At 70.8% G+C, this 56,280-nt stretch carries 55 protein-coding genes and 1 tRNA gene (2 of these 56 cut by a window edge); 30 read left to right on the top strand and 26 right to left on the bottom strand.

Features of this window, described 5'->3' with window-relative positions:
• Together DEJ02_RS10480 and DEJ02_RS10485 are read right to left on the bottom strand one after the other, a co-directional pair.
• Positions 1-73, bottom strand: the 5' end (the start) of a protein-coding gene (locus tag DEJ02_RS10480; RefSeq protein ID WP_111033024.1) for a multidrug efflux SMR transporter. 269 nt of this gene lie to the left of the window's left edge; the window shows 73 of its 342 coding nt (coding positions 1-73); its start codon is at positions 71-73; the stop codon falls past the left edge of the window.
• A 1-nt stretch (position 74) separates the two neighbouring features.
• A complete protein-coding gene (locus DEJ02_RS10485) occupies positions 75-389 on the bottom strand; it encodes a multidrug efflux SMR transporter (protein ID WP_027464946.1) in 315 nt (104 codons plus the stop codon).
• A gap of 106 nt (positions 390-495) precedes the next feature.
• Between DEJ02_RS10485 and DEJ02_RS10490 the strand changes: the two genes are divergently transcribed.
• The 4 genes from DEJ02_RS10490 to DEJ02_RS10505 are packed head-to-tail and all read left to right on the top strand — an operon-like array spanning position 496 to position 4,410.
• Positions 496-1,074, top strand: a complete 579-nt coding sequence (locus DEJ02_RS10490; protein ID WP_258320885.1) for a TetR/AcrR family transcriptional regulator — start codon at positions 496-498, stop codon at positions 1,072-1,074.
• A 49-nt stretch (positions 1,075-1,123) separates the two neighbouring features.
• A complete protein-coding gene (locus DEJ02_RS10495; protein ID WP_071246228.1) occupies positions 1,124-2,137 on the top strand; it encodes a permease in 1,014 nt (337 codons plus the stop codon).
• Positions 2,124-2,984 carry a TIGR03943 family putative permease subunit gene (locus DEJ02_RS10500; RefSeq protein WP_111033027.1) on the top strand — a complete coding sequence of 287 codons (861 nt, stop codon included), beginning with the start codon at positions 2,124-2,126 and terminating at the stop codon, positions 2,982-2,984. The genes DEJ02_RS10495 and DEJ02_RS10500 overlap by 14 nt, the downstream gene beginning before the upstream one ends.
• Positions 2,974-4,410, top strand: coding sequence for a hypothetical protein (locus DEJ02_RS10505; RefSeq protein ID WP_111033029.1), 1,437 nt, complete (start codon positions 2,974-2,976; stop codon positions 4,408-4,410). Before DEJ02_RS10500 ends, DEJ02_RS10505 begins: the two co-directional genes overlap by 11 nt.
• A gap of 72 nt (positions 4,411-4,482) precedes the next feature.
• On the opposite strand, the gene DEJ02_RS10510 is transcribed toward DEJ02_RS10505, so the two are convergent.
• The 8 genes from DEJ02_RS10510 to DEJ02_RS10545 all read right to left on the bottom strand — a co-directional run bounded on the left by DEJ02_RS10510 (position 4,483) and on the right by DEJ02_RS10545 (position 12,231).
• Positions 4,483-5,529 (bottom strand): NAD(P)-dependent alcohol dehydrogenase, encoded by a 1,047-nt coding sequence (locus DEJ02_RS10510; RefSeq protein ID WP_071404920.1) that lies wholly within the window; start codon positions 5,527-5,529, stop codon positions 4,483-4,485.
• A gap of 136 nt (positions 5,530-5,665) precedes the next feature.
• Positions 5,666-6,745: a glycerate kinase gene (locus tag DEJ02_RS10515; protein WP_111033031.1), complete on the bottom strand. Its 1,080-nt coding sequence runs from the start codon at positions 6,743-6,745 to the stop codon at positions 5,666-5,668.
• A 58-nt stretch (positions 6,746-6,803) separates the two neighbouring features.
• Complete coding sequence (locus DEJ02_RS10520) at positions 6,804-7,925, bottom strand: FAD-dependent oxidoreductase (RefSeq protein ID WP_111033033.1); 1,122 nt, start codon at positions 7,923-7,925, stop codon at positions 6,804-6,806.
• A 46-nt stretch (positions 7,926-7,971) separates the two neighbouring features.
• On the bottom strand, positions 7,972-8,961 hold the full coding sequence (locus DEJ02_RS10525; RefSeq protein ID WP_111033035.1) for an ornithine cyclodeaminase family protein: 990 nt from the start codon (positions 8,959-8,961) through the stop codon (positions 7,972-7,974).
• Entirely contained in the window at positions 8,958-9,860 is a 903-nt protein-coding gene (locus DEJ02_RS10530) for an ABC transporter substrate-binding protein (RefSeq protein WP_111033037.1), read from the bottom strand. The genes DEJ02_RS10525 and DEJ02_RS10530 overlap by 4 nt, the downstream gene beginning before the upstream one ends.
• Before the next feature lie 43 nt (positions 9,861-9,903).
• A complete protein-coding gene (locus tag DEJ02_RS10535) occupies positions 9,904-11,349 on the bottom strand; it encodes an MFS transporter (RefSeq protein WP_228513513.1) in 1,446 nt (481 codons plus the stop codon).
• Between the two features lie 179 nt (positions 11,350-11,528).
• Positions 11,529-12,143: a GntR family transcriptional regulator gene (locus DEJ02_RS10540; protein ID WP_111033038.1), complete on the bottom strand. Its 615-nt coding sequence runs from the start codon at positions 12,141-12,143 to the stop codon at positions 11,529-11,531.
• A gap of 14 nt (positions 12,144-12,157) precedes the next feature.
• Positions 12,158-12,231: transfer RNA gene (locus DEJ02_RS10545), tRNA-Gly, on the bottom strand.
• A 195-nt stretch (positions 12,232-12,426) separates the two neighbouring features.
• Here DEJ02_RS10545 and DEJ02_RS10550 point away from each other — a divergent pair.
• Positions 12,427-13,536 carry a DUF6177 family protein gene (locus DEJ02_RS10550; protein ID WP_071404923.1) on the top strand — a complete coding sequence of 370 codons (1,110 nt, stop codon included), beginning with the start codon at positions 12,427-12,429 and terminating at the stop codon, positions 13,534-13,536.
• Positions 13,537-13,576: 40 nt separating this feature from the next.
• Complete coding sequence (locus DEJ02_RS10555; protein WP_139196596.1) at positions 13,577-13,873, top strand: hypothetical protein; 297 nt, start codon at positions 13,577-13,579, stop codon at positions 13,871-13,873.
• Between the two features lie 36 nt (positions 13,874-13,909).
• Here the strand turns inward: DEJ02_RS10555 and DEJ02_RS10560 are convergent, their stop codons facing one another.
• Both DEJ02_RS10560 and DEJ02_RS10565 read right to left on the bottom strand, forming a co-directional pair.
• On the bottom strand, positions 13,910-15,955 hold the full coding sequence (locus DEJ02_RS10560) for a cytochrome c oxidase assembly protein (protein WP_111033039.1): 2,046 nt from the start codon (positions 15,953-15,955) through the stop codon (positions 13,910-13,912).
• A 52-nt stretch (positions 15,956-16,007) separates the two neighbouring features.
• Positions 16,008-17,099 carry a GNAT family N-acetyltransferase gene (locus DEJ02_RS10565; protein ID WP_181440325.1) on the bottom strand — a complete coding sequence of 364 codons (1,092 nt, stop codon included), beginning with the start codon at positions 17,097-17,099 and terminating at the stop codon, positions 16,008-16,010.
• A gap of 83 nt (positions 17,100-17,182) precedes the next feature.
• Here DEJ02_RS10565 and dcd point away from each other — a divergent pair, with 83 nt between their 5' ends.
• The 3 genes from dcd to DEJ02_RS10580 all read left to right on the top strand — a co-directional run bounded on the left by dcd (position 17,183) and on the right by DEJ02_RS10580 (position 18,725).
• Entirely contained in the window at positions 17,183-17,770 is a 588-nt protein-coding gene (dcd, locus tag DEJ02_RS10570; protein WP_027464935.1) for a dCTP deaminase, read from the top strand.
• Positions 17,771-17,862: 92 nt separating this feature from the next.
• The gene (locus tag DEJ02_RS10575; RefSeq protein ID WP_111029679.1) at positions 17,863-18,378 is read left to right on the top strand and encodes a helix-turn-helix domain-containing protein; all 516 of its coding nucleotides are present in this window, start codon (positions 17,863-17,865) and stop codon (positions 18,376-18,378) included.
• Positions 18,375-18,725: a DUF86 domain-containing protein gene (locus tag DEJ02_RS10580; RefSeq protein WP_111033041.1), complete on the top strand. Its 351-nt coding sequence runs from the start codon at positions 18,375-18,377 to the stop codon at positions 18,723-18,725. The genes DEJ02_RS10575 and DEJ02_RS10580 overlap by 4 nt, the downstream gene beginning before the upstream one ends.
• Positions 18,726-18,902: 177 nt before the next feature.
• On the opposite strand, the gene DEJ02_RS10585 is transcribed toward DEJ02_RS10580, so the two are convergent.
• From DEJ02_RS10585 to idi, 6 genes are all read right to left on the bottom strand, one after another.
• The gene (locus tag DEJ02_RS10585) at positions 18,903-20,006 is read right to left on the bottom strand and encodes a sugar-binding protein (RefSeq protein ID WP_027464932.1); all 1,104 of its coding nucleotides are present in this window, start codon (positions 20,004-20,006) and stop codon (positions 18,903-18,905) included.
• A gap of 62 nt (positions 20,007-20,068) precedes the next feature.
• Positions 20,069-21,361 carry a multiple monosaccharide ABC transporter permease gene (mmsB, locus tag DEJ02_RS10590; protein WP_111033042.1) on the bottom strand — a complete coding sequence of 431 codons (1,293 nt, stop codon included), beginning with the start codon at positions 21,359-21,361 and terminating at the stop codon, positions 20,069-20,071.
• Positions 21,358-22,881, bottom strand: a complete 1,524-nt coding sequence (gene mmsA / locus DEJ02_RS10595; RefSeq protein WP_111033091.1) for a multiple monosaccharide ABC transporter ATP-binding protein — start codon at positions 22,879-22,881, stop codon at positions 21,358-21,360. Before mmsA ends, mmsB begins: the two co-directional genes overlap by 4 nt.
• Positions 22,882-23,614: 733 nt before the next feature.
• A complete protein-coding gene (locus DEJ02_RS10600) occupies positions 23,615-24,634 on the bottom strand; it encodes a LacI family DNA-binding transcriptional regulator (protein ID WP_017886425.1) in 1,020 nt (339 codons plus the stop codon).
• 116 nt (positions 24,635-24,750) lie between these two features.
• On the bottom strand, positions 24,751-25,800 hold the full coding sequence (locus DEJ02_RS10605) for a magnesium and cobalt transport protein CorA (RefSeq protein WP_071404930.1): 1,050 nt from the start codon (positions 25,798-25,800) through the stop codon (positions 24,751-24,753).
• A gap of 246 nt (positions 25,801-26,046) precedes the next feature.
• A complete protein-coding gene (gene idi / locus DEJ02_RS10610) occupies positions 26,047-26,589 on the bottom strand; it encodes an isopentenyl-diphosphate Delta-isomerase (RefSeq protein ID WP_110864939.1) in 543 nt (180 codons plus the stop codon).
• A gap of 21 nt (positions 26,590-26,610) precedes the next feature.
• On the opposite strand from idi, the gene DEJ02_RS10615 reads away from it, so the two are divergent.
• The 7 genes from DEJ02_RS10615 to DEJ02_RS10645 all read left to right on the top strand — a co-directional run bounded on the left by DEJ02_RS10615 (position 26,611) and on the right by DEJ02_RS10645 (position 33,008).
• A complete protein-coding gene (locus tag DEJ02_RS10615; RefSeq protein WP_163343195.1) occupies positions 26,611-27,669 on the top strand; it encodes a polyprenyl synthetase family protein in 1,059 nt (352 codons plus the stop codon).
• Positions 27,666-28,604, top strand: a complete 939-nt coding sequence (locus DEJ02_RS10620) for a squalene/phytoene synthase family protein (protein ID WP_110858704.1) — start codon at positions 27,666-27,668, stop codon at positions 28,602-28,604. Before DEJ02_RS10615 ends, DEJ02_RS10620 begins: the two co-directional genes overlap by 4 nt.
• Positions 28,601-30,241: a phytoene desaturase family protein gene (crtI, locus tag DEJ02_RS10625; RefSeq protein WP_111033043.1), complete on the top strand. Its 1,641-nt coding sequence runs from the start codon at positions 28,601-28,603 to the stop codon at positions 30,239-30,241. Before DEJ02_RS10620 ends, crtI begins: the two co-directional genes overlap by 4 nt.
• Positions 30,241-30,573, top strand: a complete 333-nt coding sequence (locus DEJ02_RS10630; protein WP_027464925.1) for a lycopene cyclase domain-containing protein — start codon at positions 30,241-30,243, stop codon at positions 30,571-30,573. Before crtI ends, DEJ02_RS10630 begins: the two co-directional genes overlap by 1 nt.
• Entirely contained in the window at positions 30,570-30,968 is a 399-nt protein-coding gene (locus DEJ02_RS10635) for a lycopene cyclase domain-containing protein (RefSeq protein WP_246566113.1), read from the top strand. The genes DEJ02_RS10630 and DEJ02_RS10635 overlap by 4 nt, the downstream gene beginning before the upstream one ends.
• Positions 30,965-31,891, top strand: a complete 927-nt coding sequence (locus DEJ02_RS10640) for a prenyltransferase (RefSeq protein ID WP_111033044.1) — start codon at positions 30,965-30,967, stop codon at positions 31,889-31,891. Before DEJ02_RS10635 ends, DEJ02_RS10640 begins: the two co-directional genes overlap by 4 nt.
• Positions 31,892-31,964: 73 nt before the next feature.
• On the top strand, positions 31,965-33,008 hold the full coding sequence (locus DEJ02_RS10645; RefSeq protein WP_027464923.1) for a Gfo/Idh/MocA family protein: 1,044 nt from the start codon (positions 31,965-31,967) through the stop codon (positions 33,006-33,008).
• A gap of 170 nt (positions 33,009-33,178) precedes the next feature.
• Here the strand turns inward: DEJ02_RS10645 and DEJ02_RS10650 are convergent, their stop codons facing one another.
• Positions 33,179-33,919, bottom strand: coding sequence for an MBL fold metallo-hydrolase (locus DEJ02_RS10650; protein WP_111033045.1), 741 nt, complete (start codon positions 33,917-33,919; stop codon positions 33,179-33,181).
• Between the two features lie 63 nt (positions 33,920-33,982).
• Here DEJ02_RS10650 and DEJ02_RS10655 point away from each other — a divergent pair, with 63 nt between their 5' ends.
• From DEJ02_RS10655 to DEJ02_RS10670, 4 genes are all read left to right on the top strand, one after another.
• Positions 33,983-34,498: a hypothetical protein gene (locus DEJ02_RS10655; protein ID WP_111033046.1), complete on the top strand. Its 516-nt coding sequence runs from the start codon at positions 33,983-33,985 to the stop codon at positions 34,496-34,498.
• Positions 34,499-34,502: 4 nt separating this feature from the next.
• A complete protein-coding gene (locus tag DEJ02_RS10660; protein ID WP_111033047.1) occupies positions 34,503-35,534 on the top strand; it encodes a YihY/virulence factor BrkB family protein in 1,032 nt (343 codons plus the stop codon).
• 61 nt (positions 35,535-35,595) lie between these two features.
• Positions 35,596-36,087 (top strand): VTT domain-containing protein, encoded by a 492-nt coding sequence (locus DEJ02_RS10665; RefSeq protein WP_111033048.1) that lies wholly within the window; start codon positions 35,596-35,598, stop codon positions 36,085-36,087.
• 10 nt (positions 36,088-36,097) lie between these two features.
• A complete protein-coding gene (locus DEJ02_RS10670; RefSeq protein ID WP_111033049.1) occupies positions 36,098-36,793 on the top strand; it encodes an SDR family oxidoreductase in 696 nt (231 codons plus the stop codon).
• A gap of 18 nt (positions 36,794-36,811) precedes the next feature.
• Here DEJ02_RS10670 and DEJ02_RS10675 read toward each other — a convergent pair whose 3' ends face one another.
• Positions 36,812-38,383 carry an ABC-F family ATP-binding cassette domain-containing protein gene (locus tag DEJ02_RS10675; protein ID WP_111033050.1) on the bottom strand — a complete coding sequence of 524 codons (1,572 nt, stop codon included), beginning with the start codon at positions 38,381-38,383 and terminating at the stop codon, positions 36,812-36,814.
• 274 nt (positions 38,384-38,657) lie between these two features.
• Here DEJ02_RS10675 and DEJ02_RS10680 point away from each other — a divergent pair, with 274 nt between their 5' ends.
• The gene (locus DEJ02_RS10680; RefSeq protein ID WP_111033051.1) at positions 38,658-39,083 is read left to right on the top strand and encodes a DUF3151 domain-containing protein; all 426 of its coding nucleotides are present in this window, start codon (positions 38,658-38,660) and stop codon (positions 39,081-39,083) included.
• A gap of 96 nt (positions 39,084-39,179) precedes the next feature.
• On the opposite strand, the gene DEJ02_RS10685 is transcribed toward DEJ02_RS10680, so the two are convergent.
• Genes DEJ02_RS10685 through DEJ02_RS10700 form a run of 4 tightly spaced genes read right to left on the bottom strand, consistent with a single transcriptional unit; the run spans position 39,180 to position 45,623 of the window.
• Positions 39,180-42,224 (bottom strand): glycoside hydrolase family 2 TIM barrel-domain containing protein, encoded by a 3,045-nt coding sequence (locus DEJ02_RS10685; RefSeq protein ID WP_111033052.1) that lies wholly within the window; start codon positions 42,222-42,224, stop codon positions 39,180-39,182.
• A complete protein-coding gene (locus tag DEJ02_RS10690) occupies positions 42,221-43,156 on the bottom strand; it encodes a carbohydrate ABC transporter permease (protein ID WP_027464914.1) in 936 nt (311 codons plus the stop codon). The genes DEJ02_RS10685 and DEJ02_RS10690 overlap by 4 nt, the downstream gene beginning before the upstream one ends.
• Positions 43,153-44,268, bottom strand: a complete 1,116-nt coding sequence (locus DEJ02_RS10695) for a carbohydrate ABC transporter permease (RefSeq protein WP_056069609.1) — start codon at positions 44,266-44,268, stop codon at positions 43,153-43,155. The genes DEJ02_RS10690 and DEJ02_RS10695 overlap by 4 nt, the downstream gene beginning before the upstream one ends.
• Complete coding sequence (locus DEJ02_RS10700) at positions 44,265-45,623, bottom strand: extracellular solute-binding protein (protein WP_111033053.1); 1,359 nt, start codon at positions 45,621-45,623, stop codon at positions 44,265-44,267. The genes DEJ02_RS10695 and DEJ02_RS10700 overlap by 4 nt, the downstream gene beginning before the upstream one ends.
• Positions 45,624-45,831: 208 nt before the next feature.
• Between DEJ02_RS10700 and DEJ02_RS10705 the strand changes: the two genes are divergently transcribed.
• The 3 genes from DEJ02_RS10705 (at position 45,832) to DEJ02_RS10715 (ending at position 48,274) form a co-directional block, all read left to right on the top strand.
• Positions 45,832-46,173, top strand: a complete 342-nt coding sequence (locus DEJ02_RS10705) for a hypothetical protein (protein ID WP_111033054.1) — start codon at positions 45,832-45,834, stop codon at positions 46,171-46,173.
• Positions 46,154-47,320 (top strand): Vms1/Ankzf1 family peptidyl-tRNA hydrolase, encoded by a 1,167-nt coding sequence (locus DEJ02_RS10710; RefSeq protein WP_111033055.1) that lies wholly within the window; start codon positions 46,154-46,156, stop codon positions 47,318-47,320. Before DEJ02_RS10705 ends, DEJ02_RS10710 begins: the two co-directional genes overlap by 20 nt.
• 111 nt (positions 47,321-47,431) lie before the next feature.
• Entirely contained in the window at positions 47,432-48,274 is an 843-nt protein-coding gene (locus DEJ02_RS10715) for a formate/nitrite transporter family protein (RefSeq protein WP_111033056.1), read from the top strand.
• A gap of 57 nt (positions 48,275-48,331) precedes the next feature.
• On the opposite strand, the gene DEJ02_RS10720 is transcribed toward DEJ02_RS10715, so the two are convergent.
• On the bottom strand, positions 48,332-49,543 hold the full coding sequence (locus tag DEJ02_RS10720) for an MFS transporter (RefSeq protein ID WP_042538641.1): 1,212 nt from the start codon (positions 49,541-49,543) through the stop codon (positions 48,332-48,334).
• A gap of 97 nt (positions 49,544-49,640) precedes the next feature.
• On the opposite strand from DEJ02_RS10720, the gene DEJ02_RS10725 reads away from it, so the two are divergent.
• The gene (locus tag DEJ02_RS10725; RefSeq protein ID WP_258378718.1) at positions 49,641-50,342 is read left to right on the top strand and encodes a GntR family transcriptional regulator; all 702 of its coding nucleotides are present in this window, start codon (positions 49,641-49,643) and stop codon (positions 50,340-50,342) included.
• A 79-nt stretch (positions 50,343-50,421) separates the two neighbouring features.
• Here DEJ02_RS10725 and DEJ02_RS18475 read toward each other — a convergent pair whose 3' ends face one another.
• Positions 50,422-50,571: a hypothetical protein gene (locus DEJ02_RS18475; protein ID WP_155896754.1), complete on the bottom strand. Its 150-nt coding sequence runs from the start codon at positions 50,569-50,571 to the stop codon at positions 50,422-50,424.
• 228 nt (positions 50,572-50,799) lie between these two features.
• Between DEJ02_RS18475 and DEJ02_RS10730 the strand changes: the two genes are divergently transcribed.
• From DEJ02_RS10730 to DEJ02_RS10750, 5 genes are all read left to right on the top strand, one after another.
• On the top strand, positions 50,800-51,900 hold the full coding sequence (locus DEJ02_RS10730) for a LacI family DNA-binding transcriptional regulator (RefSeq protein ID WP_111033058.1): 1,101 nt from the start codon (positions 50,800-50,802) through the stop codon (positions 51,898-51,900).
• A gap of 201 nt (positions 51,901-52,101) precedes the next feature.
• Positions 52,102-53,862: an ABC transporter substrate-binding protein gene (locus DEJ02_RS10735; RefSeq protein WP_258378719.1), complete on the top strand. Its 1,761-nt coding sequence runs from the start codon at positions 52,102-52,104 to the stop codon at positions 53,860-53,862.
• Entirely contained in the window at positions 53,859-54,839 is a 981-nt protein-coding gene (locus DEJ02_RS10740) for an ABC transporter permease (RefSeq protein ID WP_017886395.1), read from the top strand. The genes DEJ02_RS10735 and DEJ02_RS10740 overlap by 4 nt, the downstream gene beginning before the upstream one ends.
• Positions 54,840-54,897: 58 nt before the next feature.
• The gene (locus DEJ02_RS10745; protein WP_111022713.1) at positions 54,898-55,848 is read left to right on the top strand and encodes an ABC transporter permease; all 951 of its coding nucleotides are present in this window, start codon (positions 54,898-54,900) and stop codon (positions 55,846-55,848) included.
• On the top strand, positions 55,845-56,280 hold the start of the coding sequence (locus DEJ02_RS10750) for an ABC transporter ATP-binding protein (RefSeq protein WP_111022714.1). Its footprint extends 1,361 nt past the window's final position; only the first 436 of its 1,797 coding nucleotides appear in the window; it begins with the start codon at positions 55,845-55,847; its stop codon lies off the right edge, out of view. Before DEJ02_RS10745 ends, DEJ02_RS10750 begins: the two co-directional genes overlap by 4 nt.

A 56,280-nucleotide genomic window follows, 5' to 3' on the forward strand; every position in this document is an offset into this window, starting at 1 on the left:
CGTTGCTCTCGCCGAGGGCGGTCGCCCAGACGGTCTCGAGTGCGGCGCTGACGAACAGGACGATCCAGGCCACGTCAGCTCACCACCTTGAGGCCGATGACGCACGCCACCAGGCCGAAGACCAGGGCGAGGCGGGCGAAGGACGCGGCCTCCTGTCGGCGGAGGATCGCGACGACCACGGTCAGGCTCGCCCCGATGCCGACCCAGACGGCGTAGGCGGTGCCGACGGGGATGCTCTTCATCGCGAACGCCAACCCCACCATGCTCAGCGCCATCCCGGCGACGAACACGATCGTGGGGACGACCTTCTTGAAGCCGTTCGAGGCGCTGAGGGCGGTGGCCCAGACGGCCTCGAGCACGCCGCTGAGCACGAGGATTGCCCATGCCATGACGATGTCCTTTCCTGCGGGAGTCGTTCGTTCTCGTTGTCGTACGACTGTGCGACAACGACCTCGACGGTAGCACGAGTTCGTACGACTGTGCGATTATGGCGTCGTGGCCAGGAGCATGGACGTCGACGAACGGCGCCGCACCGTGTCCGAGGCGGCGTGCCGGGTCCTCGTGCGCGACGGGCTCGGAGCGTTGAGCGTGCGGAACGTCGCCGCCGAGGCCGGACTGCCGCCGAGCACGGTCCGCTACACGTTCCCGACCCAGGCGAGCGTCCGCGAGCACACCATCACGCTCGTGTTCGACCGGATCCGCGAGCGCATCGACGCCATCCCCGACGACCTCACGCCGGCCCGACGCGCACGCCGGATCGTGCTCGAGCTGCTGCCCCTCGACGAGGAGCGGGTCGTCGAGCTCGAGGTCTACCTGGCGCTCGGCAACGCCGCGCTCACCGACGTCGGGCTCCGGCCGACGCTCGACCGGACCGTCGCGGCGATGCGGACGTGGTGCGAGGAGGTCCTCCGGTTGCTCGGGGTACCGGCGGACGACCGGGAGTACGAGGCCTGCCGGCTCCACGCGCTCCTGGACGGACTCGCGATGCAGGTCGTCCGGCTGGCTCCGGGGGAGTCCGGCGACTGGGCGATCGACGTGCTCGACCGACACCTGGACGGCGTCACCGCGGGTTGAGCCGCCCCGTGCGCAGCCCCGGGCAGGAGGCGTCACCTATCCTGTCCCGGTGACGACGACCACGCGGCCGCCGCAGCGCACCCGGAGCCTCACCGGCCCCGGCCTGGTGCTGCTCGCCGTCGTCGTCCTGCTGGGCATCCGGCTGTTCTCACCGAGCATCGGGTCGACCGGGCTGCCGGACGTCGTGCAGGACTTCCTCACACTGGCGATCAGCGTCGTCGTCGAGTCCCTGCCGTTCGTGGTGCTCGGCATCGTGCTGTCGATCGTCGTCGAGGTCTGGGTGCCGGTCGGCGCGCTCGAGAAGGTCCTGCCGCAGAACGCCTTCGGCCGTCGCGCCGTGATCTCCCTGATCGGCATGCTGTTCCCGGTGTGCGAGTGCGGCAACGTGCCCCTCGCCCGCGGCCTGATGATGCGCGGGTTCACGCCGGCCGAGGCCGTCACGTTCCTCGTCGCGGCCCCGATCCTCAACCCGCTCGTCATCATCAGCACCGCGCAGGCGTTCGGCTGGTCCGGGTGGATCCTGCCGGTGCGCATCGTCGGCGGGTTCGTCATCGCGAACCTCGTCGGCTGGATCGTCGCCGCGCACCGCCGTCCGGCCGACCTGCTGCTCCCCGCCTTCGAGGCCCGGTGCCGTGCGGCCGTCGGGGCGCCCCGCGGCCTGCACCGCTGGCGGCAGAGCGCCGCGCAGTTCGGCGGCGAGACGGCGACGATGATGCCGGCGCTGTTCGTCGGTGCCGGGCTGGCCGCGGCGATCCAGGTCGCCGTGCCCCGCTCGACCCTGGTGGCCGTCGGCTCGAACCCGGTGCTGTCCGTCGCGGCGATGATGCTGCTGGCGATGACGGTGTCGCTCTGCTCGAACGTCGACGCCTTCTTCGCGCTGTCCTTCGCGTCGACGTTCCTGCCCGGGTCGATCACGGCCTTCCTGATCATCGGGCCGATCATCGACGTCAAGATGATCGCCCTGCTGCGCACGACGTTCCGGGTCCGCTTCCTGGTGCTGCTGTCCGTCGTGTGCGTCCTGTTCGCCGGAGCCGTCGGGTTGGTGATGAATGTCCTCGTCTGATGCACGCAGCAACGCGGCCGCGTACCTGGGTCTCGGGTCGGTGCTGGCCGCGGCCCTCTGCACGCTGTGGCTCGCGCTGGTCGGGCACCTCGACCTGTACATCAACCCGCGGTACTCGGTGTTCACGGTCGTGCTCGCCGCCGTCGGTGTGCCCGCGTCGATCGCCGGACTGGTGGCCACCGCCCGCGGGTACGGTCACACGCACGGCGACGAAGCGGACGAGCCCGACGACGCCGGCGCACACGGGCACACCGCCGACGAGCACGACGCTGGCGCCCACGAGCCGGGCCCCGGCCGAGGCCGCCGTCGCGCCGTCCGCCTCGCCCTCGGCGGAGCCGCCGCCGTCGTCACGATCGGCGTCACCGTCGCGATGCTCGTCCTGCCCCCGACGACCCTGTCCGCCCGCACCGCCCAGCAGCGGAGCGTGGACTCCGCGACCCTGTCCAACGCGACCGGCTCGGAGTCCGCGGTGCAGCTGCTCGGCAGCGAGGGCGTCGACACCTCGGAGTACGGCGTCAAGGACTGGGCCGCGCTGATCCGGCAGACCACGGACACCACGGCCCTGGTCGGCAAGCAGGTCGAACTGACCGGCTTCGTGGTGCCCGGCGACGACGGGTCCTTCACCCTCACCCGCTTCGTGATCAGCTGCTGCGCCGTGGACGCACAACCGGTCGGCCTCGGTGTCGTGACCGACGACGGCACCGGGACCGTCCCCGACGAGGGGCAGTGGGTCACCGTCCGCGGAGCCCTGGCCGCCAACCCGGACCAGTCCGCCGACGCCCGCATCGTCGTGAAGGCCGCGAAGATCACCGACATCGCGCAGCCCGAGGACCCGTATGAGTTCTGAGCGCCGCGGAGACCAGCACCACGGAGACCAGCGCCGCGAGCGCCGCCCCGTCGCACACCGCTTCCACCGCCGGTACGTCGCCGTCGTGGTGGTCCTCGCCGTGGTCGCCGCGCTCGCCGCGGTCGTCGGCTCGCAGCAGGGCCCGCGGCTCCGCGACGTGTCCTACGACGCGACCGGTCTCGTCACCCGTCCGGCCCAGCGGGTGATCCTGACCGCGAACCAGGCGCTGCAGAAGGTCGCGGCCGCCGACGTCCGGGTCAGCCCGGCTGCGGCGCACACCGTGACCTCGAGCGGCAACACGATCGCCGTCGAGTTCGCCGGACCCCTGGCCTACGACCGCGAGTACACCGTGACGGTCGCGGGCGTGCGGGCACCCGGGCAGCGCGCCACGTCCGACCTGACGGCGGCGATCCGCACGGGCAGCACCGACGTGCTCGCGCTCGTGCCCGGGCAGGCCGGAGCGAAGGACCGCATCGTCCGGCGATCCCTCGACGCGGGCGGCGCCACCACCGTCCACGAGGGCACCGCGATCTCCGAGTACGCCCGGCTCGGCCGCTCCCTGGTCGTCGTGAGCGGCACGGACGCGAGCTCGTCCGTGGACATCGTGGCGCTGAGCGGTGGCGTGCAGGACGCCGACGCCCCCGTCGAACACCTCACCCTGCCGACCGCCGAGGGTCGTGTCACGGCGCTCCACGTCGCCGACGACGGTGCCTCGTTCGGGTTCGAGTACGCCGACACCTCGACCGGGCAGTCCCGGAACACCGGCCTGTACGTGGTCGACATGACGGGCACCCACATGCCCACGGCGATCGCGGCGAACGGCAAGCCGAAGACGGGCGCCGTGCCGATGACGGTCGGGCAGTGGGCCTACGTGCCGCGGACCGAGAGCGCGCTGGTCCGGACGGGCAGCGACGACCTGGTGCTCGTCGACATGAGCGGGCGTGCCGACCCGGTCCGGCTCGGCAGCGCCACCTACCTGCACGGCTTCGTCGGCACCGGCACCACCGCCGTCGTCGAGACGGGCACCGGGATCGAGCGGCTGGACCTGACCGACGGGTCGAAGGCGGCGCTGCAGGCGCCCGCCGCGAGCACCGATGCGGCCGTCCTCGGCCGCATCGCCCAGCTGTCCGACGACACGTACCTGCGGGTGCTGGGGGACGTGCGGTCGGACGGCACCATCGCGGCACGGATCGTGCGGGTGGACGGGGGACGGGCCTCCCGGCTGCCGGTGACGATTCCCGACGACGCGAGCGTCACCGCGGTCTGCCCGTCCCCGAACAGCCAGTTCGTCGCGGTCGCGACGAAGTCGGCGACCGGCGAGCTCGTGAGCATCGTCGACGCGGCCTCCGGCGCGCTCGAGGCGAGCATCGACGCGGGCTCCGTCGACTGGTGCGGCGCGCTGCCGTCCGGTGACGAGGTCGGCTGACGGTCCCGAGACGACAGACTGGAGGCCCGGTACCAGCTGGTACCGGGCCTCCAGTCGTTCAGGTGGTGACGACTACGCCAGCGTGGCCGCGTCGATCACGAAGCGGTAGCGGACGTCCGAGGACAGCACGCGCTCGTAGGCCTCGTTGATCTGGTCGGCGCTGATGAGCTCGGTCTCCGGGAGGATCCCGTGCTCGGCGCAGAAGTCGAGCATCTCCTGGGTCTCCTGGATGCCGCCGATGGCGGAACCCGCCCAGCTGAGCCGGCGCGGGATGAGCGCGAACGCCGGCACCTCGAGCGGCTCGGACGGTGCACCGACGTTGACGAGGGTGCCGTCGACCTTGAGCAGGCCCAGGTAGGCGCCCATCGGGATCTTCGCCGAGACGGTGTTGATGATCAGCTCGAAGGAGTTCGCGAGCTTCTCGAACGTCTCCGGGTCCTTCGTCGCGTAGTGGGCCTTCGCGCCGTAGCGGAGCGAGTCCTCCTGCTTCGAGGTGGTCTGCGACAGGACGGTGACCTCGGCGCCGAGCGCGACGGCGATCTTGACGGCCATGTGGCCGAGCCCGCCCATGCCGACGACGGCGACCTTGGTGCCGGGACCGGCGTTCCAGTGGTGCAGCGGCGAGTAGGTGGTGATGCCGGCGCAGAGCAGCGGCGCGACCTTCTCGATGTCGAGCGACTCGGGGACACGGAGGACGAAGTCCTCGTTCACCACGACGGCCTGCGAGTAGCCGCCCTGGGTGATCGAGCCGTCGGCCGGGTCGACGCTGGCGTAGGTGCCGATGTTGCCCTTGAGGCAGTACTGCTCCTGGCCGGCGACGCAGTTCTCGCACTCGCCGCACGAGTTCACCATGCAGCCGACGCCCACGCGGTCGCCGACCTTGTGCTTGGTGACGTTCTCGCCGACTTCGGTGACGTGGCCGACGATCTCGTGGCCGACGACCTGCGGGTACTGGATGGGGCCCCACTCACCGCGGACGGTGTGGATGTCCGAGTGGCAGATGCCGGCGTAGGCGATGTCGATCGCGACGTCGTCCGGGCCGACGTCCCGACGGGTGATGGTGGTCTTGACGAGCGGCTCGGTCGCTGACGGTGCCGCGTACGCGTTGACGGTGCGCAATGATCTCCTCGTGGGGGTGGTGCGTTGCGGGCCGGTTCCGGCCCGGAACCAGTGTGCGCGCCGCCGCGGCCGGGTGGGAGGTACAACCAGGACACCCCTGTGCCCGCGGACGGGCGCGTCGCGGCGTTCTGCTCGCTCAGGCGAGCCGGGCCAGCCGCTGCCCGGCGATCGTGGCGAAGCGCAGCGGGTCGGCGAGGGCGTCGTCGGGTTCGCCGGTGGTCTGCGTCGCGAGCACGGTGAGTGACGCCGCGGCCCCGTAGTCGTCGAGCGGGGCCTCGATCGCGCCGGCGACGAGCATCGAGCGGGCTCCGGGAGCATGCGCTGCGGTCAGGTCGCGGACCACCGAGGGCACCTTGCCGACGGCGCTCTGCCCGTCGAAGCACCCTTCGCCGCTGATCACCACGTCGGCCCCGTTCGCTCCACCGGCCCCGTTCACGTCGGACCCCTCGAGCAGCGCCGGCAGCCCGAGGACCTCGGCGACGGCCGCGGCCCCACCGGCGAGCGTGGCGCCCCACACCAGCAGGCCGAACCCGACACCGCCGGCGGCTCCGGCACCCGGGGTGCCCGGGTCGACGTCGGGGAAGCGCGCGGCCCAGGTGGCGAGCCGGTCGTCGAAGGACGCCACACGGTCGGGCGTGATGCCCTTCTGCGGGCCGAAGACGGCTGCGGCACCGGTCGGACCGAGCAGCGGGGAGGCCACGTCGGTGAGCACGGTGACGCCGAGCGGGGGGAGCGCCCGGAGGCCGTCGGTGCCGGCTCCTTCGCTGTCGAGTCCCAGCGCCTCGAGCACCGGGCGCCCGCCGTCGGTGGACGCGCTGCCCCCGATGCCGAGCACGAGTCCCGTGGCCCCGGCGTCGAGCGCGGCGGCGATCGCCTCGCCGAACCCGCGGCTCGTCGCCGTGTCCGGCATCGGTGCGTCGAGCAGGGGGAGGCCGCTCGTCGCCGCGAGCTCCACCACCGCGCGGCCGTCGGGCAGCCGCAGCCAGTGGGTGTCGACCGGTGTCCCGGCCGGCCCGGTCACGGTGACGGGGACCCGGACGGATCCGGGGACGGCGGTCTCGAAGGCGTCGAGCGTGCCCTCGCCGCCGTCGGCCATCGGGACGAGCACCACGTCGTCGTCGGGGCGCTCGGTCAGCCAGCCGGCACGAACGGCCGTAGCGATCGACGCCGCCGTCGCGGTGCCCTTGAACGAGTCCGGAGCCACGATGATGCGCACGGTTCCCACCGTAGCGGCCGGTCGCCAGACGACGGCGTGCGGCGAACCGGTCGGTGCGTCAGGACGCGGGCACCGGCTCCGGCAGGGCGAAACGCGGGTGCGGCACCCCGCCCGTGGCGAGGCCCGCGAGCATCTCGCCGAGCAGCGGCGCGAACTTGAAGCCGTGCCCGGAGAACCCCGTCGCCACCGTGAGGGGCCCGACCCGGTCGATGACGAAGTCCTCGTCGGGGGAGTTGTCGTACAGACAGCTGATGAACGTCGGTTTCGTCGCGTCGACCCCCGGCACGTACCGCGCGACGTACGCCTGCAGTCGCTCTGCCTCGGCCGGCACGGGCACGAAGTCGCGGTGGTCCGGGTCGACGACGGGCCCGGTGCCGTGGAACCCGACCTTGACGCCCTCGCCCGGCGTCAGCAGCCCGTACACGTCGTCGCCGTCGGCCCAGTGCACGAAGCTCGGCCAGGCCGCGTCCGGCAGGTGGCTGGGGAAGTGGGCCGGCTGCTCCTGGGTGACGCGGATGGCCGGGAGGCCCGCCCCGCGTCCGGCGAGCAGCTCGCCGACCAGCGTGGGGGCCCACGAGCCCACCGCGGCCACCACGGACGCGGTACGGACCGCGCTGCCGTCGGACAGCGTCACGGTGACGTCGTCGCCGTGGTCCTCGAGCCCGGTGACCCGGGTGTCGAACCGCAGGTCGGCGAGACCGGTGTGTTCGGCCAGCGTCAGGAACACCTCGATCGTCCGCTCGGAGCGGATGCGTCCGGCCGACGCGTGGGTCAGCACGTGCCCCTCGAACGCGATGCCGGGCCAACGTGCTGCCGCCTGGTCCGGTGTGAGCGACTCGTGGGGGATGTCCGCGTCGGCGAGGGCCGCGGCGATCGCGTCGACGACCTCGGGTCGACCGTGGTCGACGGAACCCGTGCGGACGATGAGCTCTTCCCCGGCAGCGGCCTCGAGCGCTTCCCACAGCGCCAGTGCCCGCGTGGTCAGCGCGACGTACTCCGGGTCCGCGTAGCCCTGCCGGAAGATCCGGGTCGCACCGTGCGAGGAACCGAGGTGGTGGCCGCGAGCGTGCTGTTCCACGAGCAGGACGCGCTCGCCGCGGGCGGTGAGGGCGTACGCGGCCGCGGCGCCGACGACCCCGGCACCGATGACGATGTGCGTTGCCGGTGTGGGGATGGTCATGTCGAGATCGTAGTTGGGCACGCCGAACCAGACACGGCCGTCCCCGTCAGCGGCCCGAGGTCCGCACCGTGCTCCCGAGGCCCCGTTCGCGAGCGACTTCGAGCACCAGGGCGGCGACCGCCAGATCCTGCGCACCGAGCCCGACCGAGTCGAACACCGTGACCTGGTCGTCGTCGACCCGGCCGACAGCGCGTCCGACGATGACCTCGCCGAGCTCGGCCGGGTGGAGGTCCTGCGGGAGCGCGCCCTCGACGACGGCCTCGAGCAGGTCGCCCGATTTCGTCCAGGCCGTGGCCCGGCTGTCGACGAACACCGTCCCACGCGCCATCGCAGGGCCGTCGAGTTCGCGGTGGGTGGGGCGCGGACGGGCGCCGACGGCGTTCACGTGCTGGCCCGCGTGCAACCAACCGCCCTCGACGACCGGGCGTACGGACGGCGTGAGCGTGCACAGGACGTCGGACTCCTCGACCACCTGGCGAGGATCGCCCACCACGACGCATCGTCGAGCGAGGTCGTCGCCGACGGCCTCGAGGAACCGATCGGTCGTCGGCGTGGAGCGTGACCAGATGAGCACCCGTCCGAAGTGCCGGACCTTGGCGAACGCGCGGAGGTGCTCGACGGCGAGGTTCCCAGCGCCCACGAGCCCCAGTGTCGTGCTGTGCGGTCGAGCGAGGTGCTGTGTGGCCACGACCGAGGCTGCCGCCGTCCGTGCGCGGGTGATGTCCTTGCCGTCGAGGACGCCCAAGCACTCGCCCGTCGTCGCAGACGACACCAAGATGGTTGACCGCTGGGTCGGCAGGCCGCGGGAGGCGTTGTCCGGGATGTCGGCCATGAGCTTCACCGCCACCAGACCCAGCCGGTCGGACCGCACTGCCATCGGCAGGAAGAGCGCATCGTCGGCACCCGTCAGGGCGACCGGGGCCGGCTGCTGCATCCGGCCTGCTCCGAGGTCGGCGTGGACGGCTTCGACGGCTTCGAGTACATCGACGTCCTCGAGCGCAGCAGCGACGTCGGACGCCCCGAGGACGAGCGTCACGAGACGGCGACGGCGCTCGGCGAACCGAGGAGTTCGTCGTACGACGGGACGTGCGTCGTGAGTCCGCCGTCGAACAGGATCCGCATCCACCGGTCGGACGCATCAGGGTCCACGACGGCGGAGTCCCACACGCCGCCCGCCGCCATCTCGTCGGCGGCTCGTCGGAGCAGCGACTGGTCCTTGTCCGGCCAGCGGGCTGCGAGCACGGCGGTGATCTCGGCGTCGGCGTCGCCGGCGGTGATCCGCTGCATGGCCGCAGCGATGCCGTCCATGAACCGTGGCACGCGGTCACCGAGTTCCTCGATGCGGTCGGTGCGGGTGTAGTAGACGCTGTTCGGCATCACCCCGCCGGCATCGAGGTGCCGGAAGACGATCGACCCGCCGCCGGCCGCCACGAGTTCCTCGGCCGAGACGAGGTCGAGGATGATGGCGTCGCCGAGGCCACCCTGGTAGAGCTCCACGAGCATGGCGGTCGACAGGTCGCGGACGAAGCGGGTCGCTGCGACGTCGAGACCGGCTTCGCGGACGAGCCCCGCCGTGAACTCGTACGGTGCGCTGCCGCCAGCTCCGGGTGCGAGCACGACCTTCCCGGCGAGCCAGTCCAAGGTGATCGGGGCGGTCTCGTGCCGAGCCACGATGGTCATCGGGAAGGCGTGGTTCAGCTGTCCGACGACCGACAGCTCACGGGCGGTGCCGGCGTACATCGCCGGCACCCAGAGGCCCCCGAGCGCGAGGTGGGCGGCGCCGGAGTCGATGTCGTCGAGGACGCCGGTCCACGGGTCGCAAGCGGTGGCGGTCACGGTGAGGCCGCGTTCGGCGAAGAGGCCGCCCAGGTCGGCGACGTACTCGGGCAGGTAGTTGAGGCCGTTGGCGGTCGCCGAGATGTTCAGGGTGTCCATGGTGGTGCTCCGTTCGTGGGGTGTGGCAGGTGGATCGGGTCGTTCAGGCGGACTTGGCGGTCAGGACGTTCTCGTTCACGTCCTCGAGGGACCGGCCGCGGGTCTCGGGTGCGAACCGCGAGGCGATCACGAGGACCGCGTACATGGCGGCGGCGAGCCCGAAGACCCCGGCGAAGGCCCAGGACCCGTAGAGCGCGATCGCGGCGAAGGGCATCACGGCACCGGCGATGTTGCCGATCCCGTTCACGATCGAGGCGCCGGACGCGCGGATCGCTGTCGGGTAGACCTCGGCGGTCCAGGCAGCGAGCGTGGTGTTCGTGAGCATCGTGAAGAACTGGAACAGTGCGCCGAGGGCGAGGATCGCGCCGGTGTCGTTCCCGAATGCTGCGAACGCCAGTGCTGTGACACAGCCCAGGACCCCCGCGGCGGCGACCAGGGGTCGCCGCCCGATGCGGTTCGCGAGCAGGGCGGCGGCAGTGCACCCGAGGAGCGAGCCGACGTTCATGATCATCGTGTACAGCAGGCTCTGCGAGACGGAGTACCCGCGTTCGACCAGCAGTGTGGGCATGAGGAAGTTCAGCGTGACCTGCACCCCGAAGGCCATCCAGGACGCGACCCCGATGGCGATCGTCCGGCGCAGGACCAGGCGGTGGAACACGGCGGCCGGCGAGGCATGGAAGGACACCGGCGGGAGGTCGGCAGGAGTGAGCTGGACGGGGCCGACGGCGTCAGCGGGTGGCGTCAACGTGTTCGAGGCGAGGACTGCGAGCGAGCGGTTCGCGTCGTCGATCCGGCCCTTCGAGAGGAGCCAGCGCGGCGTCTCGGGCAGCTTGCGGCGGTACAGGACGACGAACAGCGCGGGGAGCGCCAGGATCACGAAGCTCCAGCGCCAGACGTGGTCGTCGCCGCCGAGCGGCACGGCCAGCGGGCCGAGGAGGAGCAGGAAGAGCCCGTAGGAGATGAAGTTGCCGATGCCGCCGGCACCGACGTTGATCGTGGCGATGAGTCCGCCCCGGTACCGGGTGGCGACCATCTCGGACAGCATCGCGATGCCGATCATGAACTCACCGCCGACGCCGATGCCGACGATGAAACGGCTGACCAGCAGCATCTCGAAGTTCGGGGAGACAGCGCTCAGCAGGCCGCCCAGCGTGTAGACGAGCAGGTTCAGTCCGAGCGAGAACCGGCGGCCGTAGCGGTCGGCGAGCCAACCGGCGAGGAGCCTACCGACCAACCCGCCGACGACGGTCGCGGTGTTGATGGTGGAGAGCTGGACGTCGCCGATCGCGAGGGAGGCCTTGATGTTGGTGGCCATCGCACCGACGGAGTTCTGCTCGAGGGTGTCGAAGAACTCACCAGCGAGGATGAGCATGAGGACCCAGAACTGGGCTCGTGTGAACCCGATCGAGTCGAGTGCGGAGCCGACGCCCCCGGAGGGCTGGTCGGTGATGGTGTGTGTTGGTGCGGTGGAGCGGGTTACAGCAGACATTCGTAACTCCAGCGGGGAAGAGCGAGCGGTGCACCGTGCGGTCACTCTTTTGTATACGAAAAGCTGTTTCGGGCTGGTTTCAACTTCGAGACGTTTCGTGACGCGATCGATTCAAACCCCACCAGACTCGACATGCGGCTGGTGCTCCGGGTTTCACCCGAACCTGGGTCGTATACGTTCTAGGCGCTCAGTTCGCGGTAGATCGCTTCGTCGCGACGCAGGTGCTCGTCCATCAGCAGCCCTGCCTGCACCGACGCTCCCCGCAGGATCGCGTTCGCGACGGCCGCGTGGTCCTCGCTGCTCGCGGCGACCTCTTCGCGAGTCACACGCTCGAAGGCCCAGGCGGTCTGGTGGATCAACTGTTCGATCATGGTCTCGAGTCTGGTGTTCCCGGAGGCGCGTGCCACCAGACCGTGGAAGGCGAACCGGGGCGACTGGGCTTCGATCTCCTGGTCGGAGCGGTCCTCGTGGCCGACCGCTCGGAGCAGGTCAGCGCAGTCGCCTCCCCTCCGGTCTGCCGCGAGCTCGGCGGCGAGGACCTCGAGCCCGCGCCGGATCTGCATCAACTCGATGACGACCTCGGTGGAGGAGTCTGCGACCCGGACGCCCTTGAACTTCTCGGCGACCACGAAGCCCTCGGTCTCCAACTGCCGGAGGGCTTCGCGGACGGGGACACGGGAGACACCGAAGCGCTCCGCGAGGGCGTCTTCCTTCAGTCGCGAGCCACGAGTGAGCGAACCGCTGATGATCTCGGCCCTGATGGCCTTGAGGACCGATGCCGGCTTGGACTCCACGGCTTGATCGTAGTTGGAGCGAGTGACGGGAATCGAACCCGCGCTACCAGCTTGGGAAGCTGGAGTTCTACCATTGAACTACACTCGCGCGCCCCGCAGAACGGGACTCGGCAAGCCTAGCGGATTCTCGCCTGGAAGCCAGCCGACCGCGCACCGTACGCCGTCTCGCGGGCGCGTGTCGCGCCTCCCGAGTCTCCGCTGTGAGGGTGGGCGCCTGACGGACAGGTGTCGCCCCCGTGTGTACCGTCCAGGGAGTTCCAGCCCCGAACCGAGGAGGACCCGGATGGTCAGGCATCCCCTCATCGACGACGTGGTCGGCTCGGCGATCGTGGTCGAGTCCGCCTCGCCCGTCGTGTGGCTGACCGATGCGCTCGCCTCGTTGCTCCGTCGGTCTGCGGACGCCGGACGGACGGTCGTGCTCCGCACCGGCCGGGCCGCGGCGATCACCCCGGCGCTCCGTCATGCGCTCGGCGCGTACGGTGCCGCGTGGGCGGTGTCCGACTTCGACGGCACGCTGCGTGACGGCCGGACCGGCGTCGCCGCCTCCGACATCGAGGACTTCGTGCACCGCGGCCCCGAACTCGTGGGCACCCCGTCGCCCGAGCACCCCGTCTCGGCCGACTCGGTACGACAGATCAGCATCGACCTGACCCTCCGCCACCACCCCGGCCGTGCGGTCGACATGGGCTCCGCGATCGAGGCGCTGTGCCACACCGTCGGCACCTGCCCGACCCGGTGGGGCACCGCCGAACCGCTCACCGTGCCGTGGGACCGCTGGGTCGTCACGCAGTACGCGAAGCACGAGGCACCCGGCATCTCGACCTCGTACGCCGTCGGCGAGGGGTTCTCCGCGACGATGACCGCGCACCTGGTCGGCGGGGTCGTCGTCGAGACGATGTCCGCCGTGCTCACCGTGCCCGAGGAGAACACCGACCCGGGCCTGGCGAACCGGATGTTCGACGCCGTGCAGCGGGTCGCCGACCAGGTCGTCCCCGTGTTCGGCGTCGTCATGCAGCGCCGCGGCGACGCGGACCACCTGGTCCGGGCCGTCTCGCACGGCGAGCCGTCGCCGCTCGCCGTCGTCGTGGGCCCCGAGGCCGCCGGCTTCCTGGACCGCGACGGCGTCTGGCCGCCACCGCGGACCACGACCGCGACCTTCGCAGCCGGCTCCGGTTCGGCCGCCCGTCCGGATGCCGACGCCGCTGACGACGGCGGCATGATCGTCCGCTTCGAGGACGGCTGGGAAGCGCTCGAGTCGTTCCTCGACCGCATCGACGAGGACCGCTTCCTGCAGCTGGTCGGCGGCGCACCGCTCGACCCCGCGCACGACGAGGGCACACTCGACGGCCACGTCCGCGACGACCGGATGGTGGGCGGTCAGGGTGCCGCGTGACGTCACCATCCTCTGCCGCCAGCCGGTCGAGACGCGCGAGGTGGCGGAGGCACTCCTGCTGCACGACGAGACCTGGGGTGTCCGGGCGCTCGACGACGGCCCGATGATGCAGGTCTGCCGTGACGCCACCCACCCGGTGATCACCGTGCTCGGCGTGCGCCGGGTGGACTCCTTCGACGAGGTCGAGCGGATCCTGCCGGACGCCCCGACCCTGGCGACGCCGCTGTGGTGGGTCGACACCGTGACCCCCGCCGGCCCCGACGGGGAATCGGGGATCTCGGCCGCGCTCGAGGCCGCGATGGACCTCGACGCGGTCTGCATCGTCCACGGGGACTGACCGGAACCGCGCCCGCCGTGTGGCCGGAGCGGCGGGTCAGTCCCGCTTGCTCATCGCCGCCAGACGCTCGTTGTAGGCCTTGAGGTCGGCGTCACCGTCGCGGTCGGCCTTGCGGTCGAGGCGCTTCGCGTCGCGCTTGTCCGAGCGCATCCAGTTCCGGACGACGAGCAGGGCCACGAACACCATCGGGAGCTCCGAAGCGCCCCAGGCGATGCCGCCGCCGGTGTGCTGGTCGTCGAGCAGTGCGGCGTCGTTCGTCTGGCCCAGTGCGTGGAACCAGTCGATCGCGAACACCGACTGTGACGTCATGACCGCGACACCGAAGAACGCGTGGAACGCCAGGGTGGCCAGCAGGGTGATGATGAGCATCGGGTACGGCGGGCGCTGGGGGCCCGGGTCGACGCCGACGAAGACCCAGAAGAACAGGTAGCCGCTCAGGACGAAGTGGATGATCATCGCGACGTGCCACTCGTGCGACTGCATCGCGGCCTGGTACGCCGGCGTGAAGTAGAACACCACGAGCGACCCGGCGAAGATGATCCCCGCGACGGCGGGCTTGCCGAGGAACTGCATCCAGCGGGAGTGCACGAAGAGCATGAGCCACTCGCGGGCGCCGCGTGAGCCGTCGTTCCGGACCGGCAGGGTGCGGAGCGCGAGCAGCACCGGACCGCCGAGCACGAGCGGCAGCGGGACGAACATCATCAGCAGCATGTGCTGGAGCATGTGCGACGAGAAGTGGATCATGCCGTACACGGCAGGGCCGGCCGACGTGGTCCAGATGAACAGGGCGCAGCCGATCAGCCAGGCGATGGTGCGCCCGACGGGCCAGGCGTCGCCGCGCTTCCGGAGCTTGCGCACCGCCAGCAGGTACCAGACGGCCCCGACGACGGCCAGGCCGAGCCACACCCAGTCGATGTGCCACTGGGTCAGGTAGGTCTGCGTGGTCTGCGCCGGCGGGAACGGGAACCCGATCAGGCCGGAGCGGGTGTCCTCACCCGTCGCCGGGGTCTGCGGGATCGGCGGCTGCGAGCGGGACACGGCGACCGAGACACCGATGGCCACGGCCATGAACACGATCTCGGCCAGGGCGAACCGGGTGAACAGGCGGCGGTCGAGCGGCGCGCGGAGGAGCCCGGGCACGAGCTTCCGGCGCTGCACGATGCCCGCGACGCCGAGCAGCACGAGGATGAGCGCCTTGACGGTGATGAGCCAGCCGTACGTCGTCGTGAACAGGTCGAGCGGACCGGTCAGGCGGAGCGACGCGTTGACGATGCCCGAGAACGCCACGGCCCCGAACGACCAGCCGGCGAGCGTCGAGTACCGGGCGATCACACGTCCGGTCGCGCCCTTGGTGCGGGTGCGGAGCAGGACCACGGCGACCAGGCCACCGGCCCACACGCACACCCCGACCAGGTGGATCGCGAGCGAGTTCACCGCGTTCGCGTGCTCGAGCGACCCGGCCGCGTGGCCGGACAGGGCCAGGGGGAGCAGGGCGAACAGGCCGATCATGGTGGCGAACGCCAGGGTCGTCACCCGGGTGGCGAAGGCGGCGACCACCGTGGCGACCAGGATCGCGGCAGCCGACACCACGAGCGCCTGGCCGATCTCGACCTGGAACGCGAAGAGCATGAAGTTGCGGGCGAACACCGGGCTGGTGAGCGGGACACCGAGGGTGTTCGCGCCGGTCAGGACGATGCTCACCGCGGCGGCCAGGAACCAGACTGCGCCGGTCGCCGCGGCCCACCGGGTCGCGCGGTGCTGCACGCTGGACAGGGCCCCGTGGTCCTTCTTCTGCGCGGGCAGCGCGAACGCCGCGACGATGAGGAGCCCGATGGTCAGTGCCGCCATCGTGTCGTGCACGACGCGGGCGATCGGCAGGCCGTACTCGACGACCTCGCCGGCGGACACCAGCTGCTGGCTCGCGCTGAAGGCACCGGTGATCGTCAGCCCGAGGATCGAGCACGCGACGGCCAGCGGGATCGCGATGACGAGGACCGTCGCGACGGTGGACGAGCGCCCGGTGGTGGGGGCGGCGTCCGGCGCTGACCCCGTGGGCTGGGTTTCGGGTGACGTGACGGTCATGACCGTCCAATCGTAGGCGTGCCGGCTGGACGGCGGCCCCTCGGATGCGCGCTCAGACCCGCCGTTCCCAGATGCCCTCGCAGCCGACGCCGACGAACCCGACGGCCTCGTTCACGTCGAGCATGTGGCGGTTCTCCTCCGCGTTGAACGTGATGATCGAGGGGTGCCCCGGATGCTCCCGCTCGACGGCCTCGATCCCGACCGCCTTCAGGAGCCATCCGAGCCGCTGCCCACGGTGCTCACGGACGACGAGGGTGTCGCCCTGCATGACCGGCTGCGCGAGGGGACCGGGGACGGCGAGCTGGGTGAACCCGACGAGCGACCCGGTCGAGGTGTCCTCGACCACGACCGTGCGCATCGTGCGGGGTCCGTCCTCGAGGTGCTGCTCGTGTGTCCGGAGCCGCTCGACCGTCCAGGCGTCCTCGGGCTCGGTCATGTCGCCCGACGGGGCGTCGGTGCTCATCCGGGTCAGCAGGAGCGCGAGGTCCGACTGCCACCGATCGGGTGTCGGACCCGTCCAGGTGTGCACGCGGTGGTGGTCACCCGACGCGACGGTCGCAGCCGCACGGACGTCGGCCACCGCGGCCTCGGCAGCCGGGAGTGCGAGACGGCTGATCCGGTTGACCTGCCCGAGCCGCCAGCCTCGACGGGTCAGGAACCGGACCGCTGCCTCGTCCTCCGGGACGGCCCCGAACCCGGTGGGGGCCTGTCGGTACCCGGGGCCGGATGCCGGCCCGACCTGTCGTGAGACCGCGTAGGTCTTCCACTGCGTGCGTCCCTGACCGCGAGCGACGTCCTCCAGGTGTTCGGCCAGGAGCGTGCCCACGCCGCGACGTCGGTGTTCGGGTGCCACGCTGACCGCGATCCAGCAGTTCGGGGCGGCAGGGTCCACCTTCGAGTCGTACGAGCCGGCTCCGACCGCGGTCCCCTCGTCGTCGCGGACCACGAACAGTCGGCTGGGTGCGTCCGGGTCGAGCAGGTACGGCAGCTGTTCCTCGGGGGTCCAGAGCAGCTCGGGCAGGTGCGTGGTCGCGACCTCGGCCCGGTTCTGCACGTCGACCCACTCGCGGAACACCGAGACGACCGCCGGGTCGTCGTCCATGGTGGCGGGCACCGTGATCTCGTCGACGGTGTACGTGGTCATCACTGCTCCGAACGCCGCCCGCCCGGGTGGTGGGCAGCCTGGCAGCATACCGGCGCGACGCCCGCTGCCGCTAGGCTTCCTCCGTGCTGCTCTCCGACCGCGACATCACCGCCCAGCTCGCCGAAGGCCGGATCGGCCTCGACCCGTACGACGCCTCGCTCGTGCAGCCGTCGAGCATCGACGTCCGGCTCGACAAGTTCTTCCGGCTGTTCGACAACCACAAGTACCCGCACATCGACCCCGCGGTGGACCAGCCCGACCTGACCCGCCTGGTCGAGACCGACCCGGACGAGGCGTTCGTGCTGCACCCGGGTGAGTTCGTCCTGGGCTCCACGTTCGAGGTCGTGACGCTGCCCGACGACATCGCGGCGCGGCTCGAGGGCAAGAGCTCGCTCGGTCGCCTCGGCCTCCTGACCCACTCGACCGCGGGCTTCATCGACCCCGGGTTCTCCGGGCACGTGACGCTCGAGCTGTCGAACGTGGCGACGCTGCCGATCAAGCTGTGGCCGGGGATGAAGATCGGGCAGCTCTGCTTCTTCCAGCTCTCGAGCCCCGCCGAGAAGCCCTACGGTTCCGCCGAGTACCAGTCCCGCTACCAGGGGCAGCGTGGCCCGACCGCGTCCCGCTCGGCGCAGAACTTCCACCGGGCGGACGTCTCCGACCCCCGCTGACGCGCGCCGGACCGTCCCGTTCCGTCCGGGCCTGCCCAGACCCGTCGGTTCCGCCAGCAGACGAAATGTCGCATGCTGTGTATCGTTGCAGCATGTCCGCTGTCCCCCCACGGTCCGCCCCGCCACTGTCGGCCGCGGTGCTCATCCGCGACGCCCGTGAACGCGCCGAACTGACCCAGGTCCAGCTCGCCCAGCGCGCCGGCGTCACCCAGAGTGTCATCAGCACCTACGAGAACGGTCGGCGCGAACCCTCGCTCGCAGCCCTGCAGCGGATGCTCCGTGCGGCGGGCTTCACGACGACGATCGACCTGCAGCCGGTCGAGGAACCGCCGCCGCTCCTCGAGCGCGTGGTCGCGGCCCGGCAGGACCTCCTCGAGATCGTGCAGCGGTTCGGCGGGCGGAACCCCCGGATCTTCGGCAGCGTCGCGCGGGGTGAGGACGGTCCGGACAGTGACGTCGACCTGATGGTCGACGTCGACGCGGGGCTCGGCATCTTCGCGCTGATGCGCATCCAGGACGCCGCCGAACGGTTGCTCGGGGTCCGGGTCGACGTGGTCGACGCCGCGGGCATGCGCCCCGGGGTCGTCCGGACCGCGGTGCCGCTGTGAGTGCCCAGCCCGGCGGTGTCCGCCGTGCCGTGGCCGACCGCCTCGACGACGTCATCCGGGCGTGCGAGGCCATCCGGCGCTACATCGACGACGAGCGGGTGCCCGAGGACCTGGTGCACGACGCGGTCCGGATGCGCCTGGTCGAGATCGGTGAGGCGGTCCGGGTGCTCCCCGCCGGGGTCACCGCGAGCGAGCCCGGCATCCCGTGGTCGCGCGTGTCCGACCTGGGGGAGCGGCTGACCCGGCGGTACTTCGACACGACGCGTGCGCTGGTGTTCGGCACCGCCCGCACCGACGTCCCGCACCTCGCCGACGCCGCGCGCCGGTTGCGCGCTGCCCACCCCTGACGGACGCGGGCCCGGACCGGGCGCGGTCACGAGCCCTGGGCTGACCACACGGCGAACTGGAGGCACGGATCACGACGTGCACCGAGCCTCCCGTCCGCCGTGTGGCCGGCCCCCGGACGACGCAGGACGGCCCCGTCTCGCCGAGGCGAGACGGGGCCGTCCGTGGTGCTGGGGAGATCAGCCCTTCTTGGCGAGCTCCTCGAGGGTGTCGTTGCCCTTGTAGGCCTCGACGGCGTTGTCCTTGGTGACCAGGACCGGCGTGAGCTCGATCGCGGGGACCGTCTTCTTGCCGTTGTAGTTGTTCGTCTTGTCCATCTTCGTGTCGGGCTTGTCGCCCTTCGACAGCGTGGAGACGAGGTCGACGGCCGCCTGGGCCTCCTTCGACGTGTCCTTGAAGATCGTCGAGTACTGCGTGCCCTGCATGATGAGCGGGATGGACGCGGTCTCCGAGTCCTGGCCCGTCACGACGGGGTTGTCCTTGCCGGCGGCCTTGGTCGCGGTGAGGATCGCACGGGCGAGGGTGTCGTTCGGCGACAGGACGCCGTCGAGCTCGGTGTCACCCGTGTAGTACTGCGAGAGCAGGTCGGTCATGCGCGACTGGGCCTTCTGCGCGAGCCAGCCCTGCGTGACGACCTTCTGGAACGTGGTCTGACCGGAGACGACCTTGATGGTGCCGTCGTCGATCTTCGGCTGCAGGACGTCCATCGCACCGTTGAAGAACACGGTCGCGTTGGCGTCGTCCGGCGAACCGGCGAAGAGCTCGACGTTGTACGGCTTGTCGCCCTTCTTCTCCTCGAGGCCCTTGAGCAGCGCCTCGGCCTGGAGCTGGCCGACCTTGAAGTTGTTGAACGCCACGTAGTAGTCGACGTTCTTCGTGTTCAGGATGTTGCGGTCCCAGGCGATGACGACGGCGCCGCGGTCCTTGGCGGACTTGACCTGCGCGGTCAGCTGCGAACCGTCGGCGGCACCGATGATGACGGCCTTGGCGCCCTTGGTGATCATGCCGGAGATCTGCGACTGCTGGTCGGGGACCGGGTTGCCGGCGTTGGCGTACTGGATGTCGGCCTTGAAGCCGGCGTCCTCGATCGACTTCTTGAACGCGGCACCCGCGAGGACCCAGTTCTGCGAGGTCTTGGCCGGCAGGGCGACGCCGATGAGGTCGCCCTTCTTGATGCTGCTGGTGCTGCCGGCGTCGTCGGACGAGCCGCGTGCCGAGCAACCGCTGAGGGCGAGGCCCGCGATGAGCGCCAGGCTGAGGCCGGCGACGATCTTCTTGCGCATGTGAGTGCTTTCTCTTCGTTGAGGAGGTGTGGGGCCGGAGCCCCGCTGTGGGGAGGGGTGGACTAGGGGAGGGTGATCTTGTCCGGCTGGTCCTCGATGGACCGCGGCTGCTGAGCGGCCACCGTGTTCTGCTCGGTGTCCTTCCGCTGGAACTGCCGCATCATGCCGCCGATCAGCGACGGGCGTCCCTGCGACTTCGAGTAGACGTCGAAGGCGACGGCGACGAGCAGGACGAGACCGCGGATGATCTGCACCTGGTTGGACTCGAGGCCCATGAGCTGCAGACCGTTCGACAGCAGCGCCATCACGAGACCACCGATGATCGAGCCGGAGATCGTGCCGACACCACCGGCGACCGCCGCGCCACCGACGAACACGGCGGCGATCGCGTCGAGCTCCCAGCCGGTGCCGTCCGCGGGGCCCGAGGCGCCGGAGTAGGCGACGAACACCATGCCGGCGATCGCGGCGAGGACCGACATGTTCATCATGACGAAGAAGTTGACCCGCCGCGCCGAGACGCCGGACAGGACGGCTGCGTTGGCGTTGCCACCGACGGCGTAGACCTGGCGACCGAAGATCGTGTTCTTCGTGACGAAGCCGTAGACGATGGTCAGGATGCCGAGGATGATCGCGACGATCGGGACCGAGGTGCCGACCGGGCCGGCACCGAACAGGTACGTGGCGACGAGCGTGACGGCGACCAGGATGCCGGTGCGGACGATCGAGACCCACAGCGGCGGGACCTCGGCCTGCATCTTCCGACGGCGGGAACGGCCACGGGCCTCGATGATGATGAGCGCGAGGATCGTGACGAGGCCGATGAGCAGCGTGCCGTTGCTGAAGCCGAAGTCGGGGCCGAAGTCACCGAGGAAGCCGGCGCCGATCGGGGTGAAGGCGTCCGGGACGGGGACCGACGTCGAGTTGCCGATGATCTGGTTCACGCCACGGAAGATGAGCTGACCGGCCAGCGTCACGATGAAGGCCGGGACCTTCACGAACGCGACCCAGAAGCCCTGCCATGCACCGATCAGGGCACCGCACGCGAGACCCAGGATGATGGCGGCCCACACCGGGAAGTCCCACACGGCCATGGACTGCGCCACGACGATGCCGACGACCGCTGCGACCGAACCCACCGACAGGTCGATGTGCCCCGCGATGATGACCATGACCATGCCGAGCGCCAGGATCAGGATGTAGGAGTACTGCAGGAACAGGTTGATGACGTTGGTCGGCTCGAGGATGAGCCCGTTCGTGGTGATCGAGAAGAAGATCAGCAGCACGATGAGGGCGATGATCATGCCGTACTGGCCGATGCTGTTGCCCTTGCCGAAGAGCAGTTTCAGGTTGTTCATGAGGCGGTGGCGCCCTTCCGCGCGGAGGTCATGCTGCGCATGAGCGATTCGGGATCGGCCTGGTCGGCCGGGAGGTCAGCGGTGATCTGGCCCTCGAAGATGGTGTAGATCCGGTCGGAGAGACCGAGGAGTTCGGGGAGCTCGGACGAGATGAGGATGATGCCCTTCCCCTCGGCCGCGAGCTGCTGGATGATCCCGTAGATCTCGAACTTGGCGCCCACGTCGATGCCGCGGGTTGGCTCGTCGAGGATCAGGATGTCCGGGTCGGTGAACATCCACTTGGACAGGACGACCTTCTGCTGGTTGCCACCAGAGAGCTTGCCGACGTTGTCCTCGACGCTCGGCACCTTCGTGCGGAGCATCTTGCGGTACTTCTCGGCGACCGAGTACTCCTCGAGCGAGTCGACGACACCGAGCTTCGAGATCTTCTGCAGGTCGGCGGCGACCGTCGAGCGCTTCACGGTGTCGAGCAGGTTCAGGCCGAGCGCCTTGCGGTCCTCGGAGACGTAGCCGAGGCCGTTCTCGATCGCCTGCTGGACGTTCGTGACCTTGATCTCGCGGCCGTCCTTGATGATCTGGCCGTCGAGCCAGGTGCCGTACGAGCGACCGAACAGGCTCATCGCGAGCTCGGTGCGTCCGGCGCCCATCAGGCCGGCGAAGCCGACGATCTCACCGCGGCGGACGTGGAAGTTCGAGGCCTTGCAGACCAGGCGCGACGAGTCGAGCGGGTGCTGCACGGTCCAGTTGCGGACCTCGAAGAAGGTCTCGCCGATCTTCGGGGTGCGGTCCGGGAAGCGCGACTCGAGCGAGCGGCCCACCATGCCGCGGATGATGCGGTCCTCGTTGACGCCGTCCGCCTTGACGTTGAGCGTCTCGATGGCCTTGCCGTCGCGGATGATCGTGATCTCGTCGGCGATCTGCTCGATCTCGTTGAGCTTGTGGCTGATGATGATGCTCGCGATGCCCTTGGCCTTCAGCCCGACGATCAGGTCGAGCAGGTGCTGCGAGTCGTTCTCGTTGAGCGCGGCGGTCGGCTCGTCGAGGATCAGGAGCTTGACGTCCTTGTGCAGGGCCTTCGCGATCTCGACGAGCTGCTGCTTGCCGACACCGAGGTTCTTGATCTGCGTGTCCGGGTCGTCGGCCAGGCCGACGCGGGCGAGCAGGTCCTGCGCACGCAGCTGCGCGGCGGTCCAGTTGATGACGCCACCGCGGCCCGGCTCGTTGCCGAGGAACAGGTTCTCGGTGATCGAGAGCTCCGGGATGAGCGCCAGCTCCTGGTGGATGATGACGATGCCGGCCTGCTCGGACTGCTTGATGTTCGAGAAGCGGACTTCCTCGCCCTCGTAGACGATCTCGCCGCTGTAGGTGCCGTACGGGTAGACGCCCGACAGGACCTTCATCAGGGTCGACTTGCCGGCGCCGTTCTCGCCGCAGATCGCGTGGATCTCGCCGGCACGGACGCTGAGGGAGACGTCGGCCAGCGCCTTCACACCAGGGAACTCCTTGGTGATCGAGCGCATCTCGAGGATCGTCTCGGGTGCGGTGATCGACCGGGTCTCGAGGCCGGTGTCGATCGGGGTTGACGCCACAGTGCATCTCCTTCTGCCGCTTCGGTGCGGCAGTGTGTTCGGGTGGTTCTGCTGCGGCAGCGAAAGCACAGGGGGCCTGTGTGGACTTCGTTGTCGCGTCCGGATCCGGCTCGGTGTGACGCTCATGTGAACGGTCACATCGGCTGGACGGAGGCAATTTACGCACAGCCTCGGTGTGGCTGTCAATTCGGATTGGTCGCGTTTTCGTAACGGCGTGCGTGATCCGGAGGGAACGTCCCCCGGGTTGGGGCCAGGGGCCCCGGGAACGGGCGTTTCGTTGCGCGGAACCGCATGCGCGGACGGGAGGCCCGTGGCGGGCCGGCCACGGGCCTCCCGTCCGCTTCGTGGTCGCGTCCGGAGCCGCGCTCGCCTCGTCGGGGCGGGCTTGCCTGGCGCTTCCGGGCGTACCTGGTCGGAAGTTCGTGGCAGGTACGCCCGTTTGTGGCAGGTACTCCGGGGCGGCCGGGTGGTTTCGGGCGTACCTGGTCGTTCCGGGCGTATCTGGTCGGAAGTTCGTGGCAGGTACGCCCGTTTGTGGCAGGTACTCCGGGGGCGCAGGGTGGTTCCGGGCGTAGCTGGTGTCTTCGGGCGTACCTGGGCAGAAGTTCGTGGTAGGTATGCCCGTTCGTGGCAGGTACCCCGGGGCGCCGAGGCCCGAGGTGCGTCAGCGCGTGCGGGGCGCGCTCGTGGAGGCGCGCACGACCAGCTGCGGGACGATGTCGATCGGGCGGAGCAGTTCGCCCTCACTCGGCAGCAGCAGGTCCACGCAGCGCCGCCCGAGCTCGGCGAAGTCGACCTGCACCGTGGTGAGCGGTGGCCAGAAGTGCTTCGCCTCGGGGATGTCGTCGTAGCCGACCACGGACAGGTCACCCGGGACGTCGAGCCCGTACGAGCGCGCTGCGTGCATGACGCCGAGCGCCATCTGGTCGTTCGAGCAGAAGATCGCGGTGCAGTCCCGCCACCGCAGCAGCTCGCGGCCGGCGTGGTAGCCGAAGTCGGCGGTCCAGTCGCCCAGGATCGGCGGCGCGACGGCCATGTCGCGGTCGGACATCTCGCGCAGGAACCCCTGCATGCGGGCGTCGGCCTCGATCCAGTCCTGCGGTCCGGCGATGTGCCGCACGTACTCGTGCCCCAGGTCGAGCAGGTGCGCGGTCGCGAGCCGTGCGCCCTCCATCTGGTCCACCCACAGGGCCGTCGGATCCTCACCGACGCTGGCGCGCATGGTGACGTAGGGGGTGCGGATACCGAGCTCCGCGATCAGGTCGAAGACCCGCTGCTGGGGGGCAATGACGACGATGCCCTCGACGTCGAGGTCGAGCAGGTGCCCGAGTCCCTCACGCACGGCGGCGTCGGTCGCCTCGGCGATGTTCGCCGTCGTGACCGAGTAGCCGCGGAGCATCGCGGCGTCCTCGATCGCCTGCAGTGCCACGGCCGGACCGTAGTGGGCGCGGCGGGCCGTCAGGACGCCGATCGTGTGGGTCCGGCTCGTGACCAGGGCGCGTGCGGCCCGGTTCGGCCGGTACTGCAGCTGCTCCATGGCCGCCAGGACCTTGTCGCGTGTCTCGGCCCGGATCGCGTCCGAGTTGTTCAGCACCCGCGAGACGGTCTGGTGCGAGACGCCCGCGATCCGTGCGACGTCACGGATGCTGGGCGAACGCGGTTGCTGTGTCCGCGATGACGCCATTGCTGCTCGTTTCCGCCCGGGTGTCGTGGCACATCGATGTGCACGTTCACATCCGGGCCAGATCATTATGCACGTCCGACGGATCGACGCCACCTGTGCGCCGATCCGCCGTCCGCTCAGAGCCAGTTGCGCTTGCGGAAGATCGCCCAGAGCACGCCCATCAGCAGGAGCATGCCGAGGATCGCGACCGGGTACCCGTAGTGCCAGTGCAGCTCGGGCATGTGGTCGAAGTTCATCCCGTACACACCGGCTATCAGGCCGGGCGCGAACAGGATCGCCGCCCACGACGAGATCTTCTTGACCTCCTCGCCCTGGCGGTGTGCTGCCCGGGCGAGTTGCCGGCTCTCCTCGCCCTGGGCCAGGCTCGCGCTGGTCATCCGGCGCATCGCCTCGTTCTGCTCCTGCGACACCAGGGTGGCGTGCAGGGTCAGGGCGTTCTCGAGCAGGGCGCGGAACGAGTCGACCCGCTCGGTGACACGGAGCGCGTGGTCGTGCACGTTGCGGAGCCGGTGCTGCACGTCGTCGTCCACGCCGTACTTGTCGGCACCGCGGAGCAGCCCCGTGACCATCGCCGGCACCGGGGTGGTGGCCCGCTGGAACGCGAGGACCTCGCTGAGTAGCTGGTAGATGCGCTTCGAGACCCCCGGGTCGACCTGCCCGGCGAACAGCTGGTCCTCGATGGCGTCGATCTGCTCCTGCAGGACCTGGACGACGGGGCCGTAGCCGTCGACGACCTCGTCGAGCACGGCCGCGGTCACGGCCTCGGACCCCTTCGCCAGGAACTCCGGGTCCGCCTCGACCTGTGCCCGCAGCACCGCCAGGTCGGGTCGGGCGGCGTGCCGGACACTCACGACGAAGTGGTCGCCGACGAACAGGTGCACCTCGCCGAACTCGACGGTGCCCTCGGACGGGTCGAACCAGGCCGGCCGGAGCACCAGGAACAGGGTGTCGCCGTAGCGCTCGAGCTTGGCGCGCTGGTGTCCCTTGCGGGCGTCCTCGACGGCGTTCTCGTGCAGGTCGAACTCGGTGGCGACGGCCTCGAGCTCGTGCGGGTCGGGCCGGAGCAGCCCGATCCACGTCAGGTCGCCACGAGCCGGGCGCGACAGGGTCGACGGAGACTCCACGCGGCGTCCCCGGACGTAGATCGCGTTGTCGATCAGTGCCATGTGCGTGCTCCTTCGGTGGGGAGCAGGCGGGCGCGATGGCGCCCCGGAGTCGATCCGGGGCGGGGCAGGGTCAGCGAGCGGGCGCGACGACCGACACGGGCGGCCGGCCCGATCGAGGATGGTCACCCGACATCGCGCCTCACCTGCCCTTCTCGTCTCGTCGTGGCGGCGCCCAGAGCGCTGCCGACGGTCGAGCGTACGCCTGCGGCGCGGGTCGGACAACCCGTCGCGGCAGGCGCAGGAGCGTCAGCGCGTGACGTGCAGCCCGGCGGTCTCGAGTTCGGCGAGCTGCCACCCGAGCCACGGGCTCCAGGCGAACGGCGCGCCGGCGACGGCCTGCCTGAGAGAGTCCTCGGACACCCATGCCCACTCGGCGACCTCGTCGTCCGCGGGCGCCGGGGTGTCGTCGGTCACGGCACGGAAGACGGGGCAGACCTCGTTCTCCACGATGCCCGAGGCGTCGACCGCGCGGTACCGGAACTCCGGCAGCACGACCTCGACGTCGCGCACGGTGATGCCGAGCTCGCGAGAGGCACGACGGCCGATGGCGTCCTCGAAGGACTCGTCCGGACCGGGGTGGCCGCAGAAGGTGTTCGTCCACACCCCCGGCCAGGTCTTCTTCGACAGTGCTCGTCGGGTCACCAGGACGTCACCGTCGGTGTTCCGGACGTGGCACGAGAACGCCAGGTGCAGGGGCGTGTGGGCTGTGTGCACCGTGAACTTGTCCGCCGTGCCGATCGGGGTACGGTCGTCGGCCAGGAGCACCACGGATTCAGGGAAAGCGTTCATCTGAGTCGATAGGTTAGGCCAATGAGCGAGGAAGCGACCACCGTGCCGCACATCGACCTCGCGCTCGTCGACGACTGCCTCGAGCGCTTCTTCGCCGTGTCGTCGGCACGCGCCGAGCGCTACGGCCGACCGTCCGAAGAACTGTGGCGCGTGCTCCGCAAGGCGAGCATGGGCGGCAAGCGCTTCCGGCCCCGCATGGTCATGACCGCGTACGCCGGCATGGGCGGCACCGACGCGCACGCCGCAGCCAACGTCGCCGCGGCCTACGAACTCCTGCACACCGCACTCGTGGTGCACGACGACGTCATCGACCGCGACTGGTCGCGCCGTGGGCAGCCGAACGTCGCCGGGTCCTTCCGCGACAACGGGACGACGGGCGGCCTGCCGCTGCCGACGGCCGAGCACCGGGGGATGAGTGCCGCGGTCATCGCCGGTGACCTGGCCCTCGCCGGTGCGCCCCGCTTCATCGAGGCTGCGGGCGTCGACGGCACCCGCCGCGAGCGGCTGCTCGAACTGCTCGACGAGGCGGTGTTCGCCAGCGCCGCCGGCGAGATGACCGACGTCGACCTGGCGCTCGGCGTGATGCCGACCGTGGACGAGGTCCTGGCGATGGAACGGGCGAAGACGAGCGTGTACTCGTTCGAGGCGCCGCTGCAGTCCGGCGCCGTGCTGGCCGGCGCCGACGAGGAGATCGTCACCGCCCTCGGAGCCTTCGGACGGGAGATCGGCATCGCGTACCAGATCGTCGACGACCTGCTCGGGGTCTTCGGCGACGAGACCATGACCGGCAAGACCGTGCTGGGCGACCTGCGCGAGGGCAAGCGCACCATGCTGATCGCGTACGCGGCGACCACCGACTGCTGGCCCGACCTCGAGCCGTACCTCGGCGACCCGGACCTGACCGAGGCCCGCGCGGACGAGGTCCGTGCGACCCTGGTGTCCTGCGGTGCGCGCGGCGCCGCGGAAGCACGTGTCGCCGACCACACCGCACTCGCCCGGGCCGAGCTCGCCCGGCTGCCGTACGACCTCGCCGACCGCCTGGAGGCCCTCGTGACCGAACTCGTGGAGCGCGCCCGGTGACCCACAGCACCACCACGGCGACCGGATCCCGTCCGGCTCGCCTCCAGCTCTACGACGCCACCGCCGAGGCCGCGTCGGGGGTCGTCATCGACCGGTACTCCACATCGTTCGGGCTGGCGAGCCGCATGCTGGCCCGCGACACGCGCGAGCACATCCGGAACGTCTACGCGCTGGTCCGCGTCGCCGACGAGGTCGTCGACGGCCCCGCGACCGAGGCCGGGCTCGACCGCGAGCTCGCCCGCACGGTGCTCGACGAGCTCGAGGCCGACACCGAACGGGCCATCGCGCTCGGCTTCTCGGTGAACCCGGTCGTCCACGCGTTCGCCCGCACCGCCCGCGCCACCGGCTTCGGCGCCGAGCTCACCGCCCCGTTCTTCGCCTCGATGCGCATGGACCTCGACCGCACCGAGCACGACGACGCCTCGTTCGACGCGTACGTGTACGGCTCCGCCGAGGTCGTCGGCCTGATGTGCCTGCGCGCGTTCGTGTACCGCGCCGGTCGGCCGACGTTCGACCAGGCCGAACTCGTCGCCGGTGCACGTGCGCTCGGCGCCGCGTTCCAGAAGGTGAACTTCCTGCGTGACCTGCACGCCGACTTCGAGGTCCTCGGTCGCTCGTACTTCCCGGGCGTCGACATCCGCTCCTTCGACGAGGCCACCAAGGACCGCCTGGTCGCCGACGTGCAGGCCGACCTCGACCACGCAGCACGTACGATCCGGCTGCTGCCGGCCGACGCCCGCAACGCCGTCGGACTCGCCCACGCGCTGTTCCAGGAACTCAACGACCGACTCGCGCGCACCCCGGCGAGCCGCCTCGTCACGACGCGCGTGCGCGTCCCCAACCCGGTGAAGGTGCGCCTCGCGGCGCAGGTCCTCGCCGGACGCGCACCGCTCCGGTCGCGCGTCACCACCCACCGGCCGGGAGGCTCCTCATGACCCCGCCCCGCGCCTCCCGACCGACGACGGTCGCCACCACCACCCGGCGCAAGGTGCCCGCACGCCGCGCGGTCGTCATCGGCGGCGGCATCAGCGGCCTGGCGGCCGCAGCGCTGCTCGCACGCGACGGCTTCTCGGTGACGGTGCTCGAGCAGCGCACGCAGCTCGGCGGCCGTGCCGGCTCGTGGGAGCAGGACGGGTTCCGGTTCGACACCGGGCCGTCGTGGTACCTCATGCCCGAGGTCTTCGACCACTTCTTCCAGCTGCTGGGAACGTCGGCCGAGGCCGAACTCGACCTGGTGAAGCTCGACCCCGGCTACCGCGTCTACAGCGAGGGCCACGAGGAGCCGATCGACCTGCGCGCCGACGCCGAGGCCAACATCGCGCTGTTCGAGTCCATCGAGCCCGGTGCCGGCGAGCGGATGCGGAAGTACCTCGCGTCGGCCGAGGACACCTACACGATGGCCGTGCGCCGGTTCCTCTACACGAGCTTCCAGGACCTCACGAAGCTCGCCGCACCCGACGTCCTGCGTCGTCTGCCCAAGCTCGCGCGCCTGCTGCTCGAGCCGCTCTCCACCTTCGCCGAGACCGCGGTGCGCGACCGTCGCCTGTGGCAGATCCTCGGCTACCCGGCGGTGTTCCTCGGCACGAGTCCGTACGCGGCACCGAGCATGTACCACCTGATGAGCCACCTGGACCTGGCCGACGGCGTGCTCTACCCGAAGGGCGGCATCACCGAGGTGATCTCCGCCGTCGAGCGGGTCGCCCGTGCCGAGGGCGCGAAGATCATCGCCGGTGCGAAGGTCGAGCGGATCGTCGTCGAGGACGGCGTCGCCACCGGGGTCGTCCACCGCGACCGCGACGGTGTGCAGCACACGGCCCCCGCCGACCTCGTGGTCAGCGCTGCCGACATGCAGCACACCGAGATGCAGCTGCTCGAGCGTGAGCACCGCACCCACGGCGCCGACCACTGGAAGAAGCGCGACCCGGGCCCGAGCGCGGTGCTCGTGTACCTCGGCATCGACGGTCCGACACCGGGCCTGCTGCACCACACCCTGATGTTCACCGCGGACTGGAGGGCGAACTTCGGAGCCATCTTCGGCGACGACCGACACGTGCCGGACCCCGCCTCGATCTACGTCTGCGCCCCGTCCGAGACCGACCCGAGCGTCTCCCCGCCCGGCACCAGCAACCTGTTCATCCTGGTGCCCCTGCCCGCCGACCTGTCGATCGGCAAGGGCGGCATCGACGGTGCCGGTGACTACCAGGTCGAGCAGATCGCCGACCGTGCCATCGACGTGCTGGCCGAGCGCGCCGGGGTGCCGGACCTGCGCGACCGCATCCGGGTCCGACGCACGATCGGACCGCGCGACTTCGCCGACGACCTGAACGCCTGGAACGGCTCGATGCTCGGCCCGGCGCACACCCTGAAGCAGAGCGCGTTCTTCCGCGAGAAGAACGCGTCGAAGAAGGTCGAGGGGCTGTACTACGTCGGTGCCTCGACGATCCCGGGCATCGGTCTGCCGATGTGCCTGATCAGCGCCGAGGTCCTGCTCAAGCGCATCCACGGCGACCGGAGCACCGAGCCGCTGCCGACGCCCCTCGGGGCCCCGCGGGACCGGACCGAGACCGCCTGATGCCCGGGGTCTACCTCGCCGGCCTGGTGGTGTCCCTGGTCGGCATGACCGTGCTGGACGCCCGCTTCCGGCTGTTCTTCTGGCGGGCACCGTGGCGGGCGGCGGCCGTGATGGTCGTCGGTGTCGCGTTCTTCATGGTGTGGGACGTCGCCGGTGTCGCTGCCGGCATCTTCTTCATCGGGCCGCAGAACCTGCTCACCGGGGTGCTCCTGGCGCCCGAGGTCCCGCTCGAGGAACTCTTCTTCCTGCTGCTGCTCTGCTACTCGACGATGGACCTGGTCGGCTTCGTCCGGCCCCTGGTGCAGCGGGCGACCGATCGGCGGCGCGCGTGAACGGCACCGGGGCGTACGCGCTCCTGGCCCTGCCGTTCTTCGGCGTCACGGCCGTCGTGGCCGTGGTCGCCGGCGTCGTCGCCGCTCGCCGTGCCCGTGCGGCGGGTCGACGGCCCGCGGTCGGGCGTCGGGTCGCGGTGCTCACGTCCGTGATCGCGGGCGTCGCGCTGCTGGTGATGACGATGGTGTTCGACAACGTCATCGTCACGCTGCGGATCGTCGCCTACGACCCCTCGCTCATCAGCGGTGCGAAGATCGGTGCGATCCCGGTCGAGGACCTCGCCTACGCGATGTCCGCCATCGTGCTGCTGCCCAGCCTGTGGGTCCTGTTCGACCGGACCGGCGCGCGCCCCGCGCCCGACCCGGCCCCAGCACCAGCAGAGGACATGAAGTGAACGCCAGCACCGCCTCCAGGCCGTCGACCCTCCGCGCCCTGTTCGTGTCGTCGCGCCCTATCAGCTGGGTGAACACCGCCTACCCGTTCGGCGCCGCGTACCTGCTCGGCAGCGGGGTCGGCGTCGAGGGCGGCGGCGGGTTCTCGCTCGTCGCGTTCCTGGTCGGTGTCGTGTACTTCCTGGTGCCCTACAACCTGGCGATGTACGGCATCAACGACGTCTTCGACTACGAGTCCGACCTGCGCAACCCGCGCAAGGGCGGCGTCGAGGGTGCCCTGCTCGACAAGAGCGTCCACCGCACCACGCTGTGGGCCGTCGTCGTCACGAACGTCCCCTTCCTCGTCGCGCTCGTGGTGCTCGGCGCGGTCAGCGGCAACGGGCCGTGGTCGTGGCTCGTCCTGGCGATCAGCGTGTTCGCGGTGATCGCGTACTCGGCACCGGGGCTGCGGTTCAAGGAGAAGCCGTTCCTCGACTCGCTCACGTCGAGCACGCACTTCGTCTCGCCGGCGATCTACGGCCTCGCCCTGGCGGGCCCGCACTGGACCGGTGAACTCGTCGCCGTCTGCATCGCGTTCTTCCTGTGGGGTGTGGCCTCGCACGCGTTCGGTGCCGTGCAGGACGTCCTGGCCGACCGTGCCGGTGGCATCGGCTCCGTCGCGACCGTGATCGGCGCCCGGGCCACCGTCCGCCTGGCCTTCGTCGCCTACCTGGTCGCCGGCATCGCGCTGCTGTTCTCGGCGTTCCCCGGGCCGATCGCCGCGATCGTCGTCATCCCGTACGCGCTCAACGTGCTGCCCTGGTGGAACATCACGGACCACGGCGCCGAGGCCGCGAACGCCGGGTGGAAGCGCTTCCTCTGGATCAACTACCTGGCGGGCTTCATCGTCACGATGGCACTCATCGCGTACGCCTTCACGCACTGACAGACTGGACGCACGCACCGCGGCGTCCGTGGTGCGTCACCAGTCACGACGGCAGTCACGAAGGAGTGCGCGCATGAGCGTCCGGATCATCCACGTCGGTCTCGGAGGGTGGGGCGGCAACTGGGCCCGCACCGCCATCCCAGAGGTGTCGGAAGTGCAGGTGGTCGGGATCGTCGACCCGTCGGCGCCGACGCTCGAGGCCGTGCGGACCGACCTCGGGCTCCCGGCCTCCGCGGCGTTCGGGTCCCTGACCGAGGCGCTCGCCGCGGTCGAGGCCGACGCCGTCGTCATCACCGCCCCGGCCGTGACGCACGTGCCACTCGCGCTCGAGGCCCTCGACGCCGGCAAGCACGTCCTGGTCGAGAAGCCGTTCGCCAACACCACCGACGAGGCCGTCACCGCGGTCCGTCGCGCCGAGGAGCTCGGCCTGGTGCTGCAGGTCAGCCAGAACTACCGCTGGTACCCGGCGCCGCGGGTGGTGCAGGAGATGCTCGAGGCGGACGTGGTCGGCGAGGTCTCCGCGATCAACGTCGACTTCCGGCAGTGGGACAACGACCAGCCCGCCGAGACGTACCCGCACTACCGGTTCCCGCACGCGATGATCAACGACATGGCGATCCACCACTTCGACCTGCTCCGGATGATCACCGGGCAAGAGGCCGTCCGGGTCTTCGCCAAGGCCAGCTACCCCGCCTACAGCAAGTACCAGGACGAAGCGGTCGCCTCGATGATCATCGAGCTCGACGGCGGCACGGTCGTCAACTACCGCGGCAGCTGGCTGAGCCGTGGCCCGCGCACCGCCTGGGCCGGGGAGTGGAGCATCGAGGGCGAGGACGGCGAGCTCTGGTTCACGAGCCGCGACGGTGAGCCGAACGCGGTCGACGGCGACCGGGTCACCGTCCGCCGCACGCAGGACGACGTCGCCGAGCCGGTCGAGCTCCCCGTGCTCGCGCACACCGACCGCCAGGGCGGGCTGCAGGCGTTCGCCCGCTCCGTGCAGGGCGGCCCCGCCCCGGAGACGAGCGGTCGTGACAACCTGCGGAGCCTCGCGCTGATGGAGGCCGCCGGCCGCTCCGCGGCGTCCGGCCTGCCCGAGGACGTCGTCGTCCCGTCCTGACCGCACCCACCCACGGCCTGGAGGCGCGGGGCGGGCCCGCACCGCGCCTCCAGTCCGGCTCTGGTCGTGCCCACCGCGTCAAAGCGACAGTGGGTTGCGGAACGTTCGCGGCATACTGTCGCTTTCGCGAACCAGACCCGGTGCGGTCCGCCTGATCTGTCGCTCGCGCGTCAGGCGGCGCCGGCCGCCCGCCGCGCCTGCGCGACGGCCCGCCGCACGCCGAGCGACCAGCCCGACCCGTGGCCGGGCAGCACGTGCTTCGCCTCGGTGTCCGCGAGCCGGTCGAGCGACGCGACCGCCGTGTCGACGTCGGAGGTCGCCGCGGGTGCGACGATCCGCGGTCCGATCCCGCCCGTGTACGGGTCGAAGGTGACGAGCGCGTCCCCGGCGATCACGGCGTCGCGGTCGGCGAAGTGCAGTGCCACGTGGCCGTCGGTGTGTCCCGGGGTCTCGATGATCCACGGGTTGCCCGGCACGTCGGCGCGGCTCTCCAGCGGCTCGGTGTCCGCGATGCCGTCGACCGTGACCGCACCGGCCAGCAGCATGCGGCCCAGGGGGCGCAGACCCCCCGGGTGGAGCGCCACGAACCCGAAACGGTTCGTCTGCGGCCGGTACGAGTACGGGTGCGCGGCGAGGTGCCGATCGCCCGGGTGGACGAACACGGGCGTGCCCCAGTCGCGGTGCATCCGTGCGGCGGTGCCGACGTGGTCGAAGTGCCCGTGCGTGAGCAGGAGCCCCTCGACCTGGTCGGGCGTGTAGCCCAGGTCGTGCACGGCGAGCTGCAGGTGCGGCCACGCGGCGGGCAACCCCGCGTCGACGACGAGCAACTGATCGCCGGTCTCGACGAGGTACGTGTTGGTGTGTGCGATCTCGAGGCGGTGGATCCCCTCGGCGGCGTCCCGGAAGAGCATGTGCGGCACGGTAGACGCGGCCTGCTGGGCACGATCCCGGGTGGGACGTGTACGAAATGGGGAATGGCCAAGGACAGTCTGCCCGAGCTCGAACTCGCCAACGTGCGCACCCGCGAGGGCATCACGGACACCGTGACGGAGCTGAAGCGACGCGCGGACCTGCCCGCCCGGACGCGGCTCGCGGTCGCCAAGACGAAGCAGCGGTGGCACCGCGACCCCACGCCGCTGGTGGCGATGGGCATCACCGGTCTGACCGGTGTCGCGGCGATCGTCCTCGGCATCGCGCTCCGGAACAAGCCCGCTGGGCACCTCGCTCAGCCGCCGGCGAACTCGGCCTTCACCGCGCTGCTGCCGTTCGGTGCGCGTGGCGACGCCCCTTCGGCGAAGGAGCAGGCGCAGGCAGGTCGCAAGGGCCGGAAGGCGCGGGCCAAGGCGGCGGAGGAAGCGCTTGAGCAGGACCCGGCGCACCGCGCCCGCGTGAAGCAGCAGGTCGGCATCGCGGCGGTGCAGCGACGGGCGAACAAGAACCGCAAGCAGGCGGTCAAGCGGTCGAAGCAGGCCGTGAAGGCGAGAGGGTAGTCACATGGCGCACGAAGAGCACAAGCCGGACCCGGACGACGCCCGGAAGCCCGACAACCCCACCGACCTCAAGAAGCCGACGCTCGTCTACACGCTGAAGAAGACGCTGCGCGAGTTCACGAGCGACCAGTGCACCGACCTGGCGGCGAGCCTGACGTACTACTCGGTGCTCGCGCTGTTCCCCGGGCTGCTGGCGGTCGTGTCGATCCTCGGCCTGGTGTCGGACCCGGCGAAGACCATCGAGACCCTGCTCCAGGTGATCCGCAACGTCGGCGGCGGTGACGTCGCGAGCCTGCTGAAGGAGCCGGTGAACGGCCTGGTCCGCTCGCCCGCTGCGCCGGTGACGTTCATCGTCGGTCTGCTCGGCGCCCTCTGGTCGGCCTCCGGCTACGTCGGCGCGTTCGGCCGCTCGATGAACCGGATCTACAACGTCCGCGAGGGCCGCCCGATCTGGAAGCTCCGCCCGACCATGCTCGGCGTGACCGTCACCACCGTCGTCCTGCTCGTGGTCGGTCTGCTGGTCCTGGTGAGCGCGCCGCTCGCCCGCAGCTTCGGCGACGTCATCGGTCTCGGCGACGTGGCCGTCACCGTCCTGTCGATCGTGCAGTGGCCGATCCTGCTCGTCATCGCGATCATCGTCGTCGCGGTGCTCTACTACTGGTCGCCGAACGTCAAGCAGCCGAAGTTCACCTGGGTCAGCGGCGGCTCGATCCTGGCGCTCCTCATCTGGGTCATCGCGAGCGTCGGCTTCGGGTTCTACGTCGGGAACTTCTCGAACTACAACGCCACGTACGGCTCCCTGGGTGGGGTCATCGTGTTCCTGCTCTGGATCTGGATCACGAACAACGCCCTGCTCTTCGGTGCCGAGTTCGACGCCGAGATCGAGCGGGGGCGCGAGCTGCAGGCCGGCATCCGCGCGGAGGAGGACATCCAGCTCCCCGAGCGCGACACCCGACAGATCGAGAAGCAGGACGAGAAGCGGGCGCAGGACGTGCTCGAGGGCATCCGCATCCGCCAGGGCGTCGACAACGACTGACCGCGGCTCGTCCGACCACCGCTGACGGGCACTCTCCGGGTCGGGGCGCTACGGTGCGAGCGTGCCGTCCTTCCTCGAGGGGCTCCCGTTCCGGTGGCTCGTCCTCGCGCTCTTCGTGATCGTGTTCTGCCGCGCGCAGGCCACGTACTGGGTGGCGCGGCTCGCGGTGACGGGTGCGTCCCGATCGCGGTGGGGCGGCTGGCTGCGCTCGCCGGCGGTCCGTCGCGGTTCGGCGCTGCTGGATCGCTGGGGGTTGCCCGTGGTGACGGTGAGCTTCGTCGTGGTCGGCCTGCAGACGGTGATGAACGCCACAGCGGGGCTGGCACGGGTTGCCTGGTGGCGGTACACGATCGCGATGGTGCCGGGGTGCGTGGCATGGGCGTTCCTGTACGCGACGGTCGGGCTCGCCGTGTTCTGGGCGGTCGTCGCGGCGCTCGCCGGCTCGCCGTGGGGCATCGCGGCGCTCGTGGGCCTGGTGGTCGTCGCCGGCGTCGCGCTGACGGTCCTGCGTCGTCGCCGCGACCGCACAGGAGGCCCGGCCCGGCTTCCGTAGGCTGGCCTCCGTGACGACAGACCAGCTCCAGAACCGTCCGGTCGCCCTGGTGACCGGAGCCACCCGCGGCATCGGCCGCGCGATCGCCGTCGACCTCGGCCGCACCCACCACGTGCTCGTGGGCGGCCGGTCCGCCGACGCCGTGGACGCCCTCGTCCAGGAGCTGCCGAGCGCGGCGCCGTTCGTCGGTGACCTGGGCGCGGGCGAGGTCCCGGCGCTGCCGGATCGGCTCGACGTCCTCGTGCACTCGGCCGGTGTCGAGCAGGGCACCACCGTCGCCGACACCCCGCGCGCGGTGTGGGAGCAGGTCTTCGCGACGAACGTGTTCGCGGTCGCCGAGCTCACCCGGCTGGCGCTGCCGGCACTGCGGGCGGCCCGGGGCATCGTCGTGCCGATCAACAGCGGCTCCGGGTTCCACTCGGGCCCCGGCGGTGGCGTGTACGCGGCGTCGAAGTTCGCGCTGCGGGCCTTCGCCGACGCCCTGCGCGAAGAGGAGCGGGCGAACGGCGTGCGGGTGTCGAGCGTGCACCCGGGCCGGACCGACTCGGACATGCAGCGGCAGCTCGTGGCGAAGCTCGGGGAGTCCTACGACACCGACTACTACCTGGCACCCGAGGACGTGGCCGCCGCGGTCCGCACCGTCGTCGACCTGCCCGAGCGCGGCACCGTCGAGTCGCTCGCGATCCGGCCGACCCGTCGGCGCTGACGTCCGTCCCTCGACGGGTCACCGCAGCTCGATCCGTTCGTCGAGCTCGAGCCGTTCCAGGAACGTCTCGTCGTGGCTCACCACCACGACTGCTCCCCGGTAGGCCCGCAGTGCGTCCACGAGCTGGTCGACGCTCGTCAGGTCGAGGTCGTTCGTCGGCTCGTCGAGCACGAGCAGCTGCGGCGGCGGGTCGGCGAGCACCAGGGCCGCCAGCGCCACCCGGAACCGCTCCCCGCCGGACAGGTCCCCGGCCGGGCGGTCGACGGTGTCCCCGCGCACCAGGAACTTCGCCAGCCGGTTGCGGACCTCGGCGACGGGCACGTGCGGGGCGTCCCGGCGCACGTTGTCGAGCACCGTGGCGGTGTCGTCCAGGCTGTCCTTCCGCTGCGGCAGGTACGCGATCCGGTCGACGTGGGCGACGGCCGTGGTCTCGGGCAGCGGGTGCTCCCGCGCGGCGGGGTCGCCGACGAGCTGCTCGAGCAGGGTGGACTTGCCGACGCCGTTGTCCCCGGTGACGGCGATCCGTTCCGGCCCCTGCACGATGACGTCCCGTCCGCGGACGGCCACGGTGGCGATCCGACGCGATGCCGGCACGTCCGGGTCGGGCAGGGTGACGTGGATCGACTCGTCGTCGCGCAGGCGGAGCTCGGCCTCGCGCTTGGACGCGAGTGCGGCGGCTTCGTCGTCCGCGTACCCGACGCGGAGCCGGCCGGCGGTCTCCTGCGCCTTCTTCCGCTGCTCGTTCGCCAGGATCTTCGGCATCGAGCGGCCCGCTTTCTCGCCGGCCTTCGCCCGTCGGGCGATCTTCGTCTCCGCCTCGATGCGCTGTCGCTTCTCGGTGCGGTGCCGCTGGTCGGCGACCCGGACCTCGCGCTCGACGGCCGCCTGCTGCACGGCCAGGTGCTCCTCGAACGCGCTGAACGTCCCGCCGAAGACCGTCATCGACCCGGCGCGGAGCTCCACGGTCTCGTCGACGTGCTCCAGGAGTTCCCGGTCGTGGCTGACGAGCACCAGGGTGCCGCGCCAGTCGTCGACCAGGTCGAGGAGCAGCCCGCGGGCGCGGCGGTCCAGGTTGTTCGTCGGCTCGTCCAGGAACACGATCGGCCGAGCGCGCAACCGAACCCCGGCGACGGCGACGAGCACCGACTGCCCGCCGGACAGCGTCGACACCGGCCGGTCGAGGTCGGTGCCGTCGAGCCCGACCCGGTCGAGCACCGCGGCGGCCCGTTCCTCCAGGTCCCAGTCGTCGCCGACTGCCTCGAGCTTTGCTGCCGTGGCGTTGCCGGCCAGGACGGCCCGGAGCGCGGTGAGTGTGGGACGGACGCCGAGCAGGTCGGCGATGGTGTCGTCGATCCCCGTTGCAAGGCGCTGCGGCAGGTGGTCGACGGGACCCGACGTCGCGATGCTGCCCGACGTGGGGTGGAGCCGGCCGGTCGCGAGCCGGACCAGCGTGGACTTGCCGGCCCCGTTCCTCCCGACCAGGCCGGTCCGGCCACGTCCGAAGGCGGCGGTGAGGTGGTCGAGCGCGACGGTGCCGTCGGGCCAGGCGAAGGTGACGTCGTGCAGGACGACGGACGGACTGGTGGGCATGGGGGTGTCTCCCGGTGTCGATGCTGGGCGCACGACACCGAGGCCACCGCGGTGCGGTGGAGCGCCCGACGGGGCGCGCGATCACGGTGTCAGCGCGTGGGCTGAGCGGTACCGGTGATCGACAGCAATCCGTCTGCTTCCGTCGGGGGACCCCCGTGTCCGCCATCCGTTCCGCCGGTCGGTCTCCCGCCCCGGCGGCCCCGCGATGACGACGAGGTGACCTCCACGGTAATCCCGTGACACGGGCACCCGCAAGGGATGACAGGCTGGGGGCATGCCGGAGAACCTGTTGCCGACCCCGTCGTCGAACCCCGAGACCCTGCTGCCCGCCGAGCCGGAGGTGACCGCCGCGATCGAGGCGGAGGCCCCCGTCGCCAGCGTGGTGGTGTCCTACCCGTCGTCGAGCCTGGCGTGGGCGCTGCTCGCCGACGAGGCGTGGGCGCGTGGCGCGACCCTCGAGTCGTACGCGTACGCCCGTGTCGGGTACCACCGTGGGCTCGATGCCCTGCGCAAGGCCGGCTGGCGCGGTGTCGGCCCGGTGCCGTGGTCACACGAGTCCAACCGTGGCGTGCTGCGGGCGCTGTTCGCCCTGCGGCGTGCGGCCGAGGCGATCGAGGAGCCGGGCGAGGCCGAGCGCCTGACCGACTTCCTGAACGCGAGCGACCCCGAGGCCCTGCGCGCCCTGTCCGCCGGCGCGTAGGCGTCGCACGCAACGACGAAACCAGGTTCCGGACACGGAACCACGCCGATGCGCGGTGCTGTGTCCGGAACCTGGTTCCGGTAGCGCCGACCCCGCCTAGCCCAGCAGCACGCTCCAACTGAACGCCTGCGGCCAGAGCTGGTGCTCCGGCAGCACGTCGAGCCCGCACGCCCGGCTGCCGAGCCCGTGCTGCGCAGCGTCGAGGTACAGGTACAGGTGGTCGGACGTGGGCAACTCGTACGGGTGCTCGGCACGGTCGATCTGCTGCGCGGTCCACGGCGACAGGGTGAACCCCGCACGGTGCGACCCGACCGTCGTCACGGTGAATGGCCCGACCGACAACGAACGCAGCGAGGGCCGGTGTCCGGTCTCCTGCGGCCGCGAGTACTCCACCCCGAGCGAGCGCACCGGCGCGGTGAACCGGCCGACACGGGCAGCATGCGAGGAATCGGCGTACGACTCCAGCGGTCCGGTCCCGAACCAGGTCGCGTCCGTATCCGCCAGCGACGCCGGCAGGTCGAACCGCACCCCGATCCGCGGCCACGTGACGTCCCAGGCGCCGAACGGCACGGCGTCGGTCTGCAGCACGAGCCCGTCGGACGTCAGGGTCCAGCGGTGCGTGACCTCGAGGCCCCACCCGCTGTTCGCCGCCGCGACGCGCACCCGCTGCTCCAGACCGGAGTCGGTGCGCGACACCGACACCAGCCGGTGCGTCAGCCGGTCCAGCCCTCGGTCGCGCCAGCGCGTCGCCGACGGGGGAGCGGTCGGGTCGCCGACCCCGTGCGTGAGCACCGGGTCCGCGGTCTCGTAGCCGCCCTGTGACGCCAGGCTGTCGTTGTCCGTCGGCGCACGCCAGAGCTCCAGGCGGGGCCCGGCGACCTCGTGCCCCTTCCAGGACACCAGGTCACCGCGGGCGCTGAAGGTGCCGTCACCGAGTCGGTCGCCGTCCCACCCCTGCCGGGAGGCCCGTGGTGCGTCCGCCGCGCGCGCTGCGACGAGCCGCTGGGTGCGTGCGACGACGTGGCCGGTGTCCGCCCACGCGGTCGGCCCCGCCAGTTCCACGGTCAGGTCGAACCAGAGCTCGTCGCCGGGTGCGAGTTCGGACGTGGCTGCCTCGAGCACCTCGGAGGGCACCGGGACCGTCGCCGACTCCCGGGCGGCGACGATGCCCGTGGACAGGCGCCCCGAGGCTTCGACGACGCCGTTCCGCGACAGGGTCCAGCACAGCCGGAGCCCGGCGGTCGATGCCGAGTGGTACCGGTTCTCGACCAGCACCGTGGTGTCCGAGACCGCGAGCCGGATCGGGGCCACGACGGCTGCGAACTCGGCGAGCCCGGGTGTCGGGGTGTCGTCGGGCAGTACCAGGCCGTCCATCACGAAGTTGCCGTCGTGCACGACCTCGCCGAAGTCCCCGCCGTAGGCGTAGTAGTCCTCGCCCGTGGGCGTCTTCGCGAGCAGGCCGTGGTCCCGCCACTCCCACACGAACCCGCCGTGCAGCCGTGGGTACCGGTCGACCAGGGCCTCGTACTCGGCGATCTGCCCAGGGCCGTTGCCCATCGCGTGCACGTACTCGCAGTGGATGAAGGGCTTCGACCGCTGCCGTGCCGCCTCGGCCGGGCCGCAGCCGAGCAGGGGCGTCGGGGTGCCGCCGCCGATCGACTCGGTCTCCTGCAACGTCGGGTACATCCGCGAGTAGACGTCCGTGTACTCGCCCGTGTAGTCGCCCTCGTAGTGCACGGGGCGCTCGACGTCGCGGTCGTGCACCCACTGCGACATCGCCGCGAGGTTCCGACCGGTGCCGGACTCGTTGCCGAGCGACCACATCACGATCGACGCGTGGTTCTTGTCGCGCTCAACGGTGCGGGCGATGCGGTCGAGGTAGGCCTCGGCCCACGCCGGGTCGTCGGAGGGGTTGCCGACCCAGTCGGTGAACAGGAACCCGTGGGTCTCCAGGTCGCACTCCAGGATCACCCAGAACCCGAGCTCGTCGGCCAGGTCGAGCACACGGGGGTGCGGCGGGTAGTGCGAGGTGCGGATGGCGTTGACGTTGTTCCGCTTCATCAGCGCCATGTCGGCGCGGGCGTGCTCCTCGTCGAACACCCGGCCGCGCACGGGGTGGGTCTCGTGCCGGTTCACGCCGTGGAACACCACGCGCTCACCGTTCACCAGGAACCGGTCGCCCACGATCGACACGGTGCGGAACCCGAGCCGGAGCGAGACGGTCTCGCCACCGGCGGCACCGCCCGAGCCGCCCGCCGCGGAACCGGTCGACAGCGTCGCGTCGTACAGCTTCGGCAGCTCGGCACTCCACGGTTCGACGCCCTCGACCTCGATCGGCGCGACGTCGTACGCCGTGGCCCAGGTCACGTCGACGCCCAGGCCGGGCACCGCGAACCGCACCGGGAACACCGCGTCGAGCGTCGGGAACGTGATCGTGCCGGTCCCCGTCTCCGGCCGTCCCGACGCCGCGGTGCCCGCCGAGGCAGCCGTGCCGAGCGTCGCCCGCCAGCCGGCCTGGACGAACACGTCGTCGATCGGAGCCGTGGGCCGGGCGAGCAGGGTGACGTCGCGGAAGATGCCGGGCAGCCACCACTGGTCCTGGTCCTCCAGGTAGGACGCCGCCGACCACTGGTGCACCCGGACCGCGAGCTCGTTCGCCCCCGGGCGCACCAGTTCGGTGACGTCGAACTCGGTCGCCAGGCGCGAGCCCGTCGACCACCCCACGAGCGTCCCGTTCAGCCACACCCGGAAGTGCGACTCGACCCCGTCGAACCGCAGCAGCACCCGGCCGGCACCGTCGAACGACGACGGCAGCTCGAACGTGCGGCGGTGGTCACCGGTCGGGTTCTCCTCCGGTGGGTGCGGCGGGTCGATCGGGAACGGGTACTGCAGGTTCGTGTAGCTCGGAGCGCCGTGGCCGTGCAGCACCCAGTGCGACGGCACCGGGAGCTCGCCCCAGGCCGGGTCGTCGTCCTCCCCACCCTCGGTCGCGAAGTCCTCGGAGACCGAGGCGACGGGCGACCACCGGAACCGCCAGTCCCCGTTCAGCGACAGGGACGGGGCGTCGGTGTGCAGCCAGGCACGGGGTGCCAGCCGCGAGTCGGAGCCGGGTGCGGTGGACGAGAGTGCGGAGTGGGTCAACCCTTGACCGATCCTTCCGTGAGGCCTCCACGCCAGAAGCGCTGGAGGACGATGATGGCGATGACGAGCGGGATGACCGAGACGAGCACCCCGCCGGTGGTGAGCTGGTAGAACTCCGGCAGGCGGTCGACCTGCGAGCGCCAGTTGTTCAGACCCAGTGTTATCGGGTACAGCTTCTGGTCTGCCAGCATGATGAGCGGCAGGAAGAAGTTGTTCCAGATCCCGACCACCTGGAACAGGAACACGGTGACGAGCGCCGGGGTCATCTGCCGGAGCACCACGGTGTGGAAGATCCGCAGCTCACCGGCCCCGTCGATGCGTGCCTGTTCGAGCAGGGTGGTGTCCACCGACGCGGCGGCGTACACCCGGCACAGGAACAGGCCGAACGGTGACACCAGGCTCGGGATGAGCACGCTCCAGTACGTGTCGGTCAGGCCCATCGACGAGAACAGCAGGAACAGCGGCAGTGCCGTCGCGGTCCCCGGCACGAGCACGCCGCCGAGGATCGTGCCGAACACGAACTGTCGTCCCCGGAAGTCGTACTTCGCCAGCGCGTACCCGCCGGCAGCGGCGAAGTAGGTCGCCAGGACGGCACCGACGCCGGAGTACAGGATGCTGTTCGCGATCCACCGGACGAAGATGCCGCCGTCGTAGGTGAACACCTGCTGCAGGTTGCTCCAGAGCGCGAACTCGCCGCCGAACCAGAACCCGTTCGTCGAGAACAGCGCGCCCGTGGTCTTCGTCGCGGCGATGACGACCCAGTACAGCGGGACGATGAAGTACAGCGCGACGACGACGAGGATGCCCGTCACCACGATCTGCGAGCGCGGCGACCGGTCGAGCTTGCGGCGCTGGTGCGCCGAGATCGACGTGGTGTCCACGGGGACGGCGGTCTTCGCCGTGGCCGGCGCTTCGATGGCTTCGCTGGTCATCGGTCAGTCCCTTCGGTGGTCGCGACGCGACCGGCCTGGAGGCCCGGGTCGGCTTGGGTGGTGACCGTGCTGCCCGCCGCAGCGCGCGTCTGGAGCGCGGTGCGGGCCTCCCGGCCGTCGCGCCGTGCGCGCTTGCGTCGGTCGCGTTCGTCCTTGGGCGGTCGGTTCGTCAGCGCGAGGAACGTGAACGACAGGATGAACGCGGCCAGCGCGATGATGACCGCCTGCGCACTCGCGACGCCGTACTCGTTGAACGCGAACGCGTTCGTGTAGGCGGCGTAGTTCGGCGTGTACTCGGTGTCGATCGCCGGGGCCACGGTCGACAGGATCTGCGGCTCCGCGAAGAGTTGCAGGGTGCCGATGATCGAGAACACCGTCGTGAGCACCAGGGCCGGCGCGATGAGCGGGATCTGGATCCGCCACGCGACCTGGAACGCGTTCGCGCCGTCGACCTTGGCGGCCTCGTAGACCTCGCCGGGGATGGACTTCAGCTGCGCCACGATGATGAGCATGTTGTAGCCGGTGTAGGTCCACGTGACGATGTTCGCGATCGACCACAGCACACTGTTGGCGCCGAGGAAGTCCGGCTGCAGCCCCATCGACTGCAGCAGCGACACGATCGGCGACAGGCCGGGCACGTACAGGAACGACCACAGGATCGTGGCGATGACGCCCGGGACGCCGTAGGGCATGAAGTAGATCGCCCGGAAGAAGCCCGGCCAGCGGGCGCTCGCCGACTCGAGCAGCAGCGCGAGGATCGTGCAGGCGATGATCATCACCGGGACCTGGACGATGCCGAACAGCAGCATGCGGCCGATCGAGGCGACGAACCCGCTGTCCTGCAGGGCGATCGCGTAGTTGTCGAACCCGGCGAACCGGCCGACGACGCCGTCCTCACCGAACAGGCCCTCGCGGTCGACGGTGGTGAACGACTGGAACAGGGCGCTGATGATCGGGATGACGAACGTCAGCAGGAACAGGGCCAGGAACGGGGCGAGCAGGATCCACGGGGCACGCTTCTGCGCGCTCGTGGCCTTCGTGCTCGTGCGGAACGCGGGGGTGCCGCCGGCCGGTCGGCCGGTGGACTGCCTGGTGGTGGTCTGCTGGGTCATCGTGCCGTCCTGACGCTGAGGCCCTTGTCCTTGAAGGACTGGACGATCTCCCGCTGTGCGAGCTCCACGGCGTCACTGAGCTTCAGGCCCGAGGTGAGCTTGCGGCGGAACTGGTTCTGCAGGCTGGTGAAGGCCGACTGGGTCACCGGGGACCACGACCAGTCGATGTTCTGCTCCTTCGAGGCCGGCACGAAGACGTCCTCGTTGTAGTTCTGGCCGGAGAACCACTTCGACGGCTTCTCGCGCTGTGCCCCGATGTAGTCGACGGCGGGCGACCAGCCGATGCCGCAGTGCTTGATCATCGCGTCGATGCCCTCCTTCGAGGTGGTCATCCACGTGATGAACTCGAGCGCCTCCTTCGGGTGCTTCGCGTTCGCCAGCACCGCGGCCGTCGAACCGCCGATGGCGCTCGAGCCGAAGCCGTCGGCGCCCCACTTCTGCATCGGGGCGACCTTCCACTTGCCCTCGCCGCCCTGCACCGACTCGATCAGGGCGTCACCCCAGCTCGCGCTCGTGACCGCGGCGATCTTGCCGCTCGCGGCCGCGGCGTACCACCCGGGGGAGTACGCACCGGCACTCGTGTCGACGAGCTCGTCGTCGATGACTCCGTCGAAGAAGTCCGCGACCATCAGGGTCTTGTCGTCGGTCATGTCGACGACCCACTCGTCGCCGTCGACCTTGAACCAGCGCGCGCCGGCCTGCTGTGCGTACGCGGCGAACGGCGACGCGTCGGCGACCGGGAACACCTCGAGGTAGTTCTGCTTCCCGGTGCTCCGGACCTTGTCGGCCAGGTCACGCCACTCGTCCCACGTCGTCGGGGGTTCGCCGCCGGCCTGCTCGAGGATCGCGGTCTGGTAGTAGAACCCCATCGGGCCGGTGTCCTGCGGGATGCCGTAGATGCCGTCGACGAACGACACCTGCGCCCACGCGGCCTCGTCGTACTTCGACTCGAAGTCCTTCGCGCCGTACCGGGCCAGGTCGACCAGGCCGTTCGCGAGCATGAACTCGGGGATCTGCCGGAGCTCGACCTGCCCGATGTCCGGGCCGCCGCCGGCCGCGAGCGCGGAGTACATCTTCTGGTACCCGCCGCTGTTGCCGCCGGGGATCCAGTTCGCCGACACCTGGATGTCCGGGTGTGTCTTGTTCCAGACGTCGCAGACCTTCTGCAGGTCCTTGAGCCAGGCCCAGTAGGTGAGCTGGACGGTCTCACCCGAGGCCGCGGCGGGCACGAGGGCCGCCTTGTTGACGTTGGTCGAGCCCGGGACCGCACAGCCGGCGAGGAGTCCCGCCGCCGCGGTGCCGAGGCCGAAGCCCAACAGGTGTCGTCTCGTGATGGGTCGTGGTCGTGGCGCCATTGCCGCACTCCGTTCGTCGTTGATCGGGGTTGTCGACACCCAATCACAGAACCGAACGCCGTTGTGGTTTCGTGACCGTACCGACACTGCGCGTTCCCTGCGCACCTTGGAACGGCCCCAGGCCCGGGCGCGGACGGTGGGGTCACAGAGCAGACACCGACGCCCCGGACGGCGAAGGCCGCCGGTGGCACGACCGGGAGGAGAAGCGATGACCGAACGCGGGAACACCACCCATCGCCCCGAACTCGACGAGCAGCTCGCGCACGAGGCGCAGAGCATCGTCCAGGGGCACGGCAGCAACGCCCACGTCGAGGAGTTCCGGCAGTCCGAGCCGGTCCCCGACGACACCGACGGCCCGGAGACCCTCGCGGCGTCGGGCTACGACGGCGAGCTCGAGGGCGAGCTGCAGGACGACACCACCGACGTGCTCCCCGAGGACGACGCCGACCGGGCCGAACCCCTGCCCACCGGCGACGGCGACGGAGCCGACGCGACCGTGTACCGCACCGAGACCGGGGAGGGCAGCACCGATGGCTCTGACGCAGAATGACGCCCCGCACCTGCAGTCCGGCATCGCCGAACGCCTGAAGCGCGGGGGCACCTGGACGTGGGCCTACGTCGACGCGTCCGGTGACCGTGAGGACCCGCAGCACCTCGCCGCCCTGCAGCGCCGGAAGGCCGAGGACGTGCTGCGGTCGGCCGGGGCGGACGCCGAGGTCATCGACACCGTGATGGCCGAACTCGAGGAGACGCCGGGGGTGCCGGCGCCGGTCAGCCGGTACGTGCTCGTGCACGACGGAGAACTCGTGCTCAGCGAGGTCCTGCCCGGGGCGATGCACGCCCCGACGTCGATCGGCCACGACCCCGTGCCCGACCTGCTGCCGCTCCTGGCACACCGGCCGCTCGACCTGCCGTTCCTGATCGTCGAGGTCGGTCGCGAAGGTGGTGGCTACCGCGCCTACCGCCTGGGCCACGCGGACGTGCCGGACCGTCGCGACGAGCAGCGCGTGCAGGGCCGCACCGACACGCTCCACAAGTTCCAGGGCGGCGGCTGGTCGCACCTGCGGTGGCAGCACCACACCGAGGAGATCTGGCGCGACAACCAGAACGAGGTCGCTGCGTCCGTCGACGAGGCCTTCCGGCGGCTGCAGCCGAAGCTCATCGTGGTCGCGGGGGACATCCGCGCACGGGGGCTCCTGCTCGACCAGCTGTCCACCGAGGCGCGCGCCGTCGTCTCCGAGGTCCCGGTCGACCCCCGGGCGTCGGATGCGTCGGAGACCGCGCTCGTCGAGCACGTCGACATCGCGCTCGCCCGGGGCATCGCGACCCGCCGGCACGACTTCGAGGACCTGCTCCGCACCCACGTCGGCCGCGGGGACAACCAGACAGTCACCGGCCTCGGGTCCGTCGTCGAGGCGCTGCAGCAGGCGCAGGCCTCGGTCGTCGCGATCGACGCCGCCGCGATCGGCGATCGAACCCTGCTCGCGCTGGGAGCGGTGCCGTGGATCGCCACGGCACCCGAGCAGGCGGCGGGCGCACCGGCCATCGGACCGGTCCCGGCCGTGTGCGCGATCGTCCGGGCGGTCGCCCTCACCGACGCCGAGCTGCTGCTCGTGAACGCCGCGTCGCTCCCGAACGGCGCGCCCGCCGCGGCGTTGCTGCGGTGGCCGGTGGGACCGGCGGTGCCGGCCGCCTGAGCGGTGACCGGACGACGGACGGGAGGCCCGGTGCCAGCTGGTAGCGGGCCTCCCGTCCGTCTCGGCGCGATCCTGCGGGCCGCCACGACGGCCGCGTATAGCGTCCCGGCCATGACCGACGACCGCCGACGTGAGCTCGGCACCAGTGACGCACCCGTGGAGGACGAACTCGCGGAGTCCTTCGACGCGACCATCGAGGAGGGCGCGGAGCGGCTGCAACGGACGACCCGGGCCGTCCTCGTCACGGGGTTCTTCGGTGGCCTCGAGGTCGGTCTCGGCGTGATGGCGTACCTCGCCGTGCTCACCGAGACCGACAGCCACCTGCTCGCCGGGCTGGCCTTCGGCATCGGCTTCATCGCGCTGTACCTGGCGCACAGCGAACTCTTCACCGAGAACTTCCTGATGCCGGTCGCCGCCGTGGTCGCCCGCGAGGGGACCGTCCTGCAGCTCGTGCGACTGTGGGGCGGCACCCTCGTGGCGAACCTGGCCGGGGGATGGGTGTTCATGTGGCTCGTCGTCCAGGCGTTCCCGCAGTGGCACGCAACGCTCTCGGAGTCGGCGCACCACTACGTCGACGCGCCGTTCGGACTGCAGAGCATCGTGCTGGCGGTCCTGGGCGGCAGCACCATCACCCTGATGACGCGGATGCAGCAGGGCACCGACTCGGACCCCGCGAAGCTCGTCGCCGCCGTCGCCGGAGGCTTCCTGCTCGCCGGGCTGCAGCTCTTCCACTCGATCCTCGACTCGCTGCTCGTCTTCGGGGCGATCCAGTCGGGCGCGGACATCACCTACGGGCAGTGGCTCGGCTGGTTCGGATACACGCTGCTATTCAACGTCCTCGGTGGGCTGGTGCTCGTGACGGCGCTGCGCCTGCTCCGGACGAAGGAGCTCATGCAGGACCGCCGACGGGAATCCCAGGACGACCCCGAGCGTGCGGACCACGAACAGGGGTGACGGGCGCGACGGGCGGAGCCGACCGACGGGGTCGATCGCGTTGCGTCGTGCGGACGGTCAGTCGTGCGACCGGTCGCGTCGGGGCACCAGCGGGACCGCGAGCAGCGGGAGCACCGCCACGATGCCGAACGACGCCGCGAACCCGAGCGCACCGACCAGCGCCCCGATGCCCGGACCGACGGCGCTCGCCGCGATGAACTGCCCGGTGTTCTGCGCACCGAGCGCCCGGCCGGACCAGAACGGCCCCGCCGCCTCGGCGACCGACGTGTACGCCAGCCCGTTGTCGGCGACCGTCACGCTCGTCGCGAGCACCAGGAACACCGCGGCCCCGGCCAGGTGCGTCGCGTCGACGACCGCGAGCACCGCCATCACCACCGCGGCGCTCACCGCGACGATGCGCAGGGGTCCGACGCGCGATCCGGCACGGTCGCTCCAGCCACCGACCAGGATCCGGCCGATCGCCCCGACGAACTGCGCGGCGCCGACGAGCAGCCCGGCCGCCGGTGTCGACCAGCCGAGACCCACGAGCCAGACGAGCCCGTACGTCGACAGGGTGAACTGCGGCACCACGAGCAGGACCGACACCGCGTGCACCCGCCACAGGAAGCCGCTCGATCGGTAGGGGTTCGCGGTCGCCGTCGTCGCCACCGTGGCCCGGGCAGGGCGTGGCGGGTCGGTGATCCCGATCGCGCAGCAGACGGCGAGCACCGCGCACAGCACGATCGGCAGGACCAGGGCCGCGCGGATCCCGGAGCCCTCGGCGAGCTGCGGCACCGTGACCGCCGCGAGCGTCACCCCGAGCGGCTGCGACATCTGCCGGATGCCCATCGCGAGTCCCCGGCGCTCCTTCGGGAACCACCCCACCACGACCCGACCGCTCGCGGCGTTCGTCGAGGCGCTCGTCATGCCGCCGGCCAGGAACGCCAACCCGAGCAGCACCGGGTCGCCCGCGGCCAGCCAGGCGCCGACCACCGCCAGCGTGGTGAGCACGAGTCCGCCGGCGATGACGACGCGCTCGCCGAACCGGTCGGTGATCGCGCCCCAGGCGATGAGCGTCAGCACCATGCCGAAGGTGGGGGCGGCGGCGAGCAGGCCGGCGGCCGGCAGGGACGTGCCGCGGCTGAGCAGGTGGGGGATGAGCAGCGCCGGGGCGGACACGACGAGCGTCCCGGCCGCCTGGGCCGCGACCCCGAGGGCGAGCATCGTCCAGGCGCGGGCGGAGACCGGCGGCGTCGTGGTGGATCGCTGCGGGGCGTCGGTCGTGGGCATGGGTGTGTCGGCCGTTCGTCGTCGTTCCATCGCGGAACGGATTGGTATACCAGAACGGTATACCATTCCCGCCGTCACGCCGCTAGGCTTGTCCGCCGTGACCGACACGACCGACGCCGCGCCCGTGTCGCAGACGGCCCAGCTCTACGACAACCTGCGCGCGGCCATCCTGACCCTCGACATCGCACCGGGGGAGCGCATCTCGGAGCGCGGGCTCGAGGCACGGTTCCACGCCTCGCGCACACCGGTCCGCGCCGCACTGTCGCGGCTCGAGCGCGAGGGACTCATCCTGCACGAGGGCCGCTCGTGGACGGTCACCCCGATCGACCTCGACGAGATCGCCTCGCTCGCCGAACTCCGCGGCATCCTCGAGCCCGCTGCCGCCCGGTTGGCCGTCCAGCGTGCCACCCCCGAGCAGCTGGCCGAGGTCCGCGGGCACCTCGACGCGCTCCAGCCCACCCCCGACCAGCAGGCCGGCATCCGCATGGGGTCGACGTTCCACCTCGACCTCGCCGCGCTCGGTGGCAACCGGTTCGTCACCGACGCGATCGCCGACGCCCTGACGCGGCTCGAGCGCACGCGCTGGATCGAGGTCCGCAAGCCCGAAGCGCGCGACGCCGCCTGGGACGAGCACAGCGCCATCATCGACGCCGTGCGCGACGGGGACGCGGACCGCGCAGCGGACCTCGTCGCCGCGCACGTCGCCGGCACGAACGACCGGCTCCTCAGCTGGATCGCGCAGGAGCGCCGACGCCTGCGCGGGGCAGGCATGACGATCGTGGGCGCGACCGAGCGCTGAGTGCCCGCGGACGTGAGCGGTCTGCGGGCGCCTGCCCGGGCCTCCTGGCCGTGTCCGGGGGGAGGCCGGGCGCGAGCCGCTAGCGCAGGTCCGTCGTCTCCTGCGGCGCGTCGAGGTCGTCGAACGTGCGGATCGAATCCGTGCGTTCGAGCAGCGCGTCGCGCACCTCGGCCTCGTCGTGGCTCGCGCGGAGTGCGAGCTTGCTCCCGGAACGTGTCGACTGTGACATGTCGTGTCCTTCCCCTGTGTGTGGGCAACCTGATCGGTGCGGGCACGCGGCCCGCTGGTGCGCTTCCTCACGGGACGTACTGAGGTCGGAACAGTGTCGCGCGACCCCCGCTGTCCCGCAAGCGTTTCCGGCACCGTGTGGAGAACTCCCGGCACACGGCATGCCTAGGATGGTCCGGCCGCACAGCGCGAGGCGCGGCACCAGCGGACGTCGAAGGGGAGGCACGGGTTGGCCGACCAGCGCACCGCACCTCCCACGGTCTACGACGTCGCCTCTGCGGCCGGCGTCTCCATCGCCACCGTCTCGCGCGTGCTCCGCACGCCCGACGCCGTCCGCGAGGGCACGCGGGACCGCGTGCAGGCGGCGATCCGGAGCCTCGGCTACGTCCCGTCCGGCAACGCCCGTGCCCTCGCCGGCAAGCGCACCGGCGTCGTCGGACTGCTGCTGCCCGGGTTCGACGTGGCACCCGACGAGCGGCCCGACCTGGTCACCGACGGCGGCGTCCGCGTGGTCGACGACCGGCGCCACGTGACGCAGCCGTTCTCGTCCAACCTGTACTTCGACGAGGTCCTGCGCGGTGCCGAGACCGAGGCCTGGCAGCGGGGGCTCGCGCTCATGGTCGCCGCCGGGCGGGGCTCGTCGCGCGACGTCATCGTGAACGACGTCGCCGGCCGGGTCGACGGGCTCGCCGTGCTGGCGCAGACGGTGCCCGACGACCTGCTCGAGCACGTCGCCCGCCGCATCCCCGTCGTGGTGCTCGCCGACGACCGGCGCTCGCACGGGTTCGACTCGGTGAGCGTGGACAACGCCGCGGGCATGCGGACCCTGGCGTCGCACGTCATCGGGCGCCTGGGGATCCGGTCCCTCGCGTACGTGGCGGGGCCGATCGACTCGCCCGACGACATGGAGCGCTCGGCGGGGTTCCGCGCGGCGCTGGCCGACCACGGGGTGCCGGCCTCGGCGGTGCGCACCGTGCACGGCGACTTCGGGCGGGCCCGGGCGCGGGAGCTCGCGGTGTCGCTGCTGGAAGACGACGTCCCGCGCGCCGTGGTCTGCTCGAACGACCAGTCCGCGCTCGGGGTGCTCGACGCCGCCGCTGCCCGGGGGCTCCGCGTGCCCGAGGACCTCGTCGTGACCGGGTTCGACGGCATCGACGCCGGTCGGTTCTCGTCGCCGCGCCTGACGACGGTGCACCAGCCGATGGGGGCGCTCGGGCGTGCTGCCGTCCTGGCGATCGTCGACCGGCTGGAGCGTCGCGAGGGGCCGCCGCGCGCCGTGCGCCTGCCCGTCGAGGTGCTGCTGCGCGAGAGCTGCCCGCCCGCGCTGTAGCGTGCGTGCCATCGCGAGGTCGCACCGTGCGGCGTTGCCCACCCCGTGCGACCTTCCGCGCCCCGTGCGAGCCCGTAGCAGTGCACAGAGCGGGCAACCTCGCACCAGTCGGCGCACCTCGCACCGTGCCGCCCCGCGAAACAACACCCGCAGTTGCACGCCACGATGTAAGCGCATACATTGAGCACGTACCGAATCGACATGGAGGTCGACCGAGCAATGACGCTTCCCCCACAGCGCACGCGCGGCACGCGTGACCCAGGCCCCCGCCGCCGAGGCCGCCTCGTCGCGGCCATCGCCGGCCTCGCCGCAGTGGCCCTCGTGGCCACCGGCTGCAGCATCCAGGTCCGCTCCGAACCCGATCCCACCATCGGCAAGGACACGATGCTCATCAACGCGGACCGCGGCAACCCGCTGTTCGACCGCAACTTCAACCCGTACATCGCGAACGCCCGCACGGCCTCCAAGTGGATGTACGAGCCCCTCATCGAGGTGAACCCCCTCGACGGCAAGCGCAACCCGTGGCTCGCCAGCGCGTGGAGCCAGCCCGACGCGAAGACCATCGACATGACGATCCGCTCGGGCGTCGAGTGGTCCGACGGGTCGCCGTTCAGCGCGAAGGACGTCGTCTTCACGTTCGACCTGCTCAAGAAGTTCCCCGCCATGGACGTCAAGGGCGCCTGGCAGCACATCAAGAGCATCGAGCAGGACGGCGACCACGTCGTCTTCCACCTCAAGAGCGAGGACGTCCCGAGCCTGACGATCATCGGGCAGACGTACATCCTCGGCGAGGACCACTGGGGCGGCGTGAAGGACCCGACGACCTGGCGCGACCCGAACCCGGTCGGCACCGGTCCGTTCGTCCTCGGCAACTACACCGACCAGCAGTACTCGATGAACAAGAACCCGAAGTACTGGCAGGCCGACAAGATCGCCATCAAGCACCTCATCCTGCCGGCGACGAACACGCAGCTCGACACCGTCACGCGCGGCTACGACTGGGCGTACTCGTTCATCTCCGACGTCAAGGGCACCTGGGGCGCCGCGTCGAAGACGAACGAGTGGTGGTTCCCGGCCGGCGGTGTGATCGGCCTCATCCCGAACCTCACGAAGGCGCCGTACAACGACGTCAACGTCCGCCGGGGCATCTCGCTCGCGCTCGACCGCGACGCCATCGCCGAGACCGCGTCCGAGGGCAACCTGTCGGCGGCGGGCCAGACCGGCCTGATCCTGCCGAACCAGGAGCGCTACCTCAACCCGGACATCCCCGACAAGGGCATGATCACGCAGGACACGAAGGCGGCGCTCGCCAGCCTCGAGAAGTCCGGCTACACCGTGCAGGGCGGCAAGGTCGTCAAGGACGGCAAGCAGCTCGCGATCACGATCATGACCGCGAACGGCTACTCCGACTGGCTCCGCGCCGCGCAGGAGGTCCGCCGCGAACTGACGGCCATCGGCATCAAGGTGACTATCCAGGCGCCGCAGCCCGCCGGGTACCAGCAGAACATCAACAACGGCACGTTCGACATGGCGATGGGCGGCATGGGCAACGGCGACGTCTACCAGGCGTTCAACTCCCTGCTCAGCAGCGAGTTCTACCAGCCCGTCGGCAAGTCGACCGTGAACAACTACGAGCGGTACAAGAACGCCGACACCCAGGAGCTCCTCGACGAGTACAAGGCGACGACGGACACCGCGAAGCAGCAGGAGATCCTCGACCAGCTGCAGCAGACCGTGTACGACGAGCTCCCCGTCATCGGCATGTACTACGGCGGGCTCTGGGGCCTGTTCAACACCGGCAAGTTCGTCGGCTGGCCGAGCGCGAAGGACCCCTACATGGCACCGCAGAACTACGACTCGGCACCGCTGCTCATCTTCACGAAGCTCCGTCTGCGCGACAGCGCCGCCGGCAAGCAGATCCTGCAGGAGCAGGACGCCGCGCAGCAGGAGGACCAGAAGTGAAGTACATCCTCCAGAAACTCGTCCTCTTCGTCCTGACCCTCTGGGCCGCGGTCACGCTGAACTTCGTGCTCCCGCGCCTGATGCCCGGCAGCCCGGCCGACGCCGCACTCGCGAAGCTCAGCCAGAACGGTCCGGTCACCGACGCCACCAAGAAGGCCATCGAGGCCCAGCTCGGGGTGCCGACCGGCAACCTCTGGGACCAGTACGTCAGCTACCTGCACCAGGTCATCACCCTCGACTTCGGCACGAGCTACACGTTCTACCCGCAGCCCGTCGGTGACCTCGTGTCGAAGGCCCTGCCGTACACGCTGATCCTCGTCGGGGTCGTCACGATCCTGGCCTTCGTCCTCGGCACCCTGATCGGTGTCGCGGCGGCGTGGAAGCGCGGCACCTGGCTCGACTCGCTGCCCACCCTGTCGGGCAGCTTCATGTCGACGTTCCCGTACTTCTGGACCGCCCTGCTGCTGCTGTTCTTCCTCGGCTACGTGCTGCACTGGTTCCCGACCACGGGCGCCTACTCGGCCACGACGACGCCGGGCCTGAACGGTGCCTTCTTCGGCGACGCACTGCAGCACGCGGTGCTGCCGGCCGTCACGATCCTGGTGACGAGCCTCGGCGGCTGGATCATCGGCATGCGCAACGCGATGATCAACACCCTCGGTGACGACTACGTGACCTTCGCCGAGGCCAACGGCCTCCGCGGACGCACCGTGGCCATCCGCTACGCGGCCCGCAACGCGATCCTGCCGAACCTGACCGGCTTCGGTCTGGCGCTCGGTGGCGTGGTCGGCGGTTCGGTCCTGGTCGAGCAGGTCTTCGGCTACCCGGGCATCGGCTACCTGCTGTTCAACGCCGTCATCGGGCAGGACTACCCGCTCATGCAGGCCCTCTTCCTGATGATCACCGTGTCGGTGCTCATCGCCAACTTCATCGTGGACGTCATGTACGGCGTCCTGGACCCGAGGACGCGTCGATGACCAACAACATCACGAAGGCGGCGTGCTGCGCCCACATCAAGCACCCGGGGGCACGTCGATGACCAACACCACCACCCCGGACGCCACAGTCGCAGTCCGCACGCAAGAAGAAGCAGCCCAGGCGCCGTCCAAGTGGCGCGCCGCCGCCCGCCAGTTCGGCGTCGTCTGGTCGAACAAGAAGGCCCGGATCGGCATCATCATCCTCGGCGTCTTCGTGTTCGTGGCGATCTTCGCCCCGCTCCTGGCCCCGTACGGCGCCAGCCAGAACGGCTTCGCCCGGTCCGCCGACGCGACGCCCGACCACTGGATGGGCACCACCGCCGCCGGCGAGGACGTCCTCTCCCAGATCATCTACGGCGCCCGCATCTCGGTCATGGTCGGCGCGGTCGCGGGCATCCTGTCCACGCTCGTCGCCGTCGCGATCGGCCTCAGCTGGGGCTACGTCCGCGGCTGGATCGCCGAGGTCATCGGGTTCATCGTGAACCTGTTCCTCGTCATCCCGGGCCTGCCCCTGATGATCGTCATCGCCGCCTACCTGCAGAACGGCGGCATCGCGGTGATCATCGCGGTCATCGTCGTCACCGGGTGGGCGTGGGGTGCTCGCGTGCTCCGCTCGCAGACGCAGTCGCTGCGCGGCCGGGACTTCGTCACCGCCGCCCAGTTCTCGGGTGAGGGCGCGACCCGCATCGTGTTCCGCGAGATCCTGCCGAACATGACGAGCCTCATCGTCGGCAGCTTCTTCGGGGCCGCCACCAGCGCCATCCTCGCGGAGGCGGGCCTCGAGTTCCTCGGACTCGGCGACTCGTCGATCGTCAGCTGGGGCACGATCCTGTACTGGGCGCAGAACTCGAACGCGCTCCTCACGGGGCAGTGGATCCTGCTCTTCGCGCCGGGTCTCTGCATCGCGCTGCTCGCGATGAGCCTCACCCTGATCAACTTCGGCGTCGACGCCGTGTCCAACCCGCGGCTGCGCGACGGCGCACGGCCCCGTAAGGAGAAGCGCGCATGAGCGGCTTGCCAGAAACGCACCCTGCAGACGGCCTGGAGGCGCCCACTGGCGCCGCCACGGGCCTCCGGTCCGACGCCCGTCACGACCAGGGCGACGCCTCCGTCCTGCTCGACGTCCGCGACCTGTCGGTCGTCTACGAATCGGCCGGCCAGACGGCCGTCCAAGCCGTCGACCACGTGTCGTTCCAGCTCAAGAAGGGCGAGTTCGTCGGCCTGGTCGGCGAGTCCGGTTCCGGCAAGTCGACGCTCGGCTACGCGCTGACCCGGCTGCAGAAGCCGCCGGCGCGCACGAACGGCGGCAGCATCGTCTTCGCGGGCAAGGACATCCGCGACCTCGACGACGAAGCCCTGCGCCAGCAGCGGCAGGGCGGCTTCGCGATGGTGCTGCAGTCCGGCATGAACGCGCTCAACCCGGTGCGCACCATCCGGAACC

It is taken from the genome of Curtobacterium sp. MCLR17_042 (assembly GCF_003234695.1).
In the GTDB taxonomy this organism is placed as follows: domain Bacteria; phylum Actinomycetota; class Actinomycetes; order Actinomycetales; family Microbacteriaceae; genus Curtobacterium; species Curtobacterium flaccumfaciens.

Excerpts from the sequence above, each read along its gene's own strand:
- DEJ02_RS10485 (WP_027464946.1), bottom strand. The coding sequence starts at position 389 with ATGGCATGGGCAATCCTCGTGCTCAGCGGCGTGCTCGAGGCCGTCTGG.
- DEJ02_RS10600 (WP_017886425.1), bottom strand. The coding sequence starts at position 24,634 with ATGGCGTCATCGCGGACACAGCAACCGCGTTCGCCCAGCATCCGTGAC.
- DEJ02_RS18475 (WP_155896754.1), bottom strand. The coding sequence starts at position 50,571 with ATGTCACAGTCGACACGTTCCGGGAGCAAGCTCGCACTCCGCGCGAGC.
- DEJ02_RS10745 (WP_111022713.1), top strand. The coding sequence starts at position 54,898 with ATGACCAACACCACCACCCCGGACGCCACAGTCGCAGTCCGCACGCAA.
- mmsA (WP_111033091.1), bottom strand. The coding sequence starts at position 22,881 with ATGCGCTCGATCACCAAGGAGTTCCCTGGTGTGAAGGCGCTGGCCGAC.
- DEJ02_RS10520 (WP_111033033.1), bottom strand. The coding sequence starts at position 7,925 with ATGACCATCCCCACACCGGCAACGCACATCGTCATCGGTGCCGGGGTC.
- DEJ02_RS10650 (WP_111033045.1), bottom strand. The coding sequence starts at position 33,919 with ATGCTCTTCCGGGACGCCGCCGAGGGGATCCACCGCCTCGAGATCGCA.
- DEJ02_RS10615 (WP_163343195.1), top strand. The coding sequence starts at position 26,611 with ATGAGCGAGGAAGCGACCACCGTGCCGCACATCGACCTCGCGCTCGTC.
- DEJ02_RS10705 (WP_111033054.1), top strand. The coding sequence starts at position 45,832 with ATGACCGAACGCGGGAACACCACCCATCGCCCCGAACTCGACGAGCAG.
- DEJ02_RS10505 (WP_111033029.1), top strand. The coding sequence starts at position 2,974 with ATGAGTTCTGAGCGCCGCGGAGACCAGCACCACGGAGACCAGCGCCGC.
- mmsB (WP_111033042.1), bottom strand. The coding sequence starts at position 21,361 with ATGAACAACCTGAAACTGCTCTTCGGCAAGGGCAACAGCATCGGCCAG.
- DEJ02_RS10560 (WP_111033039.1), bottom strand. The coding sequence starts at position 15,955 with ATGACCGTCACGTCACCCGAAACCCAGCCCACGGGGTCAGCGCCGGAC.
- DEJ02_RS10565 (WP_181440325.1), bottom strand. The coding sequence starts at position 17,099 with ATGACCACGTACACCGTCGACGAGATCACGGTGCCCGCCACCATGGAC.
- DEJ02_RS10500 (WP_111033027.1), top strand. The coding sequence starts at position 2,124 with ATGTCCTCGTCTGATGCACGCAGCAACGCGGCCGCGTACCTGGGTCTC.
- crtI (WP_111033043.1), top strand. The coding sequence starts at position 28,601 with ATGACCCCGCCCCGCGCCTCCCGACCGACGACGGTCGCCACCACCACC.
- DEJ02_RS10535 (WP_228513513.1), bottom strand. The coding sequence starts at position 11,349 with ATGTCTGCTGTAACCCGCTCCACCGCACCAACACACACCATCACCGAC.
- DEJ02_RS10575 (WP_111029679.1), top strand. The coding sequence starts at position 17,863 with ATGTCCGCTGTCCCCCCACGGTCCGCCCCGCCACTGTCGGCCGCGGTG.
- DEJ02_RS10655 (WP_111033046.1), top strand. The coding sequence starts at position 33,983 with ATGGCCAAGGACAGTCTGCCCGAGCTCGAACTCGCCAACGTGCGCACC.
- DEJ02_RS10710 (WP_111033055.1), top strand. The coding sequence starts at position 46,154 with ATGGCTCTGACGCAGAATGACGCCCCGCACCTGCAGTCCGGCATCGCC.
- DEJ02_RS10715 (WP_111033056.1), top strand. The coding sequence starts at position 47,432 with ATGACCGACGACCGCCGACGTGAGCTCGGCACCAGTGACGCACCCGTG.
- DEJ02_RS10605 (WP_071404930.1), bottom strand. The coding sequence starts at position 25,800 with ATGGCACTGATCGACAACGCGATCTACGTCCGGGGACGCCGCGTGGAG.
- DEJ02_RS10695 (WP_056069609.1), bottom strand. The coding sequence starts at position 44,268 with ATGACCCAGCAGACCACCACCAGGCAGTCCACCGGCCGACCGGCCGGC.
- DEJ02_RS10700 (WP_111033053.1), bottom strand. The coding sequence starts at position 45,623 with ATGGCGCCACGACCACGACCCATCACGAGACGACACCTGTTGGGCTTC.
- DEJ02_RS10675 (WP_111033050.1), bottom strand. The coding sequence starts at position 38,383 with ATGCCCACCAGTCCGTCCGTCGTCCTGCACGACGTCACCTTCGCCTGG.
- DEJ02_RS10585 (WP_027464932.1), bottom strand. The coding sequence starts at position 20,006 with ATGCGCAAGAAGATCGTCGCCGGCCTCAGCCTGGCGCTCATCGCGGGC.
- idi (WP_110864939.1), bottom strand. The coding sequence starts at position 26,589 with ATGAACGCTTTCCCTGAATCCGTGGTGCTCCTGGCCGACGACCGTACC.
- DEJ02_RS10645 (WP_027464923.1), top strand. The coding sequence starts at position 31,965 with ATGAGCGTCCGGATCATCCACGTCGGTCTCGGAGGGTGGGGCGGCAAC.
- DEJ02_RS10720 (WP_042538641.1), bottom strand. The coding sequence starts at position 49,543 with ATGCCCACGACCGACGCCCCGCAGCGATCCACCACGACGCCGCCGGTC.
- DEJ02_RS10660 (WP_111033047.1), top strand. The coding sequence starts at position 34,503 with ATGGCGCACGAAGAGCACAAGCCGGACCCGGACGACGCCCGGAAGCCC.
- DEJ02_RS10550 (WP_071404923.1), top strand. The coding sequence starts at position 12,427 with ATGGTCAGGCATCCCCTCATCGACGACGTGGTCGGCTCGGCGATCGTG.
- DEJ02_RS10630 (WP_027464925.1), top strand. The coding sequence starts at position 30,241 with ATGCCCGGGGTCTACCTCGCCGGCCTGGTGGTGTCCCTGGTCGGCATG.
- DEJ02_RS10690 (WP_027464914.1), bottom strand. The coding sequence starts at position 43,156 with ATGACCAGCGAAGCCATCGAAGCGCCGGCCACGGCGAAGACCGCCGTC.
- DEJ02_RS10680 (WP_111033051.1), top strand. The coding sequence starts at position 38,658 with ATGCCGGAGAACCTGTTGCCGACCCCGTCGTCGAACCCCGAGACCCTG.
- DEJ02_RS10735 (WP_258378719.1), top strand. The coding sequence starts at position 52,102 with ATGGAGGTCGACCGAGCAATGACGCTTCCCCCACAGCGCACGCGCGGC.
- DEJ02_RS10530 (WP_111033037.1), bottom strand. The coding sequence starts at position 9,860 with ATGGACACCCTGAACATCTCGGCGACCGCCAACGGCCTCAACTACCTG.